Raw genomic sequence first — 50,119 nt, 5'->3', positions numbered from 1 at the left:
AGCGCATCCTGCGCCTCGGCCGCTTGCGCCTGCGCGGCCCGAACGGCGCCAAGGACAAGTTCCACCCCGCCGCAACCGCGCGCGATCCAAGCAAAGTTTCTAGCTTACCTCCTGACTTACCACATCATGTCAAAGTAGCCGGAGAGTCGGATGTTCAGAGCGTAAGAAAGGTTGTAGGTCCTGAAGTTGGGCCAGCGCCTTCTCCGGAACAGCGCAATCTTCCCGAGGGAGCAGATCTAGCTGCTAACTCTCAAGCACCAATCAGACCATGGCGGGCCATGATGGTCTTCATCGTTTCCGCGTTCGGGCGTCCTGGAGCGTTCACGACCTCTGCCAGTTCCTCGAAATAGGTGCGAGTGATGGTGCCGGGCGTGATCGAAGTCAGAACACGCGCCGTTTCCGTGTCGGTGTTTTCATGATGGTGCACCGTGCCACGCGGTATGAAAATCGCCTGACCAGGGCCTATCTCGGTTTTTCGACCAGCCAACGTGACCGTCAGTCGGCCCGACAGTCCGTAGATCAACTCGTCCGCGGCAGCATGATAATGAGGAGCCGGAACCCGAGCGTTAGGGGGAACCACAAACACGAAGACAGTGGCTCCCGGTTCTTCCAGCCGGAAATGGAGTTCAAGATCGCCGATCCTCACGACGTCGTCCGCCGCACCTTCCATATTCTGCCCCCTTGTGTGAACCTGCTCGTGCAACAGGTAGGGGACAGAATACGGATATGTCAACGATGGCGCCCCTCACGGACGATGCCAGCTTCATCATCCCAACGTTCGCAGCCTTGATGCGCATCGCTTCGCTTGATGTGCGTGAGCGGATGTTGAAGGCGATTCATGAGGCCGGCTTCACGGCCTTCCAGGAACAGCATTTTGCTATCTTTGCCTATCCGCTGCCTGCCGGCATTCGCCCCGCGGATCTCGCCCGACAAAATCATATCTCGCGTCAGGCCCTCAACTACCTCATCGCGCAGCTGGAGGACGCTGATTATGTCATGCGCCGCACACCCGCAGGAGAGACTCGCCGCCTGATTTACCTGACGCCCAAAGGGCACGAGGTCACCGAGGTCATGTTCGCTTGTCTGCGGGCCCTTGAGAAGGAATGGTCAGCCCGTGTCGGCGAAGAGCGGTTTGCGATCTTTGTAGATGTTCTTCGGGAGATGACATCCGACCATCTGGCACCTTGAGGACCGGCCGACATATCGTTCTGCAGGGTGGCCTGAGGAGGTCGATGGAATCGTCTCGGTCATAGATGGGCGATCCAGGCAACATCCCTCTGGCAGGGGACTTTCTCTCAACGCGGTCGGGAGACCATCGTAGCACCGGCCGGTCGACACTGCTCGCACATGTCACAAATGCGTTCGCAGGTTGTAAAGTCACTTTACGTTAATCTACAAAATTGTATGCTGCAGTCGTTAACGAGTGGCGGCCTTACGAGTGCGGAAGTCTGGGGCCGGTGTCACACCGACTGCAGGCTTGGACTTCCGCAACCCGTCCGCGGACAAGAGGCAGAAGACTGTGCAGGGCCCGCGCAAAGGTAGGCTCTGAACTCAACGCTACACCGAACCCGCTTCTATACTCCAAGCGACCACTTGGACGGCGATCAATCCGCGGGTGCCTTCTAGGACCCTCAGTGCAACCGCTACCCCGGGGCCAAGACCGCTCACCCCGGCCGCCTGCAGGACCTGATGATGCAATAAAATGTCTTCGCTGCGCCCAAACGGGTTAGCAAGCCATATCCCTTGGTGCCGTCGAACCATTTGACCGACCCGGCAGCATCGGGAGACGCTCAGTGTCTCGCGATACATGAGAACGTTGCCTCCGCCCGTCAAGAAGGGGTCGGGCCGCGCCGAGGCGACGGGAAAGATTTCCCGGACCTCGAACCCGCGGTTCATGCCCTCGATTCACACTATCAATCTCACGCCTTCGGAGCTCGCGCTCCAACCGAAGTTGCTCAAGGTGTTGGCGTGCAGCAAGATGCCGACGGGACACGCATTGCTGATGAGAAAGCCAAACCTGCGTCGCGTATCAAACCATCCGACCCGCCTTTGCACGATCACGCCAGAGGTGTTCAATGATGCCTGTAGCGAATTGGTGTCACCATACAACGGCCAGAGATCCTTGCTACAGGATTCATGATGAAGGCATTCATTTCTTTACCACCTAAGACTGTATTTAGAACGTTCCCGATGTTCTGGATTCCCTCGGGAGATAGGATTTATTTTTGTTGACGAACTTCTGTCGCTTCTGAGCGACGATGCTGCCTCGGCCGTGCCTCGCGGCAGCCAGAGCCGCAGGGGATAGGGGGCGGCCCCTGAGTCTCGGTTCAGCTTTGGAAACATGTTTCTTCGGCAACCTTACGAAATCAGCCTCCCGCCACTCCGAGGAACGAGAGCGCTAGGAAGGTTCCGAACAGGACGAAATGCGTGATCCCCTCGATCGCGTTGGTCTTTCCGTCATTGAGGTTGATTGCGGCCACGATCAAAGTCAATGCAGCCAGCACGGTCTGCACAGGGGTCATTGCCATGACGATGGGCTGGCCCGTGAACAGTGCAATTCCTTCAATCACGGGCACCGTCAGGATCACCGTGGAAAGCGAGGCCCCTAGGGCGATGTTGATCACGACTTGCATCCGGTTTGCGAGCGCCGCCCGTAGCGCGGTCAGAATTTCGGGTGCGGCTGACATGGTGGCAACCACCAGGGCCGCGAGTGCAAGGGGGGCGTTCACGGCTTCCAAGCCCTCGTTCAGGAATTCGGACATAACCTCGGCCAGAAGCCCAATCATTAAAATGCCGCCGATCAGGAACAGCAGCGACGGGGCGACGGGTTCTTCCTTGAGGCTCGGTCGTCCCGTTCGACGCTTCTCGGGATAGCTATAGTTGAAGAAGTAGCTGTGCTGTCCGATCTGGTTGCGCAGGAACACCCAATAGAGGGTGAACATCGCGAAGATCGTGAAGATGGAATAGTAATGCCACTTTGCCTCTGGGATGAACTCCGGCACCACCATGGAGATGCCCATGGCGGTGAGGATCATCGCACCGTAGGTTTTGCCTGAATCGTCATTGTACGCCTGCTCGCCGAATTTCCATCCGCCCAGTAGCGCGGCAAGCCCCAAAATGCCGTTGATGTCCAGCATGACCGCGGAAAAAATGGTGTCACGGGCGAGCGTGGGGGAGGAACTGCCGGTCATCAGGATAACAAGGATGATCACTTCCACGATCACGGCCGACAGGGTCAGGATCATCGTGCCATAAGGATCGCCCACCTTCGCGGCCAGCACCTCGGCATGGTGGGCGACACGTACGGACACGGCAATGATCGCCAGGATCAGGCACGCGGCACCGGCAAGGGCACCGGCCGCACCAATGCCAAGGATATCTCCTTCAAACAGGAAGGCTACAAGCCCCACGATCGCGGCCGGCAGAAGCATCAGCTCCTTCTTGAACTCCCAGGAGGTGGCGGTGGCGATGTCTGTCATCGTAATCTTGTCATTCGGTTTTCATATGCTTTGCTCTCTTGACGGCTCCACATGTGAGCGGTGGTCAGTCTTTGGCGCATTGGCATGCCGCCCTCAGGTTCACGATCGCACCCCGGTGCCTTCGCCAGCCTTAGCTCGTGATGGTCAAGCAGGGAGATCGGAAAGGGCGTCAGAAGATCAGGGACAAGATACCGATCACGACCAGGAGGCCGATGAGGAAGATGACGCCCATGGTGCCGCCAATGAATTTCAGCATGTCGATGTCCTTTGTCTTTGATATTCGAATGGTAACGCTGGGTGGTGAACCACGTTCCTTGGAAATATCTTAGGAGCCCAAGGCTTGATCCGTCTTATGGACCCGTGGCGCGGCGTCATACCGCCAACCAAGAGTATCATGGCCGAAGGGAACTCGTCGTCATGTAAGGCGCAGGGATGACAGGAAACCCGGGTCTGGATGGCGCAGTCGGAACGACCGGATCGCCATCTTATAAGCCATTCTCTCCATCTGCTTATGCATCGGAGCCAGCAAGGAAGGCATGTCTGGTGGACCAGAGGTGGTGCCGAAGCGGACGATCCTTGCGGCTCGGAAGGCCGTTTCCTCACCTCGATACCCACATCTCCTTGCCCAGCTTCGGCGGGAGGCAGGGTGGCCCCAAGGCGCGTTCCACGCCGGGTTCACGTGCAGGATCCGCCCCTTGAACAGCAGGTTGATGCGGTCCTGATTATCGTGACCCAAGGCACCGGCCGCCGCCAGATTGTGGATCTTCTTCAGCAGGGCGGCGTCACGGCGTATTGCGGCGCAGTCGATCAGCAGCACGCCGGTGTCGATATAGCTTTGGATCGGCCACGGGGTTACGAGGCCGGCGACCCCTTCGACATCATTCCAGCTGTTTTTCCCATGTACGAAGTCATAGCCGAGCTTTACCTTCTCCGGATCGCGCGCACCTGCAATCACCTTGTCACGTAAATCGAGGGATAACAGCGGCGAAAGGTCTCCCGTCACTATGGCCCCGGGGCAAAGGTAAAGAAGGCGGTCCACCCGCTCGGCTCTTGAAAGCAGATGCACCAGCGTCGAAAGGGCAAGAGGGGTGGAGCCTGCGGCCACGGGCGGGCCATCCACCGAATGGTCCTCCAGATGCGCCTCATGGCGCGCGGCGATGTCTCTCGCCTCACGGAGGCTGTCATCTTGCAAGGACATCCCGACAAACATCACCCTTTTCACGCGGGGAGAACCGGCCAATGCGGCGTCAAGGGCAAGAGCCGTCAGGTGGAAGGAACGCTCCTCCGCCACAAAGGCAAGACGGTGACGATCGTGGTTCATCCTGAGGCGCCTTCAGACGGGATGCGGAACGCCTGCACAGGCGGTCGGGTGTCTTGCAGGACCGGACGTGCTGGGTCGGGAACGGCCGTGGCCCCTCCTGCCACACGTTCCCTGCCTGTCAGCCGTGGCTTCCCGACCCTACACCGGCCGTATCCATGGGTTTCCCTTACATTGTCCATATCCCTTAGACGGCACCAAGCGACGTCCTATTCCCGGATAGCGGAACTTTTTCTGCTGGCGGAAGGAGAGAGAGGGGGCCACGACCAACGTCTGCCTTGAGCGGGCCCTTCGGGGAAACTGTACACCCTAGGTCACAGGGTGGAGGCGAGGTCGCGGGCCGTGGTGTCGAGCGTTGTCGCGGAGCCGGGGCCCGACAGGATGTAGACGACATCGTTCTTTCGGAACCAGGCGACCCCAAGACTCCCCCGTTGCAGGGATCCGCTGTAACGGGCTTCTTCCGAGGAGCGGACGGAGAACATCGACATGCGGCCATGAAGAGGCGTGTCGAACACCATCTCTACCCCGGGACCTTCGGGGGAGGGAAAGATCTGCACATCCCGGACCACCCAGGTTTCCGGCACATCAGGAACCACGATGCCGGTCATCGCCCGCAGTTCCAGCCGATCGACATGCAACACCTCGGGGGCGGAAACCATGGCCAGACGCAGCACGCTGGCATCCCGGGCGGACAGCGCCCCCTGCACGAAAGTGGGCGGAGGGGAGGCGGCGATCCCCTCATGGATGCCAAAGGGGCCAATGACTATGCCGACCGCCAAGAGCATGGAGGCGGCCAGCGCCGTCACGGATCCCGCGCGGGTCATCCATTGCCGCCGCCGCGCGCGCAGGTGCGCACGGGCCAGACGCTGGTCATCAGGACCCTGCGCCACCGGCACCGCCAGGCGCAACTCGTTCCGCAACCGCAGATCCGCCATGACCCCGGCCGCCTCCTTCGGATGACGCGCAAGCCAATCCTCCACCGCGACCTTCTGCCAAGGGTCAAGCTGGTCGTCCACGTAAGCGGTCAGATCCTCGGGCGTCACATCATGAAACATCGCGCTCTCCTACGACATAGATGCGGGGTTCGTCTTCCATGCGTTTCAGCGCGGCACGGGCGCGCGACAGGCGGGACATGAGCGTCCCTTGGGGGATGCCCAGCAAGGCCGCAGCTTCGCCATAGCTCAGCTCCTCGATCGCCACGAGGTGCAGGGCTTCGCGCTGCTCCAGCGGCAGGTCCAGCAGGTGGCGCCGCAACTGCGCCAGACGCACGACCATCTCTTGTGGGGCGTCGGTGACCTGCGGCATCAACTGGAAGAAGTCGGTCTCACGGCGGCGGGACGCGCGGCGCGACCGGTACTGATCGATGAAGGTGTTGTGCAGGGCCGACATCAACCACCCTGCGCCCGCTTCGGGGCGTGGGGGCCGGTCGGCGTGACGATGGGCTTTCAGAAGTGTTTCCTGCACGAGATCTTCGGCATCGTGGACATTCTTCGTCAGCACCTGCGCATAACGGCGCAAGCGGGGAAGAAGGTGCAGGAGGCTTTGGATATCGGCGTTCATATGCTTCAGACGTAGCGGAGACAGTCGTTAATCCCCTGACGAGCGTTTTCTTTTGTCTACTTATGCTGCTCCGCTTTCGCAGCCGTGAATCACGCAGCGCAACGCAAATCGATGCATCCTGACCCTAGGTGAACTCCGGCGGAACGCGAGCACCGAAGGTTTCGATGAAGGCGCGCTGTTCGTGGGATGCGTGAAAGCCTATGATCGCCATGACGTCTTCAGTGTGCTTAACCATCAAAGCGGGACCGGAGGTATGGTTCACCAGCGTGGCACCATCGGTGATTTAGGTGTTCAGTTCCTGCATCTGGTGGATCGGGTTTAGGATGAGTCTGTCTGGCTCGGACGAGGTGTTAGCCTTGCTGCATGCCCAAGCCATCTTCCCTCCTCTACCACATGACCTCGAAGGGGGTCGGGTGGCTGGCCGCGATGGAGGACGTGAAGAGCAGCTTTCCGGTGTTTCTCCTGAGCATGTCGCGGAGCACCAGCTTCGTCAGATGGACCGTCCCAAGGATGTTGAGATCGATCATCTGGAGCTCGTGTCCAAGGTCGGTTTCCGAGAACGGGCCGCCCAGACCGACGCCGGCGTTCAGGCACAGGACATCGACGTTCCGGCCGCTCAGGGCATCCTACAGGCTCTGCACCCCTCTTCCGTCGACAGATCGCTGGCATGAGTCGCGATTGTACCCTGTTCGCTTGAGAGCGCGGCAGCGGCGGCTTCCAGATGGCCCTGATTCTCTGCGGTAATCAGAACGTCATGCCCGTTCCCAGAAACTGGCGCGCCAGTTCCAGACCGATGCCGCTTGACCCCCCGGTGATGACAGCGAACAGTCTGGCTTCTGTGACAGTCATGGCAACCTCCTCCTGGTTCACGTTCAACAAGGGTCCCGGCACGGAGGTTCCCGGTCGGGACCCTGCCTGTCAGGACCGGCCCAGAATTTGACGTGCCGTGTTCAGCAGAACCGAACTCCAGCGACCAGCGCTGGTTCGGCATCAGAGCATGCGGCCTCGGTGTGCGTGTACCTCGAGCGCGCTTGCGTCTGACCGATAACCCATCCTCACGGTAGAGCCGATAAAGTTTCTTCGGGTTCATCGGCATGCCCTTGCGCTCCAGCAAGCAGACCGATCCGCCGATAGCCGAACCGGCGGCGCAGCGCCGCGATCTTCTGCATGGCCTTGCGGATATCCGGGTTGTCGGGCGGACGCTCGCGCCGCACCGTCTTCGGATCGACACCGACCAGAACGCAGGCCCGGCGTTGCGAGATGGCATGATCCCGTGCCGCCCTGAGCACCGCCTCCCGCCGCACCTTCGGTGTCGTCAGGGCTTTCCCAGAAGATCTTTCAGCACGATGTTGTCGAGCGTCGCATGCGCCAGCAGGCGCTTCAGCTTGCCGTTCTCGTCTTCGAGCGCCCTCAGCCTTCGGCCATCGGACACGTCCATGCCGCCATACCTGGCCTTGAGCTTGTAGAACGTCGCCGGGCTCAGGCCATGCCGACGACAGACCTCCGCCGTCGCCATTCCGGCTTCCTGTTCCTTGATCATTCCAATGATCTTCACCTCGGTGAAGCGGCTTCTCCTCATGTCGTCTGCTCCTCCTTGGTGAAGCAAGCTACATCAAGTCGAGGGACCTTCGGGGGAGGCGAGTCACTACTCATAGAACAACCAAGCGTCTTCAAGAACAGCCAGACGGGCGGAAATTTGTTGCGGTCTACCCAAGTGAAAAGTTTTCCGCTCAGATCGGCAGGCGATAGCGTGTGTGCCGCCGTTCACCCGTCCGGGTCAGGGCACCCCTTTCCACAAGATCCTGCAAATCCCGCGTCGTGGTGGCGCGCGACGTGCCGGTGATTGCTATGTAATTTTCCGCACTCAAGCCACCTTCGAATCCGTCCGGGCCTGCCCGAAACAGCCGTTCGACCACCTTTGCCTGACGTGGGTTCAGGTGGGCCCGGTGGACATCATAGAACTTCGCCTTGGCAATCAGGAACGCGACCCGCGCAAGCGTCACCTGCTGGGCCTCGAGGACGGCTTCGCCGAACCAGAGGATCCAAGGGGTGACGTCAAGGGTCTTCTGATGGGTTTCGAGCAGGTCGTAGTAACGCCGTCGGTCGCGTTCGATCGTGTAGGCCAAGGCGATCAGGCTGGGCTGGCCGATGTTCTGAGCAAGAGACTTCTCGGCCAAGGCGCGGCCGATGCGTCCATTCCCATCTTCGAAGGGATGGATGCTTTCGAACCACAGGTGACCAAGCGCCGCCCGTGTCAGCGCGGGGACGGGGGACAAGCCGTCGGGGGTCGTCCGGTTGAACCAGTCGATGAAGGCCCGCATCTCGGCCGGCACCCGGACAGAGGGCGGAGCCTCGAAATGCACTGTCTGTCGATCGATCCGGCCCGAAACGATCTGCATCGCCTCATCATGCCTGCGGTAAGCGCCAATCATGTCAAGTCCGCGATCGTGCGACAGAAGCATGCCGTGCCAGCGGCAGAGGCTTTCGTCCGTGACAGGTTCGGCAAAACCGGAATAAACCTCGACCATCATCTCGGCGATACCTTGTTCACGCGGTCTGGCCGACGCGATGTCCACGCCCAGACCGAAATGACGACGCAAAGAGGACTGGACGCTGGATCGGTCCAGCATCTCTCCCTCGATGGCGCTGGTTCGCATCGCCTCCTCGCTTAGAAGGTCGATGCGCAAACGTTCACGATCCTCGCCCGACACGTGGCGGACGGCACCGAGTATTTCGCCTGAGGCGACGAGAAATTGCTGCTCCAGACGTTCAAGCGGAGCGCGGTCATAGTGGAAATTCGGCCACTCGGCCTGTGTCCAGTTCCAAGGCATGAGTTATAGGACTCTTTTCTATAGCTCATAATACCGCATAATTATAAGTTATGGAAGATACATCTATCGCTCAGGCAGGTGATGATCCATCTCATGAAGGATCACCAGCGCCTCAGCACTTGGCCTATCATGATAGGCATCCTCGTACCCCTCCGCGCCCTGCGTGGTGAAGTGGGAGGCTGCAGACGACAAGGGTAGGGGGCGTCAACCCACCGAAGTCCAGATCGAAGACCGGGAAGTGCAAGGACGGAGGCCACCGGACGATCTATAATTCGACATCCTCAATACTTCAGTGATGGTCCTGTTCCTATGCAAGACCACTTTCCCGATCCCTTGCCGAGGTTGACGCGCTTATCCGCCCCGCGCCGTTGATCTCCAAACTGGTGGAGGCCGGGGGAGGGCGATGGAGCGCCGCGACATGCAGACGCCGTTCTATTGCGCCGCAGTGGAGAGGGAATGCTGGCAGTCCCTTCCGGAAGGCGTGCCGCTGCATCTCAGGGCAGGGGATTTCGTTCTGGTGCCGGAAACCTGCACCTTCAGCATGTTCGGGCCGGACACCCTGCCGTCGGATGCACCCGTCCTGCGGGTGATGACGGCGCCCGGTACCTTCCGTCCGGGTCGACCGGAGGACGTCACGACCGTGTGCGTCCTTGTGGGCCATTGCCGCTTCCGGACGACGGACAAGACCCTGCTCGTCTCGCTGCTGCCCGCCGTCCTTCATGTCTGTGTGATGGGCCGGCTGACAGCGCTGGTGCAGATGATCCACGACGAGTTGCAGGCCAATCGCCCGGTTCGGGAGATGGTGCTGCACCGACTGCTGGAAGTGTTGCTGATCGACGCGCTCCGCACGAGGCCGCATGCGGCCGTGCCGCCGCCGGGGTTGCTGCGACGGCTCGCCGACCCCCGCTTTGCAACGGCCTTGCGGCGGATCCATGCGGGTCGGGAGGACAGGCTGTCCGTTCCGGATCTGGCGCGCGATGCGGGTCTGCCGCGATCGGTCTTCTTCCAACGCTTCCGACGCGAGGTCGGCATGGCACCCATGGAATACGTGACCGCCCGGCGGATGGCATGGGCCAAGGACATGCTGCTGCAGGGCGGCTTGAAGAACGCGGAGATCGTCCGCCCGCGTGGGCTACGCCTCGGCCAGCGCCTTCAGCATGGCCTTTTCCCGGCATACGGGCCTGCCGCCCGCGCATTTGCGCAGGCCGGTGGTGAGGTGCCTGCGGCGGCAGATATGGCCGAGTCCACGATCAAAAATGTAGAACCTTCGCGCTTCATCTTGTCGCGCGCAGCAAGACAGGCCAAGGTTGCGACATCGTATTGGCTGTGGAAGTCGTTCTTGTACCTCCGGCCTGCGGGATCCGCTTGCGGACTGTGCCACGACAAGATCACACACGCGCCTTGGTTTCCTTGGTGGAGAAGGCGGCGACAGCCTCTCAGAATGTGGAGCCTATCAACCCATTCCGTGCTGTTTGCCTGCGAGCTTGTTATCATCAACGTGGAGGCAAATTGCCGTAGCCAGACCTTCGTTAAAAAATTAGAAGCTCGCGTTGGGGTGGAAAGATGCCCAAGCAGTCCACGGCGGCTGCGCCATATTGCACGGTAGAGCCCAGTTCAGCCACAAACGGCGTTTGGAAACCGCAAGCCTGTCCGCCTCGCAGGCGTTGAAAGCTCATAAGCCTGACAGGCCGTTGCCATGCTCACGTGAAACCTTCGTCATCCTCATAATAAACATGAAATTTTCTACGAGGCCGTCTCGTTGACATGCGGGCCGTTACGTTGGATTTTGCCATCAGATCAAGGTGCCGGGGGATGCTCCGGGTAAAAGGGAATCCGGCAAGGCCTCGCCAAATCCGGAACTGCCCCCGCAACTGTAGGCGGAAAGCCTGCCCGAAAAGCCACTGATGCGGATGTCGCACCGGGAAGGCCGGGCAAGGTGATGACCCGCAAGTCAGGAAACCTGCTTTGATCGATCACCTGTTCCGGCCGCGGTGGGCGCGTCGGGAGCGGCCCATCCGCAAGGTGACATCGCCGCCTCGCGACCCCAGTCGCGGGGAGCCAAATCGTTTTCCCGGCTTGTCGTTTCAGGCCGCTCTAAAGGCATGTCAGGATGAGAAGAGACCTCGCATACACGATCAGGAGCCTTCGGTTCGACGAGAATTATCGTCCTTCGGAGAATACGCGCGCCACGACCAACTTTGCCAATCTGGCCCGCGGGGAACGGCGGCGGGAGAATCTGCGCAACGCGTTCCAGATGATCGACAACCGCTTCAACGCGCTCGCGCACTGGGACAATCCGAACGGCGATCGCTACGCCGTCGAGCTCGAGATCGTCTCGGCCGAGATCAGCATCGGCGACGGAAGCCGCGTCGACGCATTCCCGTTGATCGAGATATTGAAGCCGACCATCCTTGACCGGAAGACCGGCAAGCGGATCGACGGCATCGCGGGAAACAACTTCTCGTCCTATGTGAGGGATTATGATTTTAGCGTGGTCCTGCCGCGGCACAATGCAGGCCAGCCCCATTTTAGCCTGCCAGACGATTTCGGCGACCTGCACGGAAACCTGTTCAAGTGCTTCCTGAATTCCGCATCCTACAAAAACGAATTCAAAAAACCGCCCGTCATATGTCTGAGCGTGTCGAGCAGCCGGACCTACCACCGGACCGAGAACACTCATCCCGTGCTGGGCGTGGAGTATCGTCAGGATGAGCGGTCCTCCACCGATCGGTATTTCGAAAAGATGGGGTTGCAGGTCCGCTATTTCATGCCGCCAAACAGCGTGGCGCCTTTGGCCTTCTACTTCACGGGCGATCTGCTCAATGACTACTCCAGCCTCGAGCTTATCGGCACGATCAGCACGATGGAAACCTTCCAGCGGATTTACCGTCCCGAAATCTACAACGCAAATTCGCCTGCCGGGGCCTGCTATCGCCCCAGCCTGAAGCACCAGGACTACTCGTTGACCCAGATCGTTTATGATCGGGACGAACGCAGCCGGCTGGCCGTCGAACAGGGGAAATTCGCCGAGGAGAATTTCATGACGCCCTACCGGGACATCCTCGCGCAATGGTCCGCCCAATACGCCGCCTGATCCACTGGAAAGACAAGGTCACCACCCATGAAGAAACTTTTGCCCACCTCGACTGCAGGCAGTCTGCCCAAACCATCCTGGCTCGCGCAGCCGGAAACGCTCTGGTCGCCGTGGAAGCTGCAGGGGGATGAACTGGTCGAAGGCAAGCAGGATGCGCTGCGCGTGGTTCTGAACGACCAGCAACAGGCCGGCATCGACATCGTCAGCGATGGCGAGCAGACGCGCCAGCATTTCGTCACGACGTTCATCGAGCATCTGGACGGCGTGGACTTCGAAAAACGTGAAACCGTCCGCATCCGTAACCGCTACGATGCGAGCGTCCCGACGGTGGCTGGCGCCGTGTCCCGCCAGAAACCGGTCTTCGTGGAAGATGCGAAGTTCCTGCGAGCCCAAACCGACCGACCCATCAAATGGGCCTTGCCGGGTCCGATGACCATGATCGACACGCTTTACGACGCCCATTACAAGAGCCGGGAAAAACTGGCTTGGGAATTTGCCAGGATCCTCAACCAGGAGGCGCGGGAACTGGAAGCGGCCGGCGTCGATATCATCCAGTTCGACGAGCCCGCGTTCAACGTCTTCTTCGACGAGGTGAACGATTGGGGGATCGCAGCCTTGGAGAAGGCCGCGGAAGGCCTTCGATGCGAAACCGCCGTCCACATCTGCTATGGTTACGGCATCAAGGCTAACACCGACTGGAAGAAGACCCTTGGCGCAGAATGGCGGCAATATGAGGAAGTCTTCCCCAAGCTGCAGAAATCCTCGATCGACATGATTTCGCTGGAATGTCAGCATTCCCGCGTTCCGATGGACCTGATCGAGCTTCTTCGCGGCAAGAAGGTGATGGTTGGGGCCATTGACGTGGCAACGGACGCCATCGAGACGCCCGAAGAAGTCGCCGACATCCTGCGGAAGGCGCTTCAGTTCGTGGATGCGGACAAGCTTTATCCATGCACCAATTGCGGCATGGCCCCCTTGTCCCGGCGCGTGGCCCGAGGAAAGCTGACCGCGCTGAGCGCCGGTGCCGACATCGTGCGCCGCGAGCTTTCGATCTGACAACAGCTTGCGTGACATCGCCCTGCGCCCTGCACGGGATGGTGTCGCGTTTTCCGATCGCAGGGTAGGGGGCCGGTCCACGGCAAATCATCAGTCAGGTTGTGCCAAAACCGCCCTGAACCCCGAGATGAGCGCAGACCTCCGCGCCGCCACACCATAGCCTGCAGCTATCCATCCAACGGCCGGGGCTCGTGTCACGCTCTGTTCAAGTATTGATCTGATACCATGGTCGTGCCGGATTTATAGGAGGGATGATCCGTCCGTGATAAGCCGGGCCATCACCCGATTGCCGCACGCTCGGGTGCAGCCCCAGGTAGGCCGACAGATGAGCCGCCGATGCAAAGCGGTCCACGCGACCAATCGCGGCCCGTTCACCTCACTCTTCGGGGTAAGCCAATATCCAGGTTACCGCAGAAGACGGGGTCCTTCTGCGGCCTGCAATTAGGGTGACTTCTGGACCGTGATGCTTTTGCTGAAGTCCAGCCAAGGCGGGTTTTCGGCGTGCATCTTTCGGATCTGCTGTTTGACGAGCTCAATCAACGGGGAACTGTCGCCCATGCGATGACTGAGGATCACTGGCGATGTCGCATGTTCGTGGGCAAGGGCGCGATAATGCACATCGGATCGCATCTGCCTTGCCGAAGCCGGGATGATACAAAGCCCCGCCGCCGCTGCGACGAGTCCCAGGGCGGTCTGGATCTCGCGCACCTCCTGCACCTCCCGCAAGGGGATCTTGTGATCGTGAAGGATGTTCAGGACTTGGTCCGCATAGCTTGGCCGCGGCTCTTTCGGATAGACGATGAGCCTTTGGCCCGAGAGGGCCTCAAACGGCAGCGGCGTGTTGTCCTGCGCAAGGGCGTCGCCCCAGGGGATGGCGACGCAAAGCCGCTCCTCGCGAAGGACCAGGCTGGTTATGTCCGGATCGGCGTTGCGCAGGCGCCCAAAGCCGATGTCGATCCGCCCTTCCTTCAGCGCAGAGGGCTGGAGAACGGATACCATCTCCAAAAGCTGAATGTCGAGATGAGGGGCAAGCTCGCGCAGGTTCCGGACCAGGGGGGGCAGGCCGCCGTAGAGGGTGGAGGGGACGAAGCCGATCGACAGCACGCTGCTGCGATTCATGCCGATGCGGCGGGTGGCAGCCTGCATCTGCTCCACCCGGCTGAGGATCTGAAGCGCCTGCTCGTAGAACAGGCGACCGGCATCCGTCAGGCGGACGGGCCGGCTTTTGCGGTGCAGAAGGGGAACGCCCAGCTCTTCCTCCAGCAGCTGGATCTGGCGGCTCAGCGGTGGCTGGGCCATGTGAAGGGCTTCGGCCGCGCGCGTGAAGTTCCGTTCCCGCGCGACCGCGATGAAGTACCGGAGTTGGCGAAGATCCATACCATACCTGCATGTGACTGTGCGGCGGACAGACGGGCACTGCGTAGAACAGGGCTGGCTTTCCGAAAGGACTGTGGCGCAGCCAGCTTGAATACCCTGCGGGTATGATACTCTACCCAAATTGTCTTAGACACAAGCGGTCCTGTCCTGCACCTTGTGTGACATGAATAAGACATTTCATCCCCAGGCCTCGAGCCACATCCTGTCGCCCGTCGTGGAGCGGGTGGAGACCGTGCTCGTCGATCTTCCGACGATCCGGCCGCACAAGCTTTCCGTGGCGACGATGAACGGCCAGACGCTGATGCTGGTACGGATCCATTGCAGCGACGGCATCGTTGGCGTGGGCGAAGGGACGACCATCGGCGGTCTGGCCTATGGCGGCGAAAGCCCCGAAGGCATGAAGCTGTCGATTGACACCTATTTCGCCCCCGTGATGGCTGGGCAGGATGCAACGCGGGTGCAGGCCCTGATGGCGCGCCTTGGCAAGATGGTGAAGGAAAACCGTTTTGCCAAAAGCGCCGTGGAGACGGCGCTGCTGGACGCGCAGGGCAAGCGGCTTGGCGTGCCGATCAGCGAGTTGCTGGGCGGGCGGCAGCGCGATCGACTGCCGGTGGCATGGACCCTGGCTTCGGGCGACACCGCGCGGGACATCGACGAGGCGGAGCGGATGCTGGATTTGCGCCGGCACCGGATCTTCAAGCTGAAGATCGGCGCCAAGCCGATCCGCGAAGATATCGCCCATGTGGCCGCCATCAAGCGGGCCTTGGGCGATCGTGGGGCGGTCCGCGTGGACGTCAACATGGCCTGGAGCGAGGGCGACGCGGCCTTCGGCCTCGCCGCTCTCGCCGATGCAGGATGTGAGTTGGTGGAGCAACCCGTCGCTTCGGCGGCGGCTCTTGGACGGTTGATGCGCCGCTTCCCGGTCGCTTTGATGGCTGACGAATCACTGCACGGCCCCGAGTCCGCCTTCGCCGTCGCCCGCGCCGACGGCGCGGACGTCTTTGCCGTCAAGATCGAGCAAAGCGGCGGCCTTTACGGCGCGCAGCGCGTGGCCGCTATCGCGGATGCCGCCGGGATCGCCCTTTATGGCGGAACGATGCTCGAAGGCGCCGTGGGCACCGTGGCCTCGGCCCACGTCTTTTCCACGTTCGCGAACCTGCAATGGGGGACGGAACTTTTCGGTCCTTTGCTGCTGACGGAAGAGATACTGGAAACGCCGCTGGACTACAGCGAGTTCGAACTGACCGTTCCAAATGGCCCGGGCCTCGGACTCGCCCTGGACGAGGATCGCGTGGCCTTCTTCGCCCGCGACGGTTTCCGCAAAATCAACCTGTCGAAGTGAGGGACGATCATGCTGTTCCACGTCAAGATGATCGTCAACATCCCCGACACCCTCCCGCCTGAGGAGGCCGCCGACATCGTCGCCCGGGAAAAGGCCTATTCACAAGAGCTTCAGCGCGAGGGGACATGGCGGCACATCTGGCGGATCGCCGGGGCCTACGCGAATTACAGCATCATCGACGTGAAGGACAATGACGCGTTGCACGCGGTCCTGACGGGGCTGCCGCTGTTCAAATACATGCAGATCGAGGTGACGCCGCTGCTGCGGCACCCGTCCTCGATCCGTGACGACGACACCTAGACGGATTTCGCGCGTAACCCGGGGGGAGCTGGGGGCGCTGCGGCATCAAGGCAAGCAAGAGGAGGAACGACCGTGAGCGTTAAGATTTTCGACAAGCCGGAGATCCAGGATTTTCTGCAGGTCCTCAGCGGGCTTCAGAACGACGAAGGCAACCCCCGGATCAAGCAGATCGTGCATCGGCTGATGAGCGACCTGTTCCGCGCCATCGACGATCTGGACATCACGCCGGATGAGTACTGGATCGGCGTGGCTTGGCTGAACGAGATCGGCGCGGCCGGGCAGGCGGGCCTGATCTCTCCCGGGCTGGGGCTGGATCACTTCATCGACGAACGCCTGGACGCGATCGACGAATCCCTTGGCATCACCAACGTAACTCCCCGCACGATCGAGGGCCCCCTGTACGTCGCGGGCGCGCCCATATCCGAGGGATTTGCCCGTCTGGACGACGGCACCGACACCAATGGCCACACGCTTGTGATGCACGGGACGGTCTTCGGGGCGGACGGTGCCCCGTTGCCGGGCGCGATGGTGGAAGTCTGGCACTGCGACACGCGCGGCTTCTATTCCCACTTTGATCCGACGGGCAAGCAGGCGCCCTTCAACATGCGCCGCACGATCATCACGGATGCCGAAGGTCGTTACCGGTTCCGCAGTATCCTGCCCAGCGGTTATGGCGTTCCGCCCGGAAGCCCGACCGAACAGCTGCTGTCGGCCCTTGGCCGCCACGGCCAGCGTCCGGCGCACATCCACTTCTTCATCAGCGCCGACGGGCACCGCAAGCTGACGACGCAGATCAACATCGACGGCGATCCGCTGATCAACGACGACTTCGCCTATGCGACCCGCGACGGTCTGGTTCCCAAGGTGATCGAACGTTCGGACGCGGAAAGTATCCGCGCGAACGACCTGGACGGCCCCTTCGCCGAAATCGCGTTCGACATCCGCCTGACCGCCTTGGTGAACGGGATCGACAATCAGGCCAACGAACTGCGCAAGCGCGCTGCGGCCTGACCCCTGTCCGGCGGTGCCTTCTGTGGGCACCGCCGACCGCCCACGACAAGCTGAACCTTATTTTCCACCCGCGGTCCCTGGCCGCGAACGGAGGAGTAGCCATGTCCGCTATCATCGACAAAGCCCGCGATCTCGATCACCTGCTGGCCACCGCCGTGCAGGACGACAAGGAGGCCGGCGTCTTCCGCTGCCGCCGCGACATCTTCACCAACGCCGACCTTTTCGAGATGGAGATGAAGCACATCTTCGAGGCGAACTGGGTCTATCTGGCCCATGAAAGCCAGATCCCCGAGAACAACGACTACTACACCACCTATATCGGCCGTCAGCCGGTGGTCATCACGCGTGACAAGACGGGCACGCTGAACGCCGTCATCAACGCCTGCGCCCATCGTGGCGCGATGATCTGCCGCCGCAAGCATGGCAACAAGGGCAGCTTCACCTGCCCCTTCCACGGCTGGACGTTCTCCAACACCGGCAAGCTGCTGAAGGTGAAGGACGAGAAAACGACGCAGTACCCCGAGGGTTTCGCCAAGGACGGCTCGCACGATCTGCGCCGCGTGGCGCGCTTCCAAAGCTACCGCGGCTTCCTGTTCGGCAGCATCAATCCTGATGTCGCGCCCCTTGAAGATTTCCTGGGCGAAACGAAGGTCATCATCGACCAGATCGTGGACCAGGCCCCCGACGGGCTAGAGGTTCTGCGCGGCAACTCCTCCTACATCTATGACGGCAACTGGAAGCTCCAGATGGAGAACGGGTGCGACGGCTATCATGTCAGTTCCGTCCACTGGAACTATCAGGCGACCATGGGCCGCCGGAACGAGGTCGGGACGAAGGCCGTGGATGCGAACGGGTGGAGCCGTTCGGTCGCTGGCGTCTACGGGTTCGAAAACGGGCACATCCTGCTTTGGACCAACACGATGAACCCCGAGGTGAGGCCAGTCTACGGCGCGCGCGAGGAAATCGCGGCCCGCGTCGGCGCGGACAAGGCCGGCTTCATCGTCAACCAGACGCGCAACCTGTGCATCTATCCCAACGTCTTCCTGATGGACCAGTTCAGCACGCAGATCCGCGTGACGCGCCCCATCAGCGTCGACAAGACCGAGATCAGCATCTTCTGCTTCGCCCCCAAGGGGGAAAGCGCTGAGGACCGGGCCCTGCGCATCCGCCAGTACGAGGATTTCTTCAACGTCTCCGGCATGGGCACCTCGGACGATCTGGAGGAGTTCCGAGCCTGCCAGCAGGGCTATGCCGGCACGGCCGCCTTGTGGAACGACATGTCGCGCGGGGCACCGCTGTGGATTGACGGACCCGACGAGAACGCGCGCCGCATGGGCCTCAAGCCTCTCCTGTCCGGGGAACGGAGCGAGGATGAGGGATTGTTCGTTCGCCAGCACGAATACTGGGCCGACGTGATGAAGCGCGCCTTGGCGGCTGAAAAGGCGGGGGTTTCGGCATGACCATTTCCCGCGATGAAGCCTGCGCCTTTCTGTACCGGGAGGCGCGGTTGCTGGACGACCGTCAGTGGGACGACTGGCTGACCTGCTACAGCGTCGACGCCCCTTTCTGGATGCCCTGCTGGGACGATGACGATCAGCTGACCGAGGATCCGCATTCGCAGGTGTCGCTGATCTACTATCCCAATCGCGGCGGGCTGGAGGATCGGGTGTTCCGCATCAAGACGGAACGCTCCGGCGCCTCCACCCCTGAACCGCGCACCAGCCACAACGTCAGCAATGTGGAGATCCTGGCCACCCGCGGCGACGAGGTGGACCTTCGGTACAACTTCCTGACGCTGAACCACCGCTACAAGACGACGGACCAGTTCTTCGGCACGATCTTTGTCACCCTTCGCCGCAATCCCGAAGGGGTGCAGATCGCGGCGAAGAAGGTGGTGCTGAAGAACGACTACATCCGTCAGGTGATCGACGTCTACCACATCTGACCTGCGGCCCGGCCGCATCGTCACGCGTGACGGGACCTTGAGGAGGGTCTTTCATGGACAGCTACAACATCGCGCTGAACTTCGAGGACGGCGTCACCCGATTCATTGACTGCAAACCCAACGAGAAGGTGCTGGACGCGGCTTACCGCAACAAAATCAACCTTCCGATGGATTGTTCGGACGGCGTCTGCGGCACCTGCAAGTGCCGCGCCGAAAGTGGCCGCTACGATCTGGGCGACGACTTCATCGAGGATGCGCTGACCGAGGACGAGGCGGCCGAAGGACTGGTGCTGACCTGCCAGATGATCCCATCCAGCGACTGCGTCCTCAGCGTGCCGACAAGTTCGACCGCGTGCAAGACGGCGATGCAGACTTACGAGGCGACGGTCGCGAAGATCGAACGACATGCCGACGCGGCGATCGTCCTGGAACTGGACATGGCGGGCGGCACGACGCCGACATTCCTTCCGGGACAGTACATGAACATGGCGATCCCGGGGCGGGGGGTGCAGCGGTCCTATTCCTTCAGCTCGGCCCCCGGCGCGGACCGGATGGGCTTCCTGATCAAGATGATCCCCGGCGGCGCGATGAGCGAGTGGCTGGCGCAGGCGCAGGCCGGCGACGCGCTGAAGCTGACCGGCCCGATGGGCAGCTTCTATCTGCGCGAGGTGCGCCGGCCGCTGCTGATGCTGGCGGGGGGCACGGGTCTTGCGCCGTTCCTGTCGATGCTGGAGGTTCTGGCCCAGGCGGGCCACGCCCAGAAGATCCACCTGATCTATGGCGTGACCCGCGACCTTGATCTTGTTCTGCTTGAGGAATTGGAGGCCTTCACCCGCCGCCTGCCAAACTTCACCTATGCCACGGTGGTGGCGGACGAGGCGTCGAGCCACCCGCGCAAGGGATGGGTGACGCAGCACATGCCAAACGATCTCGGGCCTGATTTCGACGCCTATCTGTGTGGCCCGCCGCCGATGGTCGACGCCGTGCGGCGGCATTTCGACGAAACGGGCATCCGACCCGCCAACTTCCACTACGAAAAGTTCACCCCCAACGCCGTGCTGGAAACGGCATGAGCGGGGCGTTCTTTCCCGGCCGGTTCAACGGCAAGGTCCTGGTCGTCACCGGTGCTGCGCAAGGCATCGGCCGCGCCGTCGCCCTGCGCGCGGCACAGGAAGGGGGGCGCGTCGTCTTCGTGGACCGCGCTGACTTCGTAGCCGAGGTTGCGGCCGAGGCCGACGGCGAAACCTCCGCCTTCCGCTGTGACCTGGAAACGTGGGAAGGGGCGGCGGTCGCCATGCGCTTTGCCGCCGAGACGTTCGGCGGCATCGACATCCTGATCAACAACGTGGGAGGGGCGATCCGCATGCGCCCCTTTGTTGAATTCGAGCCGGAGCAGATCGACGCCGAGATCCGCCGCTCTCTGATGCCGACGCTTTACGGTTGCCGGGCAGTTCTGCCGCATCTGTTCAGTCGCGGTGCGGGCTGCATCGTCAACGTCTCGTCCAACGCGACGCGGGGCATCCACCGCGTGCCCTATTCCGCCGCGAAAGGCGGAATCAACGCCATCACGCAAGCGTTGGCGATGGAAGTGGCGGGGCACAACATCCGCGTCGTGGCCACGGCCCCGGGCGGCACCGAAGCGCCACCCCGCCGCATCCCGCGCAACGCTGCGGGCGACACCGAGGCAGAGAAGGCATGGATGGCCGAGGTCGTGCAACAGGTGAAGGGCTCAACCTTCATGAACCGCTACGGGACGATCGAGGAACAGGTCGCGCCAATCCTCTTTCTCGCCTCGGACGAGGCTTCGTACATCACCGGGGACATCCTGCCCGTGGCCGGAGGGGACCTTGGCTGAACGAGAATAACTACAACGCGCCGCATCTATTCGGGGAGGAATAAAGTTGCGCAACATCGACATGAATGACGCGATAGACGAAAGCCCGTTCGGGCGTTTCCAATGGAGGGTCGTCGCACTGTGCGGCACCCTGCTGATCGTTGACGGCTACGACGTCTTCGTGGCCGGGACGGTGTTGCCGACGCTGATCCGTGAATGGGGGCTGACCAATCCCCAGGCCGGGGCGCTTCAGGCCTGGGCGCTGTTCGGGATGATGTTCGGCGCCCTGATCTTCGGCCCCCTGGCCGACCGCATCGGCCGCAAGAAGGGTATCGGGATCAGCTTTGCGCTGTTCACGCTGGCCACGATCGCGACCGGTTTTGCCGACAACCCGGACCAGTTCAAGATCTGCCGCTTCATTGCCGGCCTTGGTTGCGGGGGGCTGATGCCCAACGCGGTCGCGCTGATGAACGAATACGCACCCAAGCGGCTGCGCGGCACAATGGTCGCGCTCATGTTCTCGGGCTATTCTGTGGGTGGCATGGTCGCGGCCTCGCTTGGCATCTGGCTTATCCCGCAATACGGCTGGCAACCGATGTTCCTGATCGCCGGCATTCCGCTGCTGATGCTGCCCTTCATCCTGTGGTTCCTGCCGGAATCCCTCGGTTTCCTGATCCGGCAGGGAAAGCAGGACGAGGCGCGCACCATCTTCGCCCGCGTCGCACCCCGCCATCGTTTGGAAGCCGATGACCATCTTGTCTTCACCGAAGTGAAGGGGACCTCGGCCTCGGTGCTGGAACTGTTCCGCCATCAGCGGGCCCTGCGGACCGTGATGCTCTGGATCTCGTTCTTCTGCTGCCTGTTGCTGGTCTATCTGCTGTCTTCCTGGCTGCCGAAGGTACTGCAGGAGGCGGGTTACGCCCAGAAAGCGAGCCTGCTGAGCCTCTTCTCTCTGAACTTCGGGGGGATGGCGGGGGCGATCCTAGGCGGCCGCTTAGGGGATCGTTTCGGTCTTCCGCGGGTGGTCGTCGGCTTCTTTGCGGCCGCAACGGTGTCGATCGCGCTGATCGGGATGAACCTTCCGGTGCCGGCGCTGTTCCTGATGGTCTTCGTGGCCGGGGCCACCACCATCGGCACGCAAATCCTGCTTTATGCCAGTGTTGCACAGCTTTACAACATGTCCGTCCGCTCCACCGGACTTGGTTGGGCCTCGGGCGTTGGGCGCGTTGGGGCCATCGTAGGGCCTACCTTTGGGGGAATGCTGCTGGCGACCGGGCTGCCACTGCAGCAGAACTTCCTGATCTTCGCGATCCCTGCGGCGGTATCTGTTGTCGCGATGTCCGTCTTCGCCCTCCGCAATCGGGCAGGGATGCCAGAGCCGGTGACGCTTGCCCGTGTCTGACGCCGCAGGTCCCGCCGGAAAGTCACTTGCCAAGGACGCGTCCCTGTCTGCCGTTCTTGCAGGGATCATCTCAACGCTGATCTCTTACGCAGGGCCGCTGGTCATCGTGTTTCAGGCAGCGCGGGGGATGCCCCCCGCGCTGCTTGAATCCTGGGTCTGGGCCATTTCCATTGGCAGCGGAGTGCTGGGCATCGCGCTGAGCCTGCGCTACCGCGTTCCCGTGATCATCGCTTGGAACGCCCCCGGCTCGGCCCTTCTGGTGACGCTTCTTCCCACGGTGTCCTTCGCCGAGGCATTGGGCGCCTATATCCTTGCCAGTGTCGCGATCTTGCTGATCGCGTTCAGCGGCGTGTTCGACCGGCTGGTCCGCGCGCTCCCCCGAGGGATCACTGCCGCGATGCTGGCGGGCATCCTGTTCAGCTTTACGGTCGAAGTGTTCGCAGTCCTGCCCCTTCGTCCGGGGTTGGTTGGGGCGATGTCGGTGGCTTTCTTTCTGGGGCGGCGCCTGTTCCCCCGATACGCCGTCGTTGCGGTGCTGGTGGCCGGATGTGCCGTCACCGCCCTGTCCGGTGATTTGGCTGCGCCGCAAGCGGCCCTGTCGTTGACCCTGCCAGTGTTCACCGCACCCGAATTCTCGCTGCAAGCTCTCATTGGCATCAGCCTTCCACTGGTCGTGGTCGCGCTGACCGGGCAGTGGATGCCGGGCCTGACCGTGTTGCGCGAAAGCGGCTATCGCCGTCCCGACGCGCGTCCCCTGATCGGCTGGAGCGCGACGGCCTCAATGATCCTTGCCCCCTTTGGCTGTCATGGTCTGAACTTGGCCGCGATCACCGCAGCCATCTGCACAGGGCCTGAATCCCATCCCGATCCGGGACGGCGTTACATCGCGGGCCTGTCGGGCGGGGCGATCTATCTGCTGCTGGGATCGATCTCGGCCACGGTTCTTGGCGTGTTTGCCGCGCTGCCGCCCGAGCTGATCGTCACCCTTGCGGGTCTGGCACTCTTTCCCACCATTGCGACGGCTCTTGCGGGCGCGCTCGGCGATCCTCAGGAACGCGACGCCGCCCTCACGACCTTCGCCGTCTCGGCCTCGGGGATGAGCCTGTTCGGCCTGGGCGCGGGGTTCTGGAGCCTCATGTTCGGCCTGATCGTCCACATCGTGCTTCGGTGGAGCCGCCGCGCGCGGCAATAAGGCAGGCGGCCAGCAACACGCCGTTGAGGTGCGTTTCCTGAATCATGGGGAGCCACCATTCACTCCGCGTCGATGTAAGCTGGCCAGCTTCGTCGTGACGATGCCGTTGACGATCAGAAGCGCAGCGATCACCCGCGCCACGGTCATGGCTTCGCCCAGAACCGCGATGCCGAGGACAAATGCGCCCACCACCAATGCCGGTTCAGATCGTGTAGATCGTGCCAAGCGGGAGGATTTTCATCGCAACGGACAAGAGCCCAAAGCTGGTCATCATCGTGACGATGGTAACGCCAGTCGGAGTGATCTGGGTGAACCCTGCGGACTTCTTCATGAAGAAGGCATTGTTGCAGAACTCTGCGTTGCAGCGTGACGTCCCCTTACCCCGCCAGCCTCAGGCCACGCGTTCGGTCTCGCCGGTGCCGAGCGCGTTGAAGCGGTTTATGAGGGCGATGCGGATGTGGATCTCAGCGGTCTGGCGGTCGGGGTCTCTTGGGGCGATCCGCTCGCCGAAGGATTTGAGGCAGCACATTCTTGCCTCGATCCGACTTCGCGCGTGATAGCCGGCCCAATGCTTCCAGTTGGCTCGCCCAAAACGTTTGCTCGCCCGAAGGATGTCGTTGCGGGCACGGGCGGCCGGGCAGTTCTCCTTCCAGAGGCGTCCGTTCCTGCGGATAGGGATGATGGCCGTGCCGCCGCGATCGACGATTGCGGTGTGACACCGGCGGGTGTCAAAGGCGCCGTCGCCGGTCACGGTGCCGACCTGTTCATCGGCCGGAATCTGATCCAGCAGATCCGGCAGCACAGGGCTGTCGCCTTCGCGGCTTGAGGTGAACTCCCCCGCGAGGATGTCGCCAGTGGCCGTGTCCATCGCCAGATGAACCTTGCGGTATTGGCGTCTGCGGTGGGTGCCGTGCTTGCGCGCCAGCCATTCCCCGTCGCCCAGGAACTTGATCCCGGTGCTGTCGACCAGCAGGTTCAGCGGCCCCAGTCTGCGGCGGTGGGGGATCTGAACAGCAAGGGTCTTCTGTCTGCGGCTCAGTGTGAAAAAGTCCGGCACCGGCCAATCGAGCCTGGCCATCTCCCGGATGCTGGCCACCATCCCGATTATTTGCCGGAGTGGTAGGCTAAACAGCACCTTCACCATCAGGCAGAACTGGATCGCTGCATCAGAGAACACCGGCGGACGACCAGGACGCCCCGCCTTGTGGGCCAGCCAGACCATGTCCTTGTCCAGCCAGATCAGCAGTGATCCGCGCCGCCTTAGGGCCTTGTTGTAGGACTTCCAGTTCGTCGTGCGGTAGCGGACAGCTTCGGGCTTGCTCATGCCGAGACGCTTACTCTACCAACCCGGCCGCGTGAATCCCGCGGCACGCCGCGTTTTGCAACAACGCCCCTGAAGAACGCCAAAACGACTTCCAAAAAAACCGGCCGCGATAAGAGACCCCTAGGCCATGCTTGATCTCCTGTATCGGGCCATCCCCTATGATAACTGTTGTGGCGAGGTTGTCCTCGTAGAGGATATATGTTTTCGAGCCACATTTCGTAACTTTCGCTTCGAGCGTAGACGTCTGCTTCGAGTCGAAACTACATAATCTCGGCAAGATATGCCATCTCATCACATAAGCTTGGTTATCACAATAAAAGTCGTAAGCGGGCGAGCGCTCATCATGATCTGACTCTTGAACTGATCTGGTACCGCCTAGATACGCGGAGCCTTTGCCGCGGCGCGAGGTGTTCGGCCTGTCACCCTGCGGAAGGCCGCTCCAAATGCGCTCGCGGAGCCGTAGCCGAGACGTGACGCCACCTCCCCGGGAGGAACACCTTGGGCGAGCATGGCCTCGGCGGACCGCATTCGCAGCCGCAGCAGATACTCCATCGGTGCGACGCCCGTCGCCGCGCGGAAGCGTTCTGCGAAGCTCGTGCGCGACATGCCGGCCAAGGCGGCCAATCCTGCGACAGTCCACCGACCGCCGGGATTGCCATGCATCGCGTCGAGCGCCAGTGCCAACCGGCGATCGGCCAGCGCCGCGATCCACGATCCGCGCTGCGGGGGATGGTCGTGGTCCGACTGAAGGCTCGTGAATGCGCGAAGCAGCTGGATCAGCATCATGCTTGTAAGATGGCTGCGCATGAGGGCCGATCCCATCCCTCCGAACGCCATTTCTTGATCAAGAAGTTCGAGGCTTGCACAAAGCGCGGGTGCCACGACCGAATGTCGTCGAACCACCAGCACCCGCGGAAGTGCGTCTGTCAGGAGCCTTTCGTGAAGCGGGGCGATGCGGAAGGTGGCGGCGACGCAGGCGACATCGTCCCCGCCGTGGCGGGCCTCGTCCGCGCGGCCCCCGTCGTAAAGACGCAACCCGTCGGACGGGGGCAGGCAAGGATCGCTGCCCAGGACATAGGACGGGCTGTGCGTGAGCAGGAACACGTCCCCCGTCTCCAGCCGTATCGGGGGTCGATCGTCCTGCACCATCCAGCACGCGCCGCGGCGCACAGCCGCAAATTTCAAAGCGTCCCTTGACGGAAAACGGAAAGCCCAATCCCCTGCGGCCTCGAAGCGGGTGACGCGTGCGCTCCCGACGTCGAGAAGCGACAGAACGGAACTGAGAGCATCGGTCATGACGGACGATCGCGACAGGAATGCGGATGATGGCCCATCGATCCGCGGTATCCCCGTCATATCTGACACGAAGCAATCCAAGCAAGAGGCAGGCAGATGGATCATCTGAAAGACAAGGTCGTGATCATCACGGGAGCGAGCAGCGGGATCGGACGGGCGACGGCGCTTGATCTCGCCTCAAGGGGCGCCATCGTGGTGCTGGGCGCGCGAAGGATCGACAGGATCGAGGCGCTGGTGACGGAGATCGAGACGGCGGGCGGCCGGGCGGCGGGGCTTTCTGTGGACGTGCGGGACCGCGGAGCGGTCGGTGCCTTGGTGGATCTGGCGCTGGATCGATTCGGGCGTCTCGACGTTTTCGTGTCCAACGCCGGCGCCGGGCCGATCTCCGCGCTCGACAAGCTGGACGAGGACGGCTGGGCGATGATGGTCGACGTCAACCTGAAAGGGGTGCTGCACGGTATCGGAGCGGCGCTGCCGGTGTTTCGCCGGCAGGGAAGCGGGCAGTTCGTGACAGTGATCTCCACCGCCGGCCTCCGGGTGGTTCCCACCCAGGCGGTCTATGCCGCGACGAAGAATGCGGTGAGGACGCTGATGGAAGGATTGCGTCAGGAAGCCGGTCCGCATCTGCGCGTCACCGGCATCTCTCCTGGTTACGTTGCCACGGAGTTTACCGCCGGCATCACCGATCCGGACGTCAAGGCGAACGCTCACTCCGGCATGGCGGACCTTGCATTGCCGCCCGAAGCCGTGGCGGCGGCCATCCGTTTTGCCATTGATCAGCCCGCTGCTGTGGACGTGGGCGACATCGTCCTGCGGCCGACCGCGCAGGGTTGAACGGCGCCGTCACTCCTTGCATCGCATCCGGGAAATCCCGGATCTACACGCATGCTGTGCTTGCGATCGATTGCGTATGTCAGAACATACGTGCCTGTGGTCAGCGCATTGAGCTTCGACGCCACAACAACTTCGGCGCTCACCACCCGCCGTACGAACGTACATCACACCCATCCAACACGTTCAGGTTGCTGCCCTCAGCCGTTCGGTTGCGGATGCGGAATTTGATCTGAACCTTCGCACATGTTCGATCATCGCCCGAAGTTTGGGCGAGATGTTGCGCCTGCCGGGATAGAACAGGAAAAACCCCGCAAAGGGAGGCAGGAAGGGATCTAGGATCGAGACAAGACTGCCAGCTGCGAGATGGGGCAGAAAGGTTTCTTCCATCCCGAAGGTGATGCCACCACCGGCGAGCGCCGTTCGGATCATCAGCTGCATGTCGTTTGTCGTCAGATGCGCGGGCACAGCCACGTCGAAGGCACGCCCGTCCTCCTCGAACTCCCATCGATAAGGTGCTCGTTCGGGGGCGGGCCTCCAACCGATGCAGCGATGGGTCATCAGATCTCGGGGATGTGCAGGGGTGCCATGTTCCGCAAGGTAGGCAGGCGCGGCGACGGCGACCTGACGCTGTTCCCCAGTCAACGCCACGGCGATCATGTCCTGAGTGATAACTTCCCCCAAGCGGACGCCCGCATCGAACCCTTCCGCGACAATATCGAATTCGGCGTCCGTCACGGTGATGTCCAGCGAGATCTGCGGATAGGCATCAATGAAGCTGGCGACCAGCGGACCAGACAGGAACCGATCCGCGATGGAGGTTACAGCGATGCGCAGCGTGCCGCGCGGGGTGTCGGTGGCCAGGTTGTCGAGGGCCGCGGTGATCTCGTCGTATGGATTGGCGATGGCGGCATGGAAGGCTGCGCCCGCCTCGGTCAGGCGGACGCTGCGGGTGGTGCGATGAACAAGGGCGACCCCGCGCTCATCCTCCAGCCGACGGATGCCTTGACTGACGGCGGACCGGGTCACGCCCAGCCGTTCGGCGGCGGCTGAAAAGTTATCGGCCTGTGCCACGGCCAGAAAGATGCGCAGGAGATTGAAGTCCATTGGTTAGCCATGCTGGACACTTTGTCGAACAAGGAGCGGATACCGCGACCACGTCAGCCTGTCTACCTTCATCCCAGCCATGAAGGAGACGAAAATGGACAAGGTCATACTGATCACCGGCGCATCCAGCGGCATCGGCGAGGGCATCACGCGCGAACTTGCCGCGACACGCGCGAAGCTGATGATCGGCGCGCGGCGCACTGATCGTCTGGCGGCGCTGGTGGCCGAACTGGGCGGCAATGTCCATTTCCGAGAGCTGGACGTGACATGCGCCGACGACGTCGCAGCATTTGCGGATGCGGCGCGGGCCGAATGGGGTCGTGTGGATGCCATCATCAACAACGCCGGAGTGATGCCGCTGTCGCTCATGTCCTCGATGAAGGTCGCGGAATGGGATCGAATGGTGGACGTGAACATCAAGGGTGTCCTTTACGGCATCGCCGCTGTGCTTCCGGAGATGGCACGGCGGGGATCGGGCCATATCATCAATATCGGTTCGGTCGGGGCATTGTCGGTGGTGCCCACTGCGGCGGTCTACTGCGCGACAAAATATGCTGTCCGCGCGATTTCCGATGGGCTGCGGCAGGAACATCCCGACATCCGCGTCACCTGCATTCACCCCGGCGTGGTGGAAAGCGAGTTGGCCGACAGCATCACCGATCCCGTCGCGGCGAAAGACATGAAGACCTACCGCGCCATCGCCCTGAAGCCCGATGCCATCGCCCGCGCCGTCCGGTTCGCCCTGGAACAGCCCGAAGACGTGGATGTGAACGAGATCGTCATCCGCCCCACCCGAACGCTTTGAACGGGTTTCCGCCCGAAGGCGACACGGTGCCGACCGGCAGCACCCCTTATTTCGGAGGATAAGATGATCCCAACCCTTCTTTTCGTTTCGGGCGCCGCTTTCGCTCACCCGACAACCGCCGCGTTGTGCGATCCCGCGGCGGATGCCGGTCAGAGGCTGCAGACGATGTCTTGCGCAGTTCCGGTCGCACCTGCACATGCAAACCAGGCGGAGGCCGAAGTGCAACATGACGCAAGCGACTCGCAGTCCCATCCTTATGTCGGCATGTGGGTGACGGGCGACGGTCGAATCCGGCAGGAGCTTCTGCCAGAGGGGCGCTACGACGAAGCGCGCGGCACCCGGCAAAGCGCCTATGTGGGGCGCTACGAAGTCACCGGGGACAAGATCTTCTACTGGGACGACTCCGGCTTCACAGCCGATGGCGAGTTCGTGGACATCAACACGCTGCATCACGGCGGAATGGTCTTCTTCCGCGAACTTTGACCCAAGCATCCGCCATAGCCATACGGCGGCCCAACCCCCGACAGGACAATCCGATGAAACACGTCATTCTGGCTGCAACGGCAGCAGCCTCCCTTTTGCTGAATGCGACTGGAGCCGCAGCCACCGCCAATCCTGACGATGCCGAGGCGACGAACACGGCAATCGTTCAGAAAGCCTTTGCCGCCTGGGCCGCAGGAACCGGCAGCGTGTTTGACATCCTTTCGCCGGATATCGTCTGGACGATCCCCGGTTCCGGTCCGGTCGCGGGCACCTACACAGGGCGCGACTCCTTCCTCGACGAGGCGTCCCTGCCCTTGGTCGACCGGCTGTCACAACCGGTCGTCCCCGAGGTTCACCATATCTGGGCCTTCGAGGACCGGGTGATCGTTCGCTTCGACGGATCGGCCACGACGACGTCGGGCGCACCCTACAATAACCAATTTGTCTGGATTTTCCGTCTCGAGGACGGAGTGGTGGTCGAGGCAGAGGCCTTTCTCGACCTCGTCGCCTATCAGAACGTGGTAGAGAATAATGAAGTCCGCGTCGACTAAACAGATGAGGGCGACGGTAGATATCCGCAACTGAACGAGGCGGCGGGCGCGAAAGTGCCCGCCAGGCGCATGTCGGAAAGCCATTGGCTCGAGGCTCTCCGAAACACTGCAAGAAGCCGGTCGCCGCATCCACGTGGCGCGGGCGGTCGGCTGCGGGACAGAACGGACTGCGGCGTTCAGGTCTGACGGGTCCGCATTTCTGGCAAGGCGCACAGGGTTGGACCATCGCACCCGTTCTTTACGGCGCGGGATGGCTTGACGCTTACTGGACCGGGGGCTGGCTAGACGGTCAATTGTCCAGGCAATCTTGGGCAAGCGCCTACGCATGCCAGATCTGGCCGTGATAAAGCGCCTCCTTGCCTAGATAACATGGCATCGTCCTTAAGGCTTCAAAAACGAGGGGCGTTTCCGTTTGCTGCACCATCCGTTGAAGGTTTTGAAACGCAGACGGCTCATAGGGTTCTTGTGACGGTGGTTCCGGATCCATGGCACCTGACGCACGTGGGTCTTCCAAGTCGTCGGGGATCCATCGCGTTGTTCCCGGAGGGTGCAATGACGATCACGGGACGAATGTCGTCATCCTGCAAGCTGCGAGGTACATACGGACTTTTGGCGGTGTGCCATCATGACCCGCTTCCACCGCCTGAGGCGTCACGCGCGGGCAGCATGGCCTTCATGAAGCTGACGCCCGTCAGTTTTTCGGAAACCTCCCACAGCCTTGCAGCAACCGCCTTGTCGGCTGCAAGGGCCGGAATCCGGGATCGTGCGGGACGGCCGCGCGTTTCCCCCAGCTTGTCCGGGCCGTAATACCCGCCGGGTTCTGCATCGAATGACGTCGCGGCGAACAGGATCGGCAGCGCGCCCTGCTCCGCAGGTTGGAACAGGAACGGTAAGGTTGTTCGCAGGACGCGACTGATGTCCCATTTTCCGGCCGAATTCAGAAGCAGGTCGGTTCGCGATATGCCGGGATGAGCTGCGACACTCGTGATGCCCCAGCCACGGACAAGGCTGCGACGTTGCAATTCGAAAGCGAACATCAGACAGGCAAGTTTCGACTGGCTGTAGGCGGGCATCGGACGATAGCCCTGCGTAGCATTGAGGTCGTCGAAGTCGATACGTCCACTCCGGGCGGCGACGCTGCCCAGCGAAACAACCCGAGGGTGCTTGCCCCGGCGCAGCAAAGGCAGAAGACGAGCTGTCAGGGCAAAATGCCCCAGATGGTTCGTGCCCAGCTGCAATTCGAACCCGTCACTTGTTTCCTGCCGTGTGGGGGGCGTCATCACACCGGCGTTGTTGATGAGCAGATCGAGGCTTTCATGGCTGCCGTGCATCCGAACGCCAAAGGCCGCGATCGAGGCCAGATGGGCCAGATCGACATGTTCGAACCTGATTTTCGCTTCCGGAACCAAGGATCGCACCTTCTTGATCGACGCATGACCCTTCGTCAGGGATCGACCGGCGAGGATCACATCCGCCCCTGCCCGCGCAAGCGCAAGCGCCGTTTCAAGGCCAATCCCTCCCGTGCCCGTCACGATGGCCCGACGTCCATCTTGTCCTGGGATGTCGGCGGCGGTCCAGTCTATCATGGATGAATACTCTTCTGTGGATAAAGGAAGGGTGTTGGTCGGCTTATGCGATAAACCGAGGCAGGCGGCAGGTTTCGCATTGTGCCGCCGATCCGCCGTGCCTGCAGTCCGAGCTCGGTGAGGATGGACCGGGAGACCGGGCAGCGGAAACCGTAGGTGAACTGATAGAAGTTTCCATCAGCGCGCATGCATTCGAACGCGTTCCGTAAGATGGCTTTCACGGTAGGAGGGGGCATGGACAAAAGCCCAAGGCCGCTGACGACGGCACCCGCCTGTCTGACCGGAAAGAGATTGGTGGCGGATATCCGTGCCGCGTCGGCGTGAAGTATCCGTGCTCCAGGGAATCGGTCCCGAAGAAGAGCCACGAAATCACCCCGGTATTCCACCAGCGTCAGGTCTGCCGCTTCGATACCCCGACCGATAAGCTCACGTGTGAAGACGCCGGTCCCGGGCCCGAACTCCACGACCGGCGCATCGTGAACCGAGATGTCGCGCGTGAAGCGCGGCAAGCACCGCGCCCGACGGCACGATCGCGGCCACCCGCAGCGGATCGGACGCCCAGGAGAGAATGAAGCGCAAATGGTCAGATATAGGAGGCTTCGCAGATCGATGACGGGATGCGATTTTCTTGTCTGCAGGTTGCATTGGCTACCCCCTATGTCGCGTTCTGGTGCAGGAGGGACCGGGTTTTCCTTTCGCCCGTGGCCTCGGTCCTGGCAAAAGGCAGGCTGCGCATCCGGCGGCCGGTCGCGGCGAAGATCGCGTTGCCGATGGCCGCGGCGACGGGGACAATGCCCGGCTCTCCCGCGCCTCCGGGCGGCAAGCCGCTTTCGACAATCTCGACATCGACCGCAGGGGCATTCGCCATGCGCTGCATCGGAAAGTCGTGGAAGTTGGACTGCACGACCGCGCCGGCCTCTACCGTGATCGTGCTCATCAAGGCCGTCGTCACGCCGAAGAGGATGCCACCCTCCATCTGGGCGATCACCGCATCCGGATTGATGACCAGTCCCACGTCGATCGCGCAGCAAACGCGGTCCACGGTGATCTCTCCATCGGGTGCCACCGTGACTTCGGCCACCTGCGCCACGACACTGCGGTAACAGAGTTCTATCGCGATGCCTCGGCCGCGCCCGGCCGCCATGGGAGTCCCCCATCCTGCCATCGCCGCGACGCGGTCGAGGACGGCAAGATGACGGGGGCTTTCCCGCAGAAGCGCGCGGCGGTAGGTCAAGGGATCGGTACCGGCTTCCGCTGCGCATTCATCGATGAAGCTCTCGGTAAAGAAGGTGTTGAACGAGAACCCGTTCGATCGCCAAAATCCGATCGGCATGTGGCTGGGTACGTGTTGACTCCGCATACGTCGGTTTGGGATGGCATAGTGGAGCTTATCCAATCCTTCGACCGACAGCGGATCGCCGTCTGGCCCGGGATTGATCGGCAAGTTGCGATTGGCCACCGACTCGATGATCGACTGGGCAGCAACAACTGCGTCATAAGCGATGGGCAGACCATCGGGGCCCGGCACGGCTCGCAACTGTGCGGCCGCGTGGCTCCTGAACAGTCCGCGCGCGATGTCTTCCTCGCGGCACCAGATCAGCTTGATGGGCCGGCCTCGATGACGCGCCGCGAGAAAGGTGGCCTGCGCCACCACATCCTGATCGCTCCGACGACCGAAGGCACCGCCGTTCATCGTGATGTTGCAGGTGACCGAGCCGAGTTCGAGACCGGCCCATCCGGCTCCGCGGGCCATCCCGCCGCGCACGCCCATGGGGGATTGGGACGAGATCCAGGCTTCGGCAGATCCGTCCTCCCGGACGATGACCGTCGCATTGACAGGCTCCATGCATGCATGCGCCAGAAACGGCACCTCGTAGCGGGCCTCGATCACGGTTGATGCGTTCTCGTCAAACGCACTCTCGATGTCGCCTTCGTTCATATGCACGTGGGGTTCGGCGGCCTGCAATGCGGAGTGAAGCCTCTTGGACATCTCCCTGCTGCTGAGCCCGTCGGCCTCTGTCCGGCCCCATTCGACATCCAGGTGCCATGCGGCCTGTTCGGCCTGCCACCAGGACTCGGCCAGGACCGCCACCTGCCGCCCGTCAATGATCATGAGGTCCAGCACCCCGGGCTGATCTCGCACCTCGGCCTCGTTGAGAACGCGGGCCGTCCCTGCCCCGAACACCGGGGCGTGGCGTATCGTGGCATACAGCATGCCCGGCTGTACGACATCCATCCCGAACACCGGCTCGCCGCGCACCTTGGCCGGAAGATCGACCCGAGGTTGCGACCTTCCGATCAAGCGCCATTCGGATGCCGACTTCAGTTTTGGAGTGTCTGGCGGAGGAAGAACGGCCGCTTCTCTCGCCAGACTTCCATAGGACAGGCGTGTTCCCGAGGCTTCGTGCAGAACGAATCCGCCCGCGGTTTCCAGTTCTTCCACCGGAACATCAAGCCGCGCCGCAGCGGCGGCAAGCAGCATCTCCCGCGCAGCGGCCCCTGCCACACGCATTGGATGCCACAGGCCCATTGTCGACCCTGACGCGCCCGTGGCGATGAACCCGAGATCGCCCAACACGCGTCGCGCCAGCCAAACGATGGGACCGGAGGCCTCCTCCGGCCGGATCTGCAACATGTTGAACCAGTTTGCATATGCGGGATGCGCCTCTGTCGGGAACACCACCGAGATCCTGTCGTCGAACGGAACATCCAGCTCCTCGGCCACCACCATCGCCAGACCGGTATGGATGCCTTGTCCCATCTCGGTTCTGGGCACGTTGACGACCACCCGGCCGTCCTCATGAAGGACCACAAAGGCGTTCAAGGTGGCCTGGTCGCCATCAAGATGCCCGTTCAGACCGTCCACATCCACGGTCGACAGATAACCGACACCCCCGATGCCGGCGACAAGAGCGGTGCCGCCCAAGGCCGCCCCCGTGATGAGGAATCCGCGGCGTGACAGAAAGCGGGGCATGGGAAACGTCCTCATGGTGCGACTCGCATGGCGGCGGCGCGATGGATGGCGCGTCGGATGCGGGGATAGGTGCCACAACGGCAGATATTGGTGATCGCCTCGTCGATGTCGGCATCGGTCGGCTGCGGTTTCGCCTCCAGCAGGGCGGTGACCGCGATGATGAATCCGGGCTGGCAGAACCCGCATTGCGGCACCTGTTCATCCAGCCAGGCTTGCTGCACGGCGGACAGCGTGCCGTCCGGCGAAACCAGCCCCTCGACCGTCACGACGTCCGAACCTTCCAGGTCCCCGGTGAAGGTCGCGCAGGACGGAACGGATTCCCCGTTGACCAACACGCGACAGGCACCGCATTCGGCGACGCCACAGCCGTATTTCGGCCCCAAGACTCCGAGATCTTCTCGCAGCACCCAAAGGAGAGGCTTGTCGTCTCGCCCGGTGATCCGAACCGGTTTGCCGTTGAGATTGAATGCAGTCATGGATCTTTCTCCTTTCGGTCAGCGGGGCATGGCGATGGGACCAGCAGGCCGCGCGGCTGCATGCCATATGAGAAAATCGTCGTCTGGAGCGTCACGACTGCGAAGAGGACCCCGAAGGCGAGAGCGGAGACGTGGATCTCATCCGATCCGGCCGTAGCCACGTGGCTAGTCATGATGAAAAGCGAGGCCCGGACACCGGCTCCCCGGGTCCATCAGTTGTTCCTCGCACAACAGAGTTGAAGGACGTGCGGACCGGCGGAGCTTTCACGCCGACGCTCTTGGGAAGTGTCAGAAGTTCCACGCGACCCCGATCAAGGCTTCCACCTGAACGTTCTCGTCGACAAGGGGACTGTCCGTGATGCTGTCCGGCAGGAAGTCGGCTCTTATGCTCGCCCTCAATATCGAACGGTCTTCAAGTGGGTAGGCTGCGCTGACCGACAGATGTGGTATGACGCCCGCATCAGGATCGTAGGCTGAGCGCCCCGCCCTAGCTTCAGAAGCGGAAACGCCCCAAAGGTAGGATGACAGCGCCGAATCCTGCCATCTGACCCCGCCTTCGAGATTGAGATGCACGGCGCCAAACGGCAGGTCATGCCGCACTGCGAGTCCGACTTCCGTGCCGCCGTGTTCGTCGGTCAATTCGGTAACAGCCTCCATGACCAGACCGGTCCGATCGGCGAGACGGTAAAGTGCCTCGAAACCCGCATCGGCGGTCACATTTCGATCTATGCCGTCCAGTTCCTGTTCGTCCGTGTCCACAAGGCCGAATACCCGCGGCCTTACAACGGCGCTGACATCCAGATGACCGCTCTGGAAGAGCCGCGCCTGAATGCCGGTGGGAAACCCGATGGAGAACCCATTGCCCTGATAACGGATGGCCGGGAGGACCAGAGCCGCCTCTCCATCACCAACGTAGACATCGTTGCCGCCGGCCGCCATGAAACCGAACGAGAAGCCATTTGGTTGTTGCTGTTCCTGGGCCGTCGTTGCCCCGGCCCCCACTGCGGAAAGACCCAAGGCTGTAGATAGCAGCAAGGTGAGGTGGCTTGATCGTTGGTTCATGTCCTGATCCCGTTCAGCGACTCCTGATGTCCGGGGAATACCGAACGAGGACGTTAAGAAGGGTCAAATCAGTGTAAAGATGGGTAAAAGGCGTCCGCCGCGCTGCGAACATGCGTTAGGTGAGGGTGATCTGAACATGGATTGGAAATCGGTGTCCAAAATCCTTCTTGTCGACGATGATGTCGAGTTGTCCGCCCTCCTGCAGGAATATCTTGCGGAGGAAGGCTACGACGTGACGATGGGTATGGATGGTCGCGCGGCCATCGCTGCAGCGGCGGGGCGCACAGCAGACCTGATCGTGTTGGACATCATGATGCCGCACATGAATGGGATAGAGGTTCTTCAACGGATCAGGCAGCACAGCGACATCCCGGTCCTGATGCTGACCGCGCGCGGTGACGACGTCGACCGGATATCAGGTCTGAACCTTGGCGCGGACGACTACGTGACCAAACCGTGCTCGCCCGGTGAACTCGCGGCGAGGGTGCGCGCGATCTTACGGCGTGCGCGACAGGCAAGTACATCAACGGCACAGGGCCCCGTTCGCGCCGGGTACCTGATGTTGGATCCGGGGGCCAGAGTTGCCGAGTGGAAAGGAAAGCCACTCGACCTGACCGGGACGGAGTTCAGCCTGCTCGAAGTCCTCGCACGAAGTGCAGGGCAACTGGTCTCCAAGCAGAACATTTCGCAGCGCGCCTTCGGTAAATCGCTGACTCCGTTCGATCGACGCATCGATGTTCATATCAGCAGTGTCCGCCAGAAACTCGGCCCGAGGGAGGACGGGCAATCGTGGATCCGGTCCGTTCGTGGTCAGGGTTATCAGCTCGTGCTGGATTGAGATGCCAAAGCTCTTCCGGAAATTCCTCACCATCATCTGGCTGACCGTCGTTGGTTCCATCACCGTGATGACGCTGATCCTGTTCCAGCTTCAGGCTTGGCCAGTGTTTGCAAAACTGGAGCTTCAAAAGCGGGACGTCGTTCTCAGTCTCGCCGAAACCCTTCTAAGAAATGAAGGAGAAGTGGCGGCTCGACAGTTTGCTTTCGCCTCCCAAGGGGCTGTCTCTCTCGATCTGTCGATCACCACGAGGCTCAACCCGGGCGATTGTGCCGGATCGCCCACAGCAACAACCCGGTATGTGCGTCAAGAGGCAAATTGCTACCGCATATCGGTTGCACCTTATGCTGGCACCGCCTGGGGCAAGTTCGCTCCGATCATGCTGGGCCTCGCCATCATGCTGTCGAGTCTGCTGGCTGCGATCTTGTTGGCCCGTTACCTCATCCGCCCGGTGGCCCTTCTGCGCGACGGACTCAGCGCCTTGGCTCAAGGCCACTTCGACACGCGCATCGCCGAAAGAATGGTGTGTCGTCGCGACGAGATCGCCGCACTCGGGCACGACCTTGATATCACGGCCATGCGGTTGCAAGAACATCGGGACGCCCAGCAACGCCTGTTCCATGACGTGTCCCATGAACTACGTTCGCCATTATCCCGACTGCAGGCGGCCGTGGGAATCCTTCGCAAAACCCCGACGCGTCTCACAGTCATGCTGGATCGCATGGATCGCGAAGTAGAACGGCTTGATGTCCTGGTGGGTGAAGTGCTGACGTTGGCACGGCTCACAACACGCTCCGGAAGCCCTTTGTCGACACAGCAGATGGACATCATCGAAATCCTCAACGACATCCTGGACGATGCTGCTTTCGAGGCGCAGCCCACCGGCACGAAGATCAGCTCGAATCTCAAGGGCTCTTTCATCGCTCAGGTCAATGGTGAATTAATCTACCGCGCTTTGGAAAACGTCATCCGCAATGCCATCAAGTACACTGCTGAACGCACATTTATTTCCGTCAGTTGCGAAATCACCGGCGATCTTCTGACAGTGCGTGTCTCGGATCAGGGACCCGGAGTCGCACCTGCCGATCTTGAGAGAATATTCCAGCCGTTCACACGCGGCGAAGGCATTCCACGAGGAGGCTACGGGCTTGGCCTTGCCATAGCGCGACAGGGGATCGAAAGCCACGGCGGTCAAGTCTATGCATCGCTGCAGGAAGGGGCGGGTCTTACGATCACATTGAGAATTCCGAGAACTCCCCATCGATCTGCGTCAGCGAACACATCCGCCGCTATGTAAGAGAATGTCTCCATACGGCAGATTATGATATCCAGTTGATGATTGGGGCGAGCGCTACTCGAATGGATCCCGACATTCAGCTTTATGGCTGGCACGGGTGGCGTCTACGTCAGTTCTGACGAGGACACGAGTGTCTGCCCTACCAAGCAGCATGGAATGCTGAAGGTTCAGAACCTCCTCCTGTTCTCCCGGTGCCACGGCACGACCGGGTCGGGGCGCTTCATGCACCCGGCAAAGCCCGCGACCTGATCCGGTCATTCGGACTGAAGGCTCGAAAGCTCGGCTGCGATCCGGCAGCGCAGTCCTGCCGGGGCATACATGACCTGAACCTCGCCGTCCCGTCCTCCCGCCAGACCCGCTTTGATCAGCCGGGTGCCGGACCCGGTGTGTGAGGGTTCGGACACCGCGGGTCCGCCCTCTTCCGTCCAGCACAGCACGAAACGCGATCCCCCTTCAGATCTCTTCTCGGTCTCCCAGGTGACGCGGACGACACCTGAAGTCTCTGAAAGCGCCCCGTATTTGACGGCGTTCGTGGCCAACTCGTGCAGCATCAGGGACAGGGACAACGCCGCAGGCCCCGCCACGATCACCTCGGGCCCCTTGGCACGCATACGGGCCTGGTCGTACAGCGCGAGTGCATCGCGCACGATGTCCGAGATCGCGGCTGCCGACGCACGGCCTTCGATCAGCCTGTCATGCGCGGTGGCGAGAACCCGGAGGCGGGCCGATACCGATGTCATGGCTGAGGGCAAATCGGGGGCCGAACGGAGCGTCTGGTTGACGATCGCCTGCACCAGGGCCAGCTGGTTCTTCATCCGGTGGCCAAGTTCGCGCGAAAGCAACACCTGCTGATGTTGGGCCTCGACCTGTTCAGTGACGTCCAGCGCCTGAACGAAGATGCCGGTGACCGAGCCGTCGTCATCCCGCACAGGGTGGTACAGAAAATCAAGCAACCGCGTCTCGACCGGCTTATCAGCGCGGCGCTGAAGATCGATCTTCACGTTGCGGCCGACATGCGGCTCGCCCGAACGGTAGACACGATCCAGCAGATCGAGGAAGCCCTGATCGATCACCTCCGGCAGGGCGTCCCGGACGGAGAGCCCGACGATCTCGCGTTTGCCGATCAGCGCCTGATAGTCCTCATTGACATAGCGGAAGACGTGGTCCGGCCCGCTGAGCAGGGCGACGGCACCAAGGGCCACCTCGATCACCTGCAGGAACCCGCTGCGCTCCACTCGCTGCGCATCGCGCAGGGCTACCGCTGCCGTGATCTCCGTGCAGGGACAGAACATGCCCACAACCTTGCCGGCCCGATCCCGCACGGGATTGTAGGAGAAGGCGAAGTGCGTCTCTTCGGGGTATCCCTTGCGATGCATCGTGAACTCGATGTCATCCATCGAGGTGCTTGTGCCGCGATACGCAGCGGTGATGATCGGCTCCACCTGGTTCCAGATATCGAACCACAACTCCCTGAACGGCCGCCCCAGGGCAGCCGGGTGACGGTTGCCGCACATCTGCGCATAGCCGTCATTGTAGAGCGTGATCTGCTCGGGGCCCCAGACGATGAGCACGGGCTGCGCCGAAGCCATCGCGATCCCCATGACGGTGATCAGCTCCTGCGGCCATTCCGACGGCGGCCCGAGGGGGTTGTTCTCCCAATCAAGTGCCCGCAACAGCCTGCCGCACTCGCCACCGCCTTGCAGGGCAGGTTCCTGACAACCTCGCACGATCTTCCTCGACATTGCGGATAATGCGACCGTCATAACGGCCCGTACCGCCCGTGCCAAATCGATATTGGGCAAGGGTGCCCGCGCATCCCGAGAAGTGGCCGCATCATCGCGACGTCGAAGCGGGGGGATTCTCGACGGTGCCAACTCCGCTCGCTGCCGAGCTAGTGCCCCTGCCGTAGTCTTTTGGCAAGGCCATGACGCCGGGACGTTGCGGCTCAGATAGCGCTCCACGGCGTGCAGGACTTTTCCACAACGACTGGCTTGTCCGAGACAGCCAATGGGGTCCGCCGCCGCTGCTTGGCGGATCGTCTCGTCCGTCAGGCTGCCGCCGACGAAGATCGATGAAATGTCGTAGCGGGTGCGCAGCTCGATCGCCGTGTCGATCCCGTTGGCGCCCTGAGCAAGCTCCACGTCGATCGTTGCCAGATACACGGAATGGGCGTCCGCCAGAGCCGCCGCCTTGGTCGCCGCCACGCCGACCACTACGTAGCCCGCCTCTTCCAAAGCCATCACGAGGTCCATGGCGATGAGGGCGGCGTCTTCAACAACCAGGATCGTGTTCCGCATGGTAAAAGAGTCTCCCGGGGCGTCAAGTCCAGGCATCGGCAAGCAACTGTAGGGATTGGGTCAGGTCCGGCGTTCGGGATCAGGTTGCCCCTGGTCCCAGGGCCGCGGCGTTGCGCAGACAGGTCAGCTGACACACGACGCCCTCCTTCAGATACTCTACGGTCACGTCGCCCCCGAACTCCGCCGCCAGAAGCTGCTTCATGAGAAAGCTGCCAAACCCCCGCCGTTGCGGAGGATCCACCACCGGCCCGCCCTCCTCCCTCCAGCGGAAGGTGAACGTCGCGTTGGCCCAGGGCCCCCTGATCGACCACTCGACGAAGACACTCCCTGCCGCGGCGGACAGGGCCCGGTATTTTGCGGAGTTGGTGGCAAGTTCGAAAATTTCCAGCATCAGTGCGAAGGGTCCCGCATCGCTTAACGCGACCTCGGGGTCGGAAGTCCTGAAGCGATCGGATTTGCCATCGATCCGCTCACGCATGTGCTTCGCCCACGGTCGCCTCGCCGCTGTCGCGCAGGGACAGGACATCCTGCGCATGCCCCATGTCGGTGATGCGCCGCACCAGCTTGTCGCGGTAATCCTCGACGAAGGACGCCTGACGCGCGATCTGCCGGATGATGGCCGCCTTGCGTTCGAACCGGACCCGGTCGGTGGTTTCGATCACCGTGTCCATGATGCCGCCGACCACACCCTCCTCGTCGACCGCCGGGCTGTAGGAGAAGGTGAAGAACGCCTCCGACAGCCCGCTGCCATCCCGGCGCACCTTCATCGGAAAGTCCCTCACAAACGTGGCTTCACCGGCCATGGCCTTTGGTCGCAATAGGGCCGATCGAGGCCCATGCCTCCTGCCAGATCAGCGAGAAGGGCATGCCCAGGCAGTCGCCCTTGTCCAAGAGTGGGCACGAAGGCGTCGTTGTAGATCGCGATGTGCTCCGGGCCCCAGCACAGGCATTTGGCAAAGCCGGAGCGCAAGGTTCAGGCTGACGGTGATCTTGAGAACGGGCAGCCACGTCTCGATCGGGCCTAGGGGGTCACGGACCAGTCATGCTCGGCCACGCGTCGGGCCATCGGAATGTTCAGAGGAACGCCAAAGGGTCAGACATGAATCCGTCTCATCGATAAGTGGCGCAATGTTCGAATGCTTCTGAACCCCTATCACTTATAGAAAGATGAAGCGCAATTGGCGGAAATAAGCCCAGCCCCCTACCCCGCCGTTCTGGCTTTTATCCGCCACCATCTCAGCGCTCTCTGAGGGCCCTCCAGGTGCTTGACGTTCAAACCGAGCCCGTACAGGGCAGTATCACTCTGATGTCGGAGCGTGATACCGTGCTTCTGTCACTCTGACCCATTCAGGCCACCTGTGCTTGACCGGGCGTTACGCTGCGTCAAGCTTGGGCACATGTGCAAGAAACAAGGTTTGGACCGGTATCTGACAGGTGAGTGCTGATAAATGCGTTACGGCAGGCGTCGGTAGCACCCACGTTTATCACCTGTATCGAGTGTTTGCGTCAACCATCCGTGGAAGTAGGCCAGTGCCTTGGCTCCAGACCCATTGTTTTTGAGAGTTTTGCATGATTCAGGCTCCGCAAGGAGACCTGATCGATGAGCAATCTTCACGGCCGAACGACGCGCAGATGGAGCGCTTGAAGCCCTTCTTTCCGAAAAGCCAGGGCAAGCCGCGCTTCGACGATCGACGGGTGCTCAGCGGCATGATCTTCGTCAATCGCAATGGGGTGAGGTGGTGCGACGCACCCAAGGAGTATGGCCTGGCCAAGACCTTCTACAACGATGGAAGCGTTGGAGCGACAATGGCGTCTTTGCCCGGATCATGACGGGCTTGGCCGCCGATAGTGCCAGAAGCAAGACGATCATGCTCGATGCGACCTACCTGAAAGCGCATCGCACGGCTTCCAGCCTGCGCGCCAAAAAAAGGGAACGCGGACGCCAGATCGGGCGCACCAAGGGCGGCATGAACACCAAGCTGCACGCCGTCACCGATGCGAAAGGCCGCCCGATCCGGTTCTTCATTTCGGCGGGACGAGTGAGCGACGACACCGGTGCGGCAGCGCTGCTGAGCAGCCTGCCCAAAGCTGAATGGCTGCTGGCTGACCGGGGCTATCATGCCGATTGATTCAGAGATGCCTTTGAAGACAGGGGAATAAAGCCCTGCATCCCGGATCGGAATTCGCGCGGCAAACCCGTCAAGCATGACAAGCGCCGCTATAAACGCCGCAACAGGATCGAGATCATGTTCGGGCGGCTCAAGGACTGGCGTCGTGTCGCGACCCGTTACGACCGCTGTCCGGAAACCTTCTTCTCAGCCATCGCGCTCGCTGCAACAGTCCTGTTTTGGCTCTGAAGACCAATGGGTCTGGAGCCTAGATTATCATATGGTCGGATGTAAGCGCGGTGGATTCCATTCTGGAACGCGACATGCCCTATTTTACAGGCATTTGCGGCTCAAGGATCATCCAAATGGCTCATCCGTCTTTCGATGAACGGCGCATGCTGGCGCGGCGCGTGCATCAGAAGGTTCCGGTTGCGACGATCGCGGCGCAACTGACCGCACACTGGTTCATGAGCCTTGCAGATACCAAGGAAAAGCTGGAGGATTGGCGCAGGCACTATAATGAAGACCGACCCCGCAGCGCGATCGGACATACGTCCCGATCGCCCTGCACTATTCCGGCGACGCAGCCAGCCCGTCGCCATGACCAAGCCGGAAAACTCCAACTTCCGGCGGTCCAAGGTTGGGGAGCAGCGCAACCCCGTAACGCGTTAGCGCGACATACCGCAGACCGGGCCGCAGGGAGGGCCCACAGGCAGAGGCAGAGGCGGAGGAGGCAGGGGCATGGGCAGGAAGGGCGGCGGAGGTGGCGGTGGCGGTGGCGGTGGGAACGGACCATACGCTTCGGCGGTCAAAGGGGCCATCATGGCCATCGTCATCAGCAGAGCAGTCAATCGCATCATATGTCTCCGAAAGGGCCGCCCGTACACTTCCCGAACCGCCGGTAGATCACCACGCGGAAAGAAAAAGCGGATGCGTCAGCCACAGATTGCATTGAGATAAATAACCGTACCTTGCAGTACACATTTATCGTGAATCTCGAGGAGGATTGTCAAGCAGGAAAGTGTACGTCATGGTATCATTATGATGCAGGATCCCACCTTTCCGACACCTACCCGCCGCGAACTTCGCAGGCAGGAACGCCGGCATATCATCGTCCAGACGGCGCGACGTGCCTTTTTGGAAAAAGGATATGCGGCCACATCCATGTCCTCCATTGCAGAAGCCATGGGTGGGTCGAAGTCGACATTGTGGTCCTACTTCCGATCCAAAGAGGACTTATTCACTGCCGTGGTGGAGACCGAGACCGCGGGCATTCGCACCGAGATTACGGACGTGCTCGCGACGAGCCGCGATTTGGGGACTGGGCTTCTACGATTTTGCCAGATCTATCTGCGGGCCATCGAGTCCCCCGAGGCCTTGACGGCCATTCGTATAGCGGCGGGCGAAAGTCTGCTTTCGCCAGAGTTGGGGATGATATTCTACAAGCAGGCGCAACTCCCGGCCGAAGAAGCCTTGGCGCATTTCCTCGGCCGCCACACCCACGCCCTGCGGGATGTAGCGGTAGAAAAGATGGCGCGAACGCTCACCAGTCTGTGCACCAGCCGCCAATTGCCGCTTCTGCTGGGATATTGCGAGGTGCCGGCCGTTGAGGCGGCGCCAGAATTCACTGACCACTTCCTGCGGATCTACAGAGTTTAGGCCTATGAACTCCGGCTTCTGCGCGTCGGGGTACGGCCGGGCTTGGCTAAACCTGTCGCGGCCGCGGAATGGAGTGCGGCCGCCGCGTTTGTAGCGACGTTTCCGTTTTCAGGCAGCCTGAGAACCGGCTTAGGGTCAGGACTCGTTCTTGATCACAGCCAGAACAGGACAGTGGCGGCCACTGCAATTGCAAAGAGGTAGGTCTCCGGGCACCTGTCGTAACGCGTGGCGACACCTCTCCAGTCTTTCGGCCGCCCGAACATGATCTCGATGCGATTGCGCCTTTGTAGCGGCGCTTATCATATTTCACGGTCTTCTTGCGGGACTTCCGGCCTGGAATGCAGGCCTTTATCCCTCTGTCTTGCAATGTTTTTCGGAGCCAGTCAGCGTCATAGCCCCGATCTGCATAAAACCAGCCGGCCTGCGGCAGGCTGTTCAGAAGCGCCGCCGCGGCGCTATAATAACTGACCTGTCCCGCCGACATGAAGAACCGGACAGGTCTGCCTTCCGCATCGGTGAGTGCGTGCAGCTTTGTGTTCATACCGCCTTTCGTTCGACCGATATGGTGACCGCGCCCTCCTTTTTCGCACGCAGGCTGCAAGCCGTGCGGTGCGCCTTCCGATAAGTCGCGTCTATCATGATCGTCTTCGGAACGGTTGCCTCGGCGGCCAGGCCCACTATGACCCGCGCGAAAACACTGTTATCGCTCCGGCGCTTCCAAGGGTTATTGAGCGTCTTCGCCGCTCCTGCGCCCGGTTCACGATGGTCTCCTGGATGGTGGAGACGCAGGTCGACGGTCACCTGCTCCCCCCCCCCGGTCGGCGTCCGGTGAAGGCCAGAACAGGCCCGCCTTCTAGCGCAAGGCGCACGCGGGTTCCGTCCTGCTCCACCACCCCATCGACGAAGTTCATGGCGGGCGATCCGATGAAGCCCGCCACAAAGCGGTTGGCGGGGCGGTCATAGAGATCGAGCGGCGCGCCCTGCTGCTCCACCTTTCCCGCCCGCAGGACCACGACGTGGTCGGCCATGGTCATTGCCTCGATCTGGTCATGCGTGACATAGACCGAGGTGGCACCCAGCCGGTTGTGCAGCTTGCGTATCTCGGCCCGCATGTGGACGCGCAGGGCGGCGTCGAGGTTGGACAGCGGCTCGTCGAACAGGAAGGCCTTCGGCTCGCGGATGATGGCACGGCCCATGGCAACCCGCTGGCGCTGTGCGCCTGACAATTCCCGCGGATAGCGGTCCAGCAGCCCGTCAAGGCCTGTGATGCGGGCGATCTCCTCCACCGCACGGTCCATCTCGGCGGGTTTGCGGCGCTTCAGCCGCAACGAATAGGTCAGGTTCCGCCGCACGGTCATGTGCGGGTAAAGCGCGTAGGACTGGAACACCATCGCCAGATCCCGTTCGCGCGGGGCCAGAGCCGTCACGTTTCGTCCGGCGATGTGGATGTCGCCCCCCGTGATGGTTTCCAGCCCCGCGATGGTGCGCAGTAGGGTGGATTTGCCGCATCCCGATGGCCCCACCAGCGCCACAAATTGCCCCTCGGGGATGGAAAGCGAAATGTCCTTCAATGCGTGGTAGGCACCGTAATGCTTGTTAATCCGGTCAAGCGCGATCTGTTGGGTCATTTCAAGGCTCCCGAAGTCAGGCCGCTGACGATCTGGCGTTGCAGCAGGACGAAGACGATAAGGATGGGCGTCACGTAGATGGCCGAATAGGTCATCACTCCCGCCCAGTCGGAGCTGTTCGGCCCCATGAAGGATTGCAGCCCCACGGTTGCCGGTTGCAGCGCACGGTCCGAGATGAGCGAGCGGGAATAAACGTATTCTCCGAACGATTGCAGGAAGATCAGGACCGATGTTACCAGCACACCGTTGCGCGCCAGCGGCACGATGATCGTGATGAACGCTCCGATGCGGCTGTTGCCGTCCACCAGCGCCGCCTCCTCCAACTCTCTCGGGACCTGCAGGAACGTTGCGCGCACCAGCACGATGTAAAGCGGCATCACCTTCGCCGCTTGCGCCAGGATGACTGACAGCCGCGGGTATTCCAGCAACCCCATCTGGTTGAACGACACGAAGATCGGCGTGATCATCAGGGACGACGGCAGCACCTGCATCATCAACACGCCGAACAGGACCGCGTCCATCCACCGGTTCCGGATGCGCGCCAGCACATAGGCGCATCCTGTGCCCAGCACCGCCACGATCACCGTCACGCCCCCCGCGATCATAAGCGAGTTCCGAAGGTAGACGTCCATGCGCAGGCGGGTCCACACCTCCACGATCTGCACCTGCGGATCGCGGGGCCAGAAGGTCAGCGGATTTGCGAAAATCTCCGTGCCGGTTTTCAGCGCCGTCACGTACATCCAGTAAAGCGGGAACAGGTAAAGCACGACGATCAGCAGCGCGATCGCGAGGAGTCCGTATCTGCGGATCATGCGTCAGCTCCCGTGTTCATAGCGCGTGGAGCGCACGTAGACGAAGGCCACCGCCACCACGAAGCCGATCATCAGCACGGAGATCACCGATCCCAGCCCGATCTCGTAATTCTGGAACGACAGTTGCCACGACCAGTACTGGAACACGTTGGACGAATTGGCCGGCCCCCCCTGCGTCAGCGCGGCAAACAGGTCGAACTGTTGCAGCGTAAAGATCACGCCCAACGAGATGACGGCCCCCAGTTGCGCGCGCATCATCGGCAGCGTGATCGTGAAGAACCGCTGCACCCGCGTCGCGCCGTCCATCTCGGCCGCCTCATAGACATCCTCGGGGATGCCGGCGAGGCCGACCGACAGCAGGATCATGTTGAACGGCACGCCTAGCCAGATGTTGGCGATGATGATGGAATAGAGCGCCACATCGGGATCGGACAGCCAGAATATCTCCTCTCGGATCAGGCCCATCGAGGAGAGCAGGTGGTTCAGCACTCGGAAATCGCCCGCCAAAACCCAGCTCCATACAGCGCCGACGACAAGGGCGGGCATGATCCAGCCCGCAAGAAACAGGCCGCGAAGCCACGTGTTGAACGGAAAATCGAGCTGGAAGAACACCGCGATGCCGAAGCCCGGCACCAGTTGCGCCGCGACGGATATCCCGACGAACGTCACCGTGTTGCGCAGGAGGGGCCACATCTCCGGCCGGGAAAGCACCTCGCGGTAGTTGTCCAGTCCGACGAACGGCCGGTCGAACGAGGTCAGCGTGAACAGGTCCACATCCTGAAAGGACATGAGCAGATTGTAGGCGAGTGGGAAGGCGGAAAACACCACCAGATATCCCAACGCCATCATGACCAGCACGGCGTCGAACCCCCGACCGTCGCGGAACGTGTTGGTGAATTCAAGCATGCGTCGCTCCACATCCGTCTGAGGGTTTGATGCCGGCATCCGGATGGGCGCACATCTGGAGCAGGACATGTCGACCGTGCCCCTTGGCCCCGACCTACGCGCGGTGGTCATCGGATCGCCTGGTTACTTCACCCGGCGCGGGGTTCCGAAGCGTCTGGAGGACCTCGCCAGCCATGCCTGCCTGAACTATCGACATGCGAGCCACAGCGATCTGTTCCGATGGTCGTTTAGGCAAGGCGAACGTCGTATCGAGATGGCGGTCAAAGGCCCGCTGATCGCTGACGATGCCCATGTGCTGATCGAGGCCGCGCTCGCGGGGCAAGGGTTGATCTATCTGTTCGAACCATACGTCTCGGAACATCTGGCAGCGGGCTGTCTTCGCACCTGCCTCGAAGAGTTCTGCCCGCTCTGGTCGGGGTATCATCCCTACTACCCCGGTAGGCATCAAAAATCCGCCGCGCTTGCGGCGCTGGTCGATTACCTCCGGTCCAGAAAGCTGCGATAAGCGTGAAATGCCTATGGCGCTTATCTGGACATCGACGCCGACGAACGTCCGGAATGTCCCAGATCGTCGTGCAGAGCCCTTTACGGTCCTTCGGCACCACCATAACGTTCATGTTAGGTTCATCGTGGTGGAAGGGAAAACGGTGGCTGTTGTTCTTTGGACGGATTGGGAAGGTCACGGGCTTGAGCAATGCCATTGCCGGGAAGGCGATGATGGTCTGGTTCTTGAAGGGGTTGTGGCTGGAACTCGACATGGAGCCTATGGCGCTTACTATCTTGTTTCCACTGACGCCGACTTCAAGACCCGCCAGGTTCGGGTTGTATATGTTGGCGGCGCAAGCCTGCACGTTGAAGCTGACGGTCGAGAAAGCTGGCATGACGTGATCGGAAACAGGCCCCTGCCAGAACTGAATGGCTGCACCGATGTCGATCTCGGCATCACGCCTACGACCAACACGCTTCCAATCAAACGCCTGAAACTTCAGGAACAGGAAAGCAGGGATATCGTGGTCGCCTACGTCGCGCTTCCAGATCAGATTGATGGTGATTTTCTGCCTCGGCGAGCAGAGCAGCGCTACACTTGCCTGACGTTAGATCGTCGTTATCGCTACGAAGGCCTGTTCCGCGCCTTCACTGCCGAACTTGACATTGATGATGCTGGTCTCGTGCGGGATTACCCTGATACGCTCCGAAGAGCTGCCATCGAATGACCGCTTCGTCCCATCCACCGCTGCACATCCAGTGCCAGGCGTGGCCGTACAGCGGCGGTTTTCAGAGCCCGAATCGGACATTGCCCCCTCAGGGGCTTTCTCCTACTGTTCCTGTGAACGGCACGGAGATCGCATGTCGGCATCAGCGAGCAGCACGCCCCCAGACCGCATTCTCCTTGCCGTTGTCTCGATCATCCTGACGGTCTTGGCATTGTCCCTTGGGGATGCCCTCATAAAGATGACAAGTGGCAGTTTTGTCATCTGGCAAATCTTCGTCCTCCGGTCTCTGATCTTGCTTCCGATCCTGACGGGCTTCGCCCTCTGGCTGGGGGGCCTTCGAGTGCCAGCGGCTTTCGGTTGGGTCACACTCCGAAGCCTGATGCTGATAGCCATGTGGGTGTCCTATTACCTGTCCCTGCCGAAGCTTTCCTCTCGGCGGCTGCGGCGGCCTACTACACGCTTCCAATCTTCATCACTCTGTTCTCCGCCGTGTTCATCGGAGATCGTATCTCGAAGACTGGCTGGTTCGCCGTTGTCCTCGGTTTCCTTGGCGTTCTGCTGATCCTTCGACCAAAAGCAGCTGATTTCAACGCCTATGCCCTTCTGCCGCTGATTTCCGCCATGCTGTATGCCGGGGCCATGATCGTGACGCGAACCCGGTGCCGCGATGAGCATCCGTTGAGCCTGTCCTTGGCTCTGAACATCGGCTTCATCATCGTCGGAGGTTTTGCTGCTGCGATGATACTTCTCCTACCGATCGAGCTGAGGCAGGGCTTTCTGCTGTCGCCCTGGACGCCGATGGGGAAAGCCGAGTGGATCTCGATGGGGCTTCTGGCCGCCGCCATTCTGGTCGGCAGCATTGGTGCGGCCATCGCTTATCAGAACGGTCCGCCTGCGATGATCGGCGCGTTCGACTTCGCTTATGTCGGCTTCGCTGTTATCTGGGGCATCGTGTTCTTCAATGAGACGCCCGATGTGATCGCGTCCAGCGGTATGATCATGATCGTCGGGGCGGGGGTGCTATCATTGCGGCAATGAACGTCTGCTAATGGGATGTGCCGGCTGCTCCCCCAGCGTTGTGTTATCCTGAACGGGATCACCGCATCGAAAGGAGAAGCAGCCATGCG

At 61.6% G+C, this 50,119-nt stretch carries 48 protein-coding genes, 4 pseudogenes and 1 riboswitch; of the genes and pseudogenes, 25 read left to right on the top strand and 27 right to left on the bottom strand.

Features of this window, described 5'->3' with window-relative positions; all coding sequences use genetic code 11:
* Window positions 1-250 precede the first annotated feature (250 nt).
* The gene (locus tag ACSHZY_RS16365; RefSeq protein WP_435170950.1) at window positions 251-670 is read right to left on the bottom strand and encodes a cupin domain-containing protein; all 420 of its coding nucleotides are present in this window, start codon (window positions 668-670) and stop codon (window positions 251-253) included.
* A gap of 65 nt (window positions 671-735) precedes the next feature.
* Here ACSHZY_RS16365 and ACSHZY_RS16360 point away from each other — a divergent pair, with 65 nt between their 5' ends.
* The gene (locus ACSHZY_RS16360) at window positions 736-1,188 is read left to right on the top strand and encodes a MarR family winged helix-turn-helix transcriptional regulator (protein ID WP_435170948.1); all 453 of its coding nucleotides are present in this window, start codon (window positions 736-738) and stop codon (window positions 1,186-1,188) included.
* Between the two features lie 1,178 nt (window positions 1,189-2,366).
* On the opposite strand, the gene ACSHZY_RS16355 is transcribed toward ACSHZY_RS16360, so the two are convergent.
* From ACSHZY_RS16355 to ACSHZY_RS16325, 7 genes and pseudogenes are all read right to left on the bottom strand, one after another.
* Window positions 2,367-3,479 carry a calcium:proton antiporter gene (locus ACSHZY_RS16355; RefSeq protein ID WP_435170946.1) on the bottom strand — a complete coding sequence of 371 codons (1,113 nt, stop codon included), beginning with the start codon at window positions 3,477-3,479 and terminating at the stop codon, window positions 2,367-2,369.
* Between the two features lie 415 nt (window positions 3,480-3,894).
* Window positions 3,895-4,800, bottom strand: coding sequence for a glycosyltransferase (locus ACSHZY_RS16350; RefSeq protein WP_435170944.1), 906 nt, complete (start codon window positions 4,798-4,800; stop codon window positions 3,895-3,897).
* A gap of 311 nt (window positions 4,801-5,111) precedes the next feature.
* A complete protein-coding gene (locus tag ACSHZY_RS16345; protein WP_435170942.1) occupies window positions 5,112-5,852 on the bottom strand; it encodes an anti-sigma factor family protein in 741 nt (246 codons plus the stop codon).
* Window positions 5,842-6,357 (bottom strand): sigma-70 family RNA polymerase sigma factor, encoded by a 516-nt coding sequence (locus ACSHZY_RS16340; protein ID WP_435170940.1) that lies wholly within the window; start codon window positions 6,355-6,357, stop codon window positions 5,842-5,844. Before ACSHZY_RS16340 ends, ACSHZY_RS16345 begins: the two co-directional genes overlap by 11 nt.
* Window positions 6,358-6,743: 386 nt before the next feature.
* Window positions 6,744-6,953: an SDR family NAD(P)-dependent oxidoreductase gene (locus tag ACSHZY_RS16335; RefSeq protein ID WP_435170956.1), complete on the bottom strand. Its 210-nt coding sequence runs from the start codon at window positions 6,951-6,953 to the stop codon at window positions 6,744-6,746.
* A gap of 323 nt (window positions 6,954-7,276) precedes the next feature.
* Window positions 7,277-7,936 (bottom strand): annotated as a pseudogene (locus ACSHZY_RS16330) (transposase); the annotation flags it as partial.
* Window positions 7,937-8,087: 151 nt separating this feature from the next.
* The gene (locus tag ACSHZY_RS16325) at window positions 8,088-9,188 is read right to left on the bottom strand and encodes a Fic family protein (protein WP_435170939.1); all 1,101 of its coding nucleotides are present in this window, start codon (window positions 9,186-9,188) and stop codon (window positions 8,088-8,090) included.
* A gap of 403 nt (window positions 9,189-9,591) precedes the next feature.
* Between ACSHZY_RS16325 and ACSHZY_RS16320 the strand changes: the two genes are divergently transcribed.
* From ACSHZY_RS16320 to ACSHZY_RS16310, 3 genes are all read left to right on the top strand, one after another.
* Window positions 9,592-10,794, top strand: a complete 1,203-nt coding sequence (locus ACSHZY_RS16320; RefSeq protein WP_435170937.1) for an AraC family transcriptional regulator — start codon at window positions 9,592-9,594, stop codon at window positions 10,792-10,794.
* 177 nt (window positions 10,795-10,971) lie between these two features.
* Window positions 10,972-11,170: riboswitch (cobalamin riboswitch) on the top strand.
* Window positions 11,171-11,298: 128 nt separating this feature from the next.
* Window positions 11,299-12,282 carry a DUF1852 domain-containing protein gene (locus ACSHZY_RS16315; protein ID WP_435170935.1) on the top strand — a complete coding sequence of 328 codons (984 nt, stop codon included), beginning with the start codon at window positions 11,299-11,301 and terminating at the stop codon, window positions 12,280-12,282.
* Window positions 12,283-12,309: 27 nt separating this feature from the next.
* A complete protein-coding gene (locus tag ACSHZY_RS16310; RefSeq protein WP_435170934.1) occupies window positions 12,310-13,338 on the top strand; it encodes a methionine synthase in 1,029 nt (342 codons plus the stop codon).
* A gap of 205 nt (window positions 13,339-13,543) precedes the next feature.
* Here ACSHZY_RS16310 and ACSHZY_RS16305 read toward each other — a convergent pair whose 3' ends face one another.
* Together ACSHZY_RS16305 and ACSHZY_RS16300 are read right to left on the bottom strand one after the other, a co-directional pair.
* The gene (locus tag ACSHZY_RS16305) at window positions 13,544-13,699 is read right to left on the bottom strand and encodes a transposase (RefSeq protein ID WP_435170954.1); all 156 of its coding nucleotides are present in this window, start codon (window positions 13,697-13,699) and stop codon (window positions 13,544-13,546) included.
* 80 nt (window positions 13,700-13,779) lie between these two features.
* Window positions 13,780-14,715, bottom strand: a complete 936-nt coding sequence (locus tag ACSHZY_RS16300; protein WP_435170932.1) for a LysR family transcriptional regulator — start codon at window positions 14,713-14,715, stop codon at window positions 13,780-13,782.
* A gap of 163 nt (window positions 14,716-14,878) precedes the next feature.
* Between ACSHZY_RS16300 and ACSHZY_RS16295 the strand changes: the two genes are divergently transcribed.
* The 9 genes from ACSHZY_RS16295 (at window position 14,879) to ACSHZY_RS16255 (ending at window position 23,741) form a co-directional block, all read left to right on the top strand.
* On the top strand, window positions 14,879-16,057 hold the full coding sequence (locus ACSHZY_RS16295) for a muconate/chloromuconate family cycloisomerase (protein ID WP_435170930.1): 1,179 nt from the start codon (window positions 14,879-14,881) through the stop codon (window positions 16,055-16,057).
* Window positions 16,058-16,066: 9 nt separating this feature from the next.
* Complete coding sequence (catC, locus tag ACSHZY_RS16290) at window positions 16,067-16,357, top strand: muconolactone Delta-isomerase (RefSeq protein WP_435170929.1); 291 nt, start codon at window positions 16,067-16,069, stop codon at window positions 16,355-16,357.
* Window positions 16,358-16,429: 72 nt separating this feature from the next.
* The gene (gene catA, locus ACSHZY_RS16285; RefSeq protein ID WP_435170928.1) at window positions 16,430-17,368 is read left to right on the top strand and encodes a catechol 1,2-dioxygenase; all 939 of its coding nucleotides are present in this window, start codon (window positions 16,430-16,432) and stop codon (window positions 17,366-17,368) included.
* 101 nt (window positions 17,369-17,469) lie between these two features.
* A complete protein-coding gene (locus tag ACSHZY_RS16280; protein WP_435170927.1) occupies window positions 17,470-18,828 on the top strand; it encodes a Rieske 2Fe-2S domain-containing protein in 1,359 nt (452 codons plus the stop codon).
* The gene (gene benB / locus ACSHZY_RS16275; protein WP_435170926.1) at window positions 18,825-19,313 is read left to right on the top strand and encodes a benzoate 1,2-dioxygenase small subunit; all 489 of its coding nucleotides are present in this window, start codon (window positions 18,825-18,827) and stop codon (window positions 19,311-19,313) included. Before ACSHZY_RS16280 ends, benB begins: the two co-directional genes overlap by 4 nt.
* 53 nt (window positions 19,314-19,366) lie before the next feature.
* Window positions 19,367-20,386 (top strand): benzoate 1,2-dioxygenase electron transfer component BenC, encoded by a 1,020-nt coding sequence (gene benC / locus ACSHZY_RS16270; RefSeq protein ID WP_435170925.1) that lies wholly within the window; start codon window positions 19,367-19,369, stop codon window positions 20,384-20,386.
* A complete protein-coding gene (benD, locus tag ACSHZY_RS16265; protein ID WP_435170923.1) occupies window positions 20,383-21,168 on the top strand; it encodes a benzoate diol dehydrogenase BenD in 786 nt (261 codons plus the stop codon). Before benC ends, benD begins: the two co-directional genes overlap by 4 nt.
* A 61-nt stretch (window positions 21,169-21,229) precedes the next feature.
* Complete coding sequence (locus ACSHZY_RS16260; RefSeq protein WP_435170921.1) at window positions 21,230-22,549, top strand: MFS transporter; 1,320 nt, start codon at window positions 21,230-21,232, stop codon at window positions 22,547-22,549.
* Entirely contained in the window at window positions 22,542-23,741 is a 1,200-nt protein-coding gene (locus ACSHZY_RS16255; RefSeq protein WP_435170919.1) for a benzoate/H(+) symporter BenE family transporter, read from the top strand. The genes ACSHZY_RS16260 and ACSHZY_RS16255 overlap by 8 nt, the downstream gene beginning before the upstream one ends.
* Before the next feature lie 42 nt (window positions 23,742-23,783).
* Here ACSHZY_RS16255 and ACSHZY_RS16250 read toward each other — a convergent pair whose 3' ends face one another.
* The 4 genes from ACSHZY_RS16250 to ACSHZY_RS16235 all read right to left on the bottom strand — a co-directional run bounded on the left by ACSHZY_RS16250 (window position 23,784) and on the right by ACSHZY_RS16235 (window position 26,361).
* Entirely contained in the window at window positions 23,784-23,930 is a 147-nt protein-coding gene (locus ACSHZY_RS16250; protein ID WP_435170917.1) for a hypothetical protein, read from the bottom strand.
* 13 nt (window positions 23,931-23,943) lie between these two features.
* A complete protein-coding gene (locus ACSHZY_RS16245; protein ID WP_435170915.1) occupies window positions 23,944-24,072 on the bottom strand; it encodes an SMR family transporter in 129 nt (42 codons plus the stop codon).
* Window positions 24,073-24,132: 60 nt separating this feature from the next.
* Window positions 24,133-25,065, bottom strand: coding sequence for an IS5 family transposase (locus tag ACSHZY_RS16240; protein ID WP_435170913.1), 933 nt, complete (start codon window positions 25,063-25,065; stop codon window positions 24,133-24,135).
* 375 nt (window positions 25,066-25,440) lie between these two features.
* Complete coding sequence (locus ACSHZY_RS16235) at window positions 25,441-26,361, bottom strand: cupin domain-containing protein (protein ID WP_435170912.1); 921 nt, start codon at window positions 26,359-26,361, stop codon at window positions 25,441-25,443.
* A gap of 96 nt (window positions 26,362-26,457) precedes the next feature.
* On the opposite strand from ACSHZY_RS16235, the gene ACSHZY_RS16230 reads away from it, so the two are divergent.
* Entirely contained in the window at window positions 26,458-27,195 is a 738-nt protein-coding gene (locus ACSHZY_RS16230; protein WP_435170910.1) for an SDR family oxidoreductase, read from the top strand.
* Between the two features lie 183 nt (window positions 27,196-27,378).
* Here the strand turns inward: ACSHZY_RS16230 and ACSHZY_RS16225 are convergent, their stop codons facing one another.
* Window positions 27,379-28,299: a LysR family transcriptional regulator gene (locus ACSHZY_RS16225; RefSeq protein ID WP_435170908.1), complete on the bottom strand. Its 921-nt coding sequence runs from the start codon at window positions 28,297-28,299 to the stop codon at window positions 27,379-27,381.
* A 94-nt stretch (window positions 28,300-28,393) separates the two neighbouring features.
* Between ACSHZY_RS16225 and ACSHZY_RS16220 the strand changes: the two genes are divergently transcribed.
* The 3 genes from ACSHZY_RS16220 (at window position 28,394) to ACSHZY_RS16210 (ending at window position 30,138) form a co-directional block, all read left to right on the top strand.
* Window positions 28,394-29,104: an SDR family oxidoreductase gene (locus tag ACSHZY_RS16220; RefSeq protein ID WP_435170906.1), complete on the top strand. Its 711-nt coding sequence runs from the start codon at window positions 28,394-28,396 to the stop codon at window positions 29,102-29,104.
* Between the two features lie 219 nt (window positions 29,105-29,323).
* On the top strand, window positions 29,324-29,587 hold the full coding sequence (locus ACSHZY_RS16215) for an Atu4866 domain-containing protein (RefSeq protein ID WP_435170904.1): 264 nt from the start codon (window positions 29,324-29,326) through the stop codon (window positions 29,585-29,587).
* Window positions 29,588-29,640: 53 nt separating this feature from the next.
* Entirely contained in the window at window positions 29,641-30,138 is a 498-nt protein-coding gene (locus ACSHZY_RS16210; protein ID WP_435170903.1) for a nuclear transport factor 2 family protein, read from the top strand.
* 623 nt (window positions 30,139-30,761) lie between these two features.
* Here ACSHZY_RS16210 and ACSHZY_RS16205 read toward each other — a convergent pair.
* The 5 genes from ACSHZY_RS16205 to ACSHZY_RS16185 all read right to left on the bottom strand — a co-directional run bounded on the left by ACSHZY_RS16205 (window position 30,762) and on the right by ACSHZY_RS16185 (window position 36,236).
* Window positions 30,762-31,724, bottom strand: coding sequence for an SDR family oxidoreductase (locus ACSHZY_RS16205; protein ID WP_435170902.1), 963 nt, complete (start codon window positions 31,722-31,724; stop codon window positions 30,762-30,764).
* Window positions 31,721-32,233, bottom strand: a complete 513-nt coding sequence (locus ACSHZY_RS16200; RefSeq protein WP_435170901.1) for a class I SAM-dependent methyltransferase — start codon at window positions 32,231-32,233, stop codon at window positions 31,721-31,723. The genes ACSHZY_RS16205 and ACSHZY_RS16200 overlap by 4 nt, the downstream gene beginning before the upstream one ends.
* Window positions 32,234-32,379: 146 nt before the next feature.
* On the bottom strand, window positions 32,380-34,698 hold the full coding sequence (locus ACSHZY_RS16195; protein WP_435170899.1) for a molybdopterin cofactor-binding domain-containing protein: 2,319 nt from the start codon (window positions 34,696-34,698) through the stop codon (window positions 32,380-32,382).
* An 11-nt stretch (window positions 34,699-34,709) separates the two neighbouring features.
* Window positions 34,710-35,174, bottom strand: coding sequence for a (2Fe-2S)-binding protein (locus ACSHZY_RS16190; protein ID WP_435170897.1), 465 nt, complete (start codon window positions 35,172-35,174; stop codon window positions 34,710-34,712).
* 288 nt (window positions 35,175-35,462) lie between these two features.
* Entirely contained in the window at window positions 35,463-36,236 is a 774-nt protein-coding gene (locus ACSHZY_RS16185) for a MipA/OmpV family protein (RefSeq protein ID WP_435170896.1), read from the bottom strand.
* A gap of 136 nt (window positions 36,237-36,372) precedes the next feature.
* On the opposite strand from ACSHZY_RS16185, the gene ACSHZY_RS16180 reads away from it, so the two are divergent.
* Both ACSHZY_RS16180 and ACSHZY_RS16175 read left to right on the top strand, forming a co-directional pair.
* On the top strand, window positions 36,373-37,074 hold the full coding sequence (locus ACSHZY_RS16180) for a response regulator (RefSeq protein WP_435170894.1): 702 nt from the start codon (window positions 36,373-36,375) through the stop codon (window positions 37,072-37,074).
* A 1-nt stretch (window position 37,075) separates the two neighbouring features.
* A complete protein-coding gene (locus tag ACSHZY_RS16175) occupies window positions 37,076-38,368 on the top strand; it encodes a HAMP domain-containing sensor histidine kinase (protein WP_435170893.1) in 1,293 nt (430 codons plus the stop codon).
* Window positions 38,369-38,622: 254 nt separating this feature from the next.
* Here ACSHZY_RS16175 and ACSHZY_RS16170 read toward each other — a convergent pair whose 3' ends face one another.
* The 3 genes from ACSHZY_RS16170 to ACSHZY_RS16160 all read right to left on the bottom strand — a co-directional run bounded on the left by ACSHZY_RS16170 (window position 38,623) and on the right by ACSHZY_RS16160 (window position 41,432).
* Complete coding sequence (locus ACSHZY_RS16170) at window positions 38,623-40,665, bottom strand: PAS domain-containing protein (protein ID WP_435170891.1); 2,043 nt, start codon at window positions 40,663-40,665, stop codon at window positions 38,623-38,625.
* A gap of 79 nt (window positions 40,666-40,744) precedes the next feature.
* Entirely contained in the window at window positions 40,745-41,143 is a 399-nt protein-coding gene (locus ACSHZY_RS16165) for a hypothetical protein (RefSeq protein WP_435170889.1), read from the bottom strand.
* A complete protein-coding gene (locus tag ACSHZY_RS16160) occupies window positions 41,136-41,432 on the bottom strand; it encodes a hypothetical protein (RefSeq protein ID WP_435170887.1) in 297 nt (98 codons plus the stop codon). The genes ACSHZY_RS16165 and ACSHZY_RS16160 overlap by 8 nt, the downstream gene beginning before the upstream one ends.
* Window positions 41,433-42,265: 833 nt before the next feature.
* Here ACSHZY_RS16160 and ACSHZY_RS16155 point away from each other — a divergent pair.
* The 3 genes and pseudogenes from ACSHZY_RS16155 (at window position 42,266) to ACSHZY_RS16145 (ending at window position 44,432) form a co-directional block, all read left to right on the top strand.
* Window positions 42,266-43,022, top strand: a pseudogene (locus ACSHZY_RS16155) (IS5 family transposase).
* 200 nt (window positions 43,023-43,222) lie between these two features.
* A pseudogene (locus ACSHZY_RS16150) lies at window positions 43,223-43,377 on the top strand (integrase core domain-containing protein); the annotation flags it as partial.
* Window positions 43,378-43,817: 440 nt separating this feature from the next.
* A complete protein-coding gene (locus ACSHZY_RS16145; RefSeq protein ID WP_435170886.1) occupies window positions 43,818-44,432 on the top strand; it encodes a TetR/AcrR family transcriptional regulator in 615 nt (204 codons plus the stop codon).
* A 152-nt stretch (window positions 44,433-44,584) separates the two neighbouring features.
* Here the strand turns inward: ACSHZY_RS16145 and ACSHZY_RS16140 are convergent.
* The 4 genes and pseudogenes from ACSHZY_RS16140 to ACSHZY_RS16125 form a co-directional block, all read right to left on the bottom strand.
* Window positions 44,585-45,179 (bottom strand): annotated as a pseudogene (locus ACSHZY_RS16140) (IS5 family transposase); the annotation flags it as partial.
* 50 nt (window positions 45,180-45,229) lie between these two features.
* A complete protein-coding gene (locus ACSHZY_RS16135) occupies window positions 45,230-46,060 on the bottom strand; it encodes an ABC transporter ATP-binding protein (protein WP_435170884.1) in 831 nt (276 codons plus the stop codon).
* Window positions 46,057-46,872 carry a carbohydrate ABC transporter permease gene (locus tag ACSHZY_RS16130; RefSeq protein ID WP_435170882.1) on the bottom strand — a complete coding sequence of 272 codons (816 nt, stop codon included), beginning with the start codon at window positions 46,870-46,872 and terminating at the stop codon, window positions 46,057-46,059. The genes ACSHZY_RS16135 and ACSHZY_RS16130 overlap by 4 nt, the downstream gene beginning before the upstream one ends.
* A 3-nt stretch (window positions 46,873-46,875) precedes the next feature.
* On the bottom strand, window positions 46,876-47,778 hold the full coding sequence (locus tag ACSHZY_RS16125) for a carbohydrate ABC transporter permease (protein WP_435170880.1): 903 nt from the start codon (window positions 47,776-47,778) through the stop codon (window positions 46,876-46,878).
* A gap of 37 nt (window positions 47,779-47,815) precedes the next feature.
* On the opposite strand from ACSHZY_RS16125, the gene ACSHZY_RS16120 reads away from it, so the two are divergent.
* The 3 genes from ACSHZY_RS16120 (at window position 47,816) to ACSHZY_RS16110 (ending at window position 50,030) form a co-directional block, all read left to right on the top strand.
* A complete protein-coding gene (locus ACSHZY_RS16120) occupies window positions 47,816-48,283 on the top strand; it encodes a LysR substrate-binding domain-containing protein (protein WP_435170952.1) in 468 nt (155 codons plus the stop codon).
* Between the two features lie 124 nt (window positions 48,284-48,407).
* On the top strand, window positions 48,408-48,992 hold the full coding sequence (locus ACSHZY_RS16115; protein ID WP_435170878.1) for a putative glycolipid-binding domain-containing protein: 585 nt from the start codon (window positions 48,408-48,410) through the stop codon (window positions 48,990-48,992).
* 393 nt (window positions 48,993-49,385) lie between these two features.
* A complete protein-coding gene (locus ACSHZY_RS16110; protein WP_435170876.1) occupies window positions 49,386-50,030 on the top strand; it encodes a DMT family transporter in 645 nt (214 codons plus the stop codon).
* The last annotated feature ends 89 nt before the right edge of the window (window positions 50,031-50,119 follow it).

Source organism: Falsirhodobacter sp. 1013 (assembly GCF_051195255.1).
Taxonomy (GTDB): domain Bacteria; phylum Pseudomonadota; class Alphaproteobacteria; order Rhodobacterales; family Rhodobacteraceae; genus Falsirhodobacter.
Note: the sequence above shows the minus strand (reverse complement) of the source record. Positions and strands in the feature narration are given on the sequence as shown.

What these genes read in the sequence shown, in the direction of transcription:
- ACSHZY_RS16195 (WP_435170899.1), bottom strand. Translation starts at nt 34,698, where the DNA reads ATGCCCCGCTTTCTGTCACGCCGCGGATTCCTCATCACGGGGGCGGCC.
- ACSHZY_RS16125 (WP_435170880.1), bottom strand. Translation starts at nt 47,778, where the DNA reads ATGCTTGAATTCACCAACACGTTCCGCGACGGTCGGGGGTTCGACGCC.
- ACSHZY_RS16365 (WP_435170950.1), bottom strand. Translation starts at nt 670, where the DNA reads ATGGAAGGTGCGGCGGACGACGTCGTGAGGATCGGCGATCTTGAACTC.
- ACSHZY_RS16295 (WP_435170930.1), top strand. Translation starts at nt 14,879, where the DNA reads ATGAATAAGACATTTCATCCCCAGGCCTCGAGCCACATCCTGTCGCCC.
- ACSHZY_RS16345 (WP_435170942.1), bottom strand. Translation starts at nt 5,852, where the DNA reads ATGTTTCATGATGTGACGCCCGAGGATCTGACCGCTTACGTGGACGAC.
- benC (WP_435170925.1), top strand. Translation starts at nt 19,367, where the DNA reads ATGGACAGCTACAACATCGCGCTGAACTTCGAGGACGGCGTCACCCGA.
- catC (WP_435170929.1), top strand. Translation starts at nt 16,067, where the DNA reads ATGCTGTTCCACGTCAAGATGATCGTCAACATCCCCGACACCCTCCCG.
- ACSHZY_RS16135 (WP_435170884.1), bottom strand. Translation starts at nt 46,060, where the DNA reads ATGACCCAACAGATCGCGCTTGACCGGATTAACAAGCATTACGGTGCC.
- ACSHZY_RS16230 (WP_435170910.1), top strand. Translation starts at nt 26,458, where the DNA reads ATGGATCATCTGAAAGACAAGGTCGTGATCATCACGGGAGCGAGCAGC.
- ACSHZY_RS16360 (WP_435170948.1), top strand. Translation starts at nt 736, where the DNA reads ATGGCGCCCCTCACGGACGATGCCAGCTTCATCATCCCAACGTTCGCA.
- ACSHZY_RS16350 (WP_435170944.1), bottom strand. Translation starts at nt 4,800, where the DNA reads ATGAACCACGATCGTCACCGTCTTGCCTTTGTGGCGGAGGAGCGTTCC.
- ACSHZY_RS16340 (WP_435170940.1), bottom strand. Translation starts at nt 6,357, where the DNA reads ATGAACGCCGATATCCAAAGCCTCCTGCACCTTCTTCCCCGCTTGCGC.
- ACSHZY_RS16320 (WP_435170937.1), top strand. Translation starts at nt 9,592, where the DNA reads ATGGAGCGCCGCGACATGCAGACGCCGTTCTATTGCGCCGCAGTGGAG.
- ACSHZY_RS16185 (WP_435170896.1), bottom strand. Translation starts at nt 36,236, where the DNA reads ATGAACCAACGATCAAGCCACCTCACCTTGCTGCTATCTACAGCCTTG.
- ACSHZY_RS16130 (WP_435170882.1), bottom strand. Translation starts at nt 46,872, where the DNA reads ATGATCCGCAGATACGGACTCCTCGCGATCGCGCTGCTGATCGTCGTG.
- ACSHZY_RS16145 (WP_435170886.1), top strand. Translation starts at nt 43,818, where the DNA reads ATGCAGGATCCCACCTTTCCGACACCTACCCGCCGCGAACTTCGCAGG.
- benD (WP_435170923.1), top strand. Translation starts at nt 20,383, where the DNA reads ATGAGCGGGGCGTTCTTTCCCGGCCGGTTCAACGGCAAGGTCCTGGTC.
- ACSHZY_RS16160 (WP_435170887.1), bottom strand. Translation starts at nt 41,432, where the DNA reads ATGAAGGTGCGCCGGGATGGCAGCGGGCTGTCGGAGGCGTTCTTCACC.
- ACSHZY_RS16280 (WP_435170927.1), top strand. Translation starts at nt 17,470, where the DNA reads ATGTCCGCTATCATCGACAAAGCCCGCGATCTCGATCACCTGCTGGCC.
- ACSHZY_RS16175 (WP_435170893.1), top strand. Translation starts at nt 37,076, where the DNA reads ATGCCAAAGCTCTTCCGGAAATTCCTCACCATCATCTGGCTGACCGTC.
- ACSHZY_RS16260 (WP_435170921.1), top strand. Translation starts at nt 21,230, where the DNA reads ATGAATGACGCGATAGACGAAAGCCCGTTCGGGCGTTTCCAATGGAGG.
- ACSHZY_RS16170 (WP_435170891.1), bottom strand. Translation starts at nt 40,665, where the DNA reads ATGCGGAACACGATCCTGGTTGTTGAAGACGCCGCCCTCATCGCCATG.
- ACSHZY_RS16180 (WP_435170894.1), top strand. Translation starts at nt 36,373, where the DNA reads ATGGATTGGAAATCGGTGTCCAAAATCCTTCTTGTCGACGATGATGTC.
- benB (WP_435170926.1), top strand. Translation starts at nt 18,825, where the DNA reads ATGACCATTTCCCGCGATGAAGCCTGCGCCTTTCTGTACCGGGAGGCG.
- ACSHZY_RS16300 (WP_435170932.1), bottom strand. Translation starts at nt 14,715, where the DNA reads ATGGATCTTCGCCAACTCCGGTACTTCATCGCGGTCGCGCGGGAACGG.
- ACSHZY_RS16210 (WP_435170903.1), top strand. Translation starts at nt 29,641, where the DNA reads ATGAAACACGTCATTCTGGCTGCAACGGCAGCAGCCTCCCTTTTGCTG.
- ACSHZY_RS16205 (WP_435170902.1), bottom strand. Translation starts at nt 31,724, where the DNA reads ATGATAGACTGGACCGCCGCCGACATCCCAGGACAAGATGGACGTCGG.
- ACSHZY_RS16355 (WP_435170946.1), bottom strand. Translation starts at nt 3,479, where the DNA reads ATGACAGACATCGCCACCGCCACCTCCTGGGAGTTCAAGAAGGAGCTG.
- ACSHZY_RS16165 (WP_435170889.1), bottom strand. Translation starts at nt 41,143, where the DNA reads ATGCGTGAGCGGATCGATGGCAAATCCGATCGCTTCAGGACTTCCGAC.
- ACSHZY_RS16245 (WP_435170915.1), bottom strand. Translation starts at nt 24,072, where the DNA reads ATGAAGAAGTCCGCAGGGTTCACCCAGATCACTCCGACTGGCGTTACC.
- ACSHZY_RS16190 (WP_435170897.1), bottom strand. Translation starts at nt 35,174, where the DNA reads ATGACTGCATTCAATCTCAACGGCAAACCGGTTCGGATCACCGGGCGA.
- ACSHZY_RS16225 (WP_435170908.1), bottom strand. Translation starts at nt 28,299, where the DNA reads ATGGACTTCAATCTCCTGCGCATCTTTCTGGCCGTGGCACAGGCCGAT.
- ACSHZY_RS16310 (WP_435170934.1), top strand. Translation starts at nt 12,310, where the DNA reads ATGAAGAAACTTTTGCCCACCTCGACTGCAGGCAGTCTGCCCAAACCA.
- ACSHZY_RS16220 (WP_435170906.1), top strand. Translation starts at nt 28,394, where the DNA reads ATGGACAAGGTCATACTGATCACCGGCGCATCCAGCGGCATCGGCGAG.
- ACSHZY_RS16315 (WP_435170935.1), top strand. Translation starts at nt 11,299, where the DNA reads ATGAGAAGAGACCTCGCATACACGATCAGGAGCCTTCGGTTCGACGAG.
- ACSHZY_RS16235 (WP_435170912.1), bottom strand. Translation starts at nt 26,361, where the DNA reads ATGACCGATGCTCTCAGTTCCGTTCTGTCGCTTCTCGACGTCGGGAGC.
- ACSHZY_RS16240 (WP_435170913.1), bottom strand. Translation starts at nt 25,065, where the DNA reads ATGAGCAAGCCCGAAGCTGTCCGCTACCGCACGACGAACTGGAAGTCC.
- ACSHZY_RS16325 (WP_435170939.1), bottom strand. Translation starts at nt 9,188, where the DNA reads ATGCCTTGGAACTGGACACAGGCCGAGTGGCCGAATTTCCACTATGAC.